Raw genomic sequence first — 41,699 nt, forward strand, 5'->3', positions numbered from 1 at the left:
GCCCTTCGGCTTGATTTTCCACTTGCTGTGGCATGTTGACTCCTGCGCCGCACGCTCATGAAAATAGCCGCGCACTAAACCATCAAACAAAAATAAATCTCATTCTCTTTTCGATATTGCCGTTTGCCGCTGTAGTAGTCAAGTGCCGTCGCAAATGAAACCAACACCTCTTTATTTTGTGTCACCACAAAAAAACCACCCCGTAACGATTAAAAATAATTACTTTATATTCAAAGCTATAAATAGAATTTATCACGGTTTTTCGAGTCGCATTTCACACCTGAATCCGCTGTAGCAAATTTCTTTCATTTTACGTTTACTACTACAAAGCCTCATGATTGAATGATTCTCAATTACATATCCGACGCTGTAGATCGCAGCAAACGGGTAGAGTCGCGCAATCGGGCAATAAAGATAAAAACGTTCACTCCTGCGTTGTTCAGGGTTTTTCGGGAAAAGTAGAATAAATGGCTGAGTTAACTCGTTGTATCTCCGGGCTGAAAGGGCACGCGCTGTTTTCTGCGCTCTTTTTAGGATCGGCTTTCACCTCCTTCACACACGCGGCAGACAAGCCGGAACAAAGCAAAGAAGGCGACACCATCACCGTGCTGGCGGGCGCCTCTTCCGCCGATAAACAGGCGACATCCGGCTACCAGCCAATCAGCTCGTCCACCGCCACGCTGACGTCCATGCCGCTGCTGGATATTCCGCAAGTAGTTAACACCGTGAGCGATAAAGTGCTGGAAGATCAGCACGCCACCAACCTTGATGAAGCGCTGTATAACGTCAGCAACGTGGTACAAACCAACACGCTCGGCGGCACGCAGGATGCGTTTGTGCGCCGGGGATTTGGTGCCAACCGCGACGGCTCAATCATGACCAACGGTCTGCGCACCGTGGTGCCGCGCAGTTTTAATGCCGACGTGTCGCGCGTTGAAGTGCTGAAAGGCCCGGCGTCCACGCTGTATGGCATTCTCGATCCCGGTGGGCTTATCAATGTGGTCACGAAACGCCCGGAAACCCACTTCGGTGGCTCCGTTTCCGCCACCTCTTCAAGCTTTGGCGGCGGAACCGGCCAGTTTGATGTTACCGGGCCGATTGAGGGCACGCGGCTGGCGTACCGCCTGATTGGCGAGTATCAAAACGAAGATTACTGGCGCAATTTTGGTAAAGAGAAAAGCACCTTTATTTCGCCCTCGCTGACGTGGTTTGGCGATAACGCCACCGTCAACGTGCTCTACTCTCACCGCGATTACCAGACACCGTTCGATCGCGGCACAATCTTCGATCTCACCACCAAACAGGCGGTAAATGTCGACAGAAAGACCCGCTTCGATGAGCCGTTTAACATCACTGATGGCGAATCCGACATCGCGCAGTTAAACGCCGAGTACCGCTTTAACAGCGAATGGACCGGCAAAGTCGAGTACGGCTTCAGCCAGGATAAATACAGCGATAACCAGTCACGTGTGATGGCTTACGATGCCGCCACCGGCAACCTGACGCGCCGTGTGGATGCCACGCAAGGCTCCACGCAGCGCATGCACACCACGCGGGCTGACCTGCAGGGTAATGTGAACATTGGCGGGTTTTATAATGAGATCCTCACCGGCGTTTCGTATGAATATTACGATCTGCTGCGTACTGACATGATCCGCTGTAAAAACGCCAAAGATTTCAATATCTATAACCCCGTCTATGGCAACGCCAGCAAATGCACTTCCGTCTCCGCGTCCGACAGCGATCAAACTATCAAGCAGGAGAGCTACTCAGCTTATGCGCAGGATGCGTTATACCTGACCGACAAATGGATCGCCGTCGCCGGCATGCGTTACCAGTATTACACCCAGTACGCCGGGAAAGGCCGTCCGTTTAACGTCAATACCGACAGCAGCGACGAAAAATGGACGCCGAAATTTGGCCTGGTCTACAAACTCACGCCATCGGTTTCGCTGTTCGGTAACGTGGCAAAAGCCTTTATGCCGCAGTCGTCCATCGCCAGCTATATCGGCGACTTACCGCCAGAAACCTCCACCTCTTACGAAGTGGGCGCAAAATTCGACCTGTTCGACGGCGTTACTGCCAACATCACGGCGTTTGATATTCACAAACGTAACGTGCTGTACAACGAGATCGTCGGCGACGACACGGTGGCGAAAACCGCCGGGCGCGTGCGCTCGCAAGGGGTGGAGATGGATCTCGCCGGTGCATTGACGCCAAACATGAACGTCATTGCCAGCTACAGCTACACCGCCGCAAAAGTGCTGGAAGATCCCGATTACGCCGGTAAACCGCTGCCGAACGTGCCGCGCCACACCGGGTCACTGTTCCTGACCTATGACATTCATAACGTCTTTGCCGGAAATACGCTGACTCTCGGCGGCGGTGGTCACGGCGTTAGCCGCCGCTCTGCCACCAACGGCGCGGATTACTACCTGCCGGGCTACGCGGTTGCCGATGCGTTTGCCGCATACAAAATGAAACTGCAATACCCGGTAACGTTGCAGGTTAACCTGAAAAACATCTTCGACAAGACGTACTACACCTCGTCAATTGCCACCAACAACCTGGGCAACCAGATTGGCGATCCGCGCGAAGTGCAGTTCACCGTCAAAATGGATTTCTGATCTCCCCCCGTGAAAAGGTGAGAATGTTGCCCCGCAGGATGTGGGGCTTTTTTTATCTATAAACACCCACATTTCTACCCGCGCTTCACGGTGAACACCTGTTCACTAAACAGTCATTTGCGCGCCATCCTATTGCAGCATTTTTTTCACAGACTCTCTGGCTTTCGAACCCCGTAAATTCGTTTTCAGAAACTTATGAGAAAATACTGGCTTCCCTGGCTGATTCTGTCGCCGTCACTGCTATTCCTGGCACTGTTTACTTACTTTCCGCTATTTCGCTCGGTGTATGACAGCCTGTTCGACACCCGCATGGCAACCCAGGATACGCCGTATGTCGGGCTGGGAAATTTCGCCCGCCTGCTGGATGACAGCGTGTTCTGGCAATCGCTGTTCAATAACCTGGTTTATCTGCTGCTGACGGTGATCCCGGGCGTCACGCTGGCGCTGCTGCTGGCGGTGGCATTGTGGGAAAACCACCGCATTAACCGCTGGCTGCGCACCGCCTTTTTCTTTCCGATGATTATCCCGATGGTCAGCGCCGCCGCGCTGTGGCTGTTTATCTTTATGCCCGGCCTCGGCATGCTCGATCACTACCTGGCGCAACTGTTTGGCCCGATGAACAACAACTGGCTGGGGCGCAGCAACAGCGCGCTGTTTGCGCTGGCGTTGATTGGCGTCTGGAAATTCGCAGGCTATTACATGCTGTTCTTTCTTGCCGGCTTGCAGGGTATTCCCCCATCCACGCGTGAAGCGGCCGTCATGGAAGGGGCAACCGCCACGCAGGTGTTCTTTAAGGTGACGCTGCCGCTGCTGCGCCCGACCATCAGCTTTGTCGTTACCACCGCACTCATCTACTCCATTACCCAGATCGACCACGTCGCAGTGATGACGCGTGGCGGGCCGGACAACGCCACCACCGTGCTGCTCTATTACATTCAAAACCTCGCCTGGGATACCCACGATCTGGGCAAAGCCTCCGCCGCTACCTTTCTTACGCTGGTCGGGCTGTTCGTCTTCTCGCTGGTCAACCTGAAACTGCTGGAAAGAGGAGCGCATTATGAGCGTTGAGATTACGCCTGCCATCAACCGCAGCACGTCCGTACCGCGCCCGTTGTGGTTACGCCTGCGCCACTCCCGCCCGGTGACGCTTGCGGTACTGATGGTTTGCCTGGCGCTGCTGTGGGTGAGCCCGTTTATCTGGATGCTTTCGTCTGCTTTCAGCGCCACCACTTTTGGTGAAGGAATGGCGTCGATTCTGCCGCGCTTCCCGCTGACGCTGGATAACTTCCGCGACGCGTGGAACAGCGCCAACTGGCTGAGCCTGTACGCCAACACGCTGATTTTCGCCTTCGGCACCTTCTTCGTGCAGCTGTTCACCATCACCACCGCCGGTTACGTCTTTGCCTGCCACGAATTTCGCGGCAAGAAAACGCTGTTCATCCTGTTTCTGGTGCAACTGATGATCATGCCGGTGGTGATGATGATCCCCAACATGCTGACGCTCAAAACCTTCGGCCTGCTCAACACCCTGACCGGCGTGATGATGCCCTACTTCACTTCGGCGTTCGGCGTGTTCCTGATGCGTCAGGCATTTCTCGCCATCCCGAAAGAGATCGAAGAAGCGGCGCTGATGGAGGGCTGCCGCTGGTGGCAGGTGCTGTTCCGCGTGATGTTGCCGATGTCGTGGCCGTCGGTGCTGGCCTTCGCCACCGTCAGCATTACCTACCACTGGAACGAGTATTTATGGCCGCTGATGATGCTCAACGACCCGGACAAACAGGTGCTGACGGTCGGCCTGGTGTCATTCGCCATGGGCGCGGAGTCCGGCGGCCAGTGGGGGATGATCAGCGCCGGGACGCTGATGGTCTGCCTGCCGCTGATGGTCGCGTTTATCGCTTTTCAAAAGCAGTTTCTCCGGAGCTTTGGCTTTTCCGGGATTAAATAAGGAGTTGAGTGATGTTTTTAGCGCAAATTTCAGATACCCATTTCCGCAGCCAGAACGAGAAGCTGTACGGCTTTATTGATATCAACGCCGGAAATGCCGATGTGGTATGCCAGCTTAACGCGCTGCGCGAACGCCCGGATGCGGTCGTGGTCAGCGGCGATATTGTTAACTGCGGCCGTCCGGAAGAGTACCGCGTGGCGCGCCAGATCCTCGGTAGCCTCGACTACCCGCTGTTTGTTATTCCTGGCAACCACGATGACAAAGCCCACTTTCTCGAATATCTGCATCCGCTGTGCCCGCATCTGGGCAGCGATCCGCAGAACATGCGCTATGCGATTGATGATTTCGCCACCCGCCTGCTGTTTATTGATTCAAGCCTCGCCGGGGAATCGAAAGGCTGGCTGACCAATGAAACATTGAACTGGCTGGAAGCGCAGCTTAGCCAAAGCCAGGATAAACCGACCGCTATCTTTATGCACCACCCACCACTGCAGCTCGGTAACGCGCAGATGGATCGCATCGCCTGCGAAAATGGTCATCAGTTATTGAAACTGGTGGCGCGCTTCCCGGCGCTGACGCGCATTTTCTGCGGTCACAACCACAGCCTGACCATGACGCAGTATCGCCAGGCGACGATTGCCACCATCCCGGCGACTGTGCACCAGGTGCCGTACTGCCACGAAGACACGCGCCCGTATTACGACATGTCGCCGCCGTCGTGCCTGATGCACCGCCAGATTGGTGAACAGTGGGTGAGCTATCTGCATCCGCTGTCGCATTACGCCGGTCCGTGGTTATACAACGAAAGCATTAGTTGCCCGGTGGATGAGCGTTAAGCCCATGTTAAGACTGCAAAACATCAGTAAACAGTTCGAAGGCAAAGCGGCGCTCAACGCGCTGTCGCTGGATATCAACGATGGTGAATTCGTGGTGCTGGTTGGCCCTTCCGGCTGCGGTAAAAGCACGCTGCTGAGGTTGATTGCCGGGCTGGAGAGCGTCAGCGATGGCGCGATACTGCTCGACAACGACGACATCACCACGCGTTCACCGCGCGAGCGCAATTTCGCGATGATCTTCCAGAACTACGCGCTATTTCCGCACCTTTCCGTGCGCGACAACATCACCTTCGGCATGAAAGTACGCCACGAAGAGAAAGCCAGCTGGCAGCCGCGCCTCGACCGCGTGGCGCAGATGTTGCAACTCGATACGCTGTTGGACAGAAAACCGGCCAAACTTTCCGGCGGTCAGCGCCAGCGTGTGGCGATGGCGCGCGCGATTGTGCGTAACCCGAAGCTGTTTTTAATGGACGAGCCGCTCTCCAACCTTGATGCGCGCCTGCGCACCGAAGTGCGCGACAGCATTATGGCGATGCACCAGCAGCTCAAAACCAGCACCATTTATGTCACGCACGATCAGACCGAAGCCATGTCGATGGCCGACCGCATTGTGGTGATGAATGGCGGCCACGTGCAGCAAGTGGGTCGCCCGGAGCACTTGTATGCGCATCCGGCGAACCTGTTTGTCGCCGGGTTTATCGGCTCTCCGGCGATGAATCTGCTCTCGCTGCCGTGCGCCAGTGGCAACGTGCTGCTGGACGAGCAACGCCTGCCGTTACCGGTTCACGCGCGCGATGCCGCTGACGTATGGCTGGGCATTCGACCAGAGCACATTACCGATACGCCGGAAGTGGGCCAACTGGTGCTGCCCGCCACGGTGATTCAGCGGGAACTGATGGGCGCAGACTATCAGCTTCACGTCAGCACGCCGATTGGCAACCTGCGTTATATCCGCCGTCACAGAGGCGATGTTCCCAACAAAGGGGACACACTCCGCGTCGGTTTTTCACCCCTTGATAGCCATCTTTTTGATGGGCAAACCTTGCTTAACTTACACCAGGAGAAAGACCATGCATAAGCCTCTGCCAAAGACGCTGCGAGTGCTTACTTACGCCATTACCCTTGCCGTTAGCGGCACCGCACTGGCGCAGGAGAAGATTGATTTCATGTTTCCGGCCCCGGTGGACGGCAAACTGACGATGGAGATGACGCGCGTTATCAAAGCGTTTAACGACTCGCAAAAAGAGGTGGAAGTACGCGGCATTTTTACCGGCAATTACGACACCACCAAAATGAAGGCCGAATCCGCGCAGAAAGCGGGCCAGCCGCCTGCGCTGGTGATCATGTCTGCCAATTTCACCACCGATCTGGCGCTGAAAGATGAAATCCTGCCGATGGATGAACTATTCAAATATGGCGATAAGAAAGCAGGCGATTTCCTGCAAAATGCGTTCTGGCCGGCCATGCGCAAAAACGCGCAGGTGATGGGCGTAACCTACGCCATTCCGTTCCACAACTCGACGCCGATCCTTTACTACAACAAAACGATGTTTGACCAGGCGGGCATCAAACAGCCGCCGCAGAACTGGAAAGAGCTGCTCGACGACGCGAAAAAACTCACCGACCAGAGCAAAGGCCAGTGGGGCATTATGCTGCCCTCGACCAACGACGATTACGGCGGCTGGATTTTCTCCTCGCTGGTGCGCGCCAACGGCGGCAACTACTTCAACGAAAACTATCCCGGCGAAGTCTATTACAACGCACCGACCAGCATCGGCGCACTGCGCTTCTGGCAGGATTTAATTTACAAAGACAAAGTGATGCCCTCCGGCGTGCTGAACTCCAAGCAGATCAGCGCCGCGTTTTTCTCCGGCAAGCTGGGCATGGCGATGCTGAGCACCGGCGCGCTGGGCTTTATGCGTGAGAACACTAAAGATTTCGAGCTGGGTGTGGCCATGATGCCCGCTCAGGAGCAGCGCGCCGTGCCGATTGGCGGTGCCAGCCTGGTGAGCTTTAAGGGCATCAACGATGCACAGAAAAAAGCGGCTTATCAGTTCCTGACCTATCTCGTCAGCCCGGAAGTCAACGGAGCGTGGAGCCGCTTTACCGGCTACTTCTCACCGCTAAAAGCCTCTTACGATACCGCCGAAATGAAAGACTATCTGAAGCAGGATCCACGTGCGGCGATTGCGCTGGAGCAGTTGCAATATGCCCACCCGTGGTACTCCACTTACGAGACTGTCGCGGTGCGTAAAGCGATGGAAAACCAGCTCGCTGCGGTAGTGAACGACGAGAAAGTTACCCCGGAAGCCGCCGCCGAAGCCGCGCAGAAAGAAGCCGATACCTTGATGAAACCCTACGTTGAGAAAACGGCGCTGCAAACCGTGAAATAAGCCATTCAGCCCCGCAAGGATGCGGGGTAATTCTCCTGATACGTTATTTTTCCACCTCCTTTTGAGAATTATCTGAGCCCATCGAATAGACCTCGTATTTTTTGCGGGTATATGATGACCGCAAAAAATATGTAGTAAAAAATGGATGTTGTTCGATTAGATTTACAGGCAAAGCTTAAGATTGTCCTTACCAAAGCAGCGTCATTATTACCCGCAGACGTAGGGCAGCAGCTATTAGCATTAATTACACCGCAGGCGCTGGCGACCATGGCCGGAATTGTTGTTTTATGGGCCGGGGCGCACTTCTTTGGCATTGGCGAAATTGCGGATGTCATATTGCTGGTGGTGGGTTGGGCGGCCATTGGTGGCGTAGCGGTTGAGGCAGGGAAAAACTCTATGACTTTGCCGTCAAAACCAATAACGCTCAGACAGGATCCGATCTGGATCAGGCAGCCAGCGATCTCGCCGAAGCAATTACGTTAATTGGCGTTAATACGGTCTTTGCGCTTCTTTTGCGTAAAAAACCGGATGATATTTTTAATACTCATCTCAATGGCGCAAGGCTTCCGAGGTATACCAAAAAATTGGCAGCCCGCTTAAATATGCCAAGAAATAGTGAATCCAGATGGCGTTACAGACCTAAAATCAAGTTTACAAAGAGTATGGGGATAGGGAATGGAGAAACTTCCATCTATGGCGATATCACTATTGGGCGAAACTTTGATCGCACAAAAATGACAGCAGAAGAGGCTTCTCATGCCGTTCTGGAAACCATTTACCATGAAAGAGTGCATCAATTTATCGCTGCCAAATTTTATTTATTTAGGGAATTACGGGCGTATATCCATCATAGTGGCTACTACAAGTCTTATATTCTTCGTTATCTTGAAGAGGCTCTCGCAGAAACTATTGCCCAGTTAAGAGCCAACGGTGTTTCCGCACAATATATTTTGCAAGGTTTCCGGTTTCCTCTCGGTAATGGCTACCAAATAACCTATACCGCACTGCGCCACGAAACCGCAGGTATTTTACTTGGTCCGGTCACTGTAGGTGGGTCGATGTATAACGTTTACTACGGTATTCAACAATGATTGATGAGAAACAAGCAATAGAAGCCGCCAAAGCCTACGCACTTAAAAAATTCAAAAATTGCTGGGACTATGACTTTCATATAGCAGAACTTGTGGAAATAGAGGGGGCGCAATATTGGCAAATTAGCACCAACCTTGCTCCTCCTCCGGATGCTCCATTCCATGAATTATTTCTCCCGACGCCGATCCAGTACTATGTCGATCCTGAAACTGGCAAGTGCGTGGGTTTTAAAAATCATCGCAGTAAGTGTATTCAAAACCCGGGGGGCTAATGCCCCCAGTAAGCATTTACTCACACGCCAGCCCTTGTGAATCCTAAAACGGTTGGCGTTCTCACCTTACTCTTCCCGCGAAAGAATCTTTTCCAGATACTCATCTAACTGGTTGCGCTGCAAATACTCTGTCACATCGCGTTCCCAGCCTTTGCCATCGCCCAGCACCGCGCGGCTGTGCGTCGGGGCGTAAAGATAACGGGTGTCATACAGGTTCAGCAGCGACTGGTTCATTGCATCAATGTTGGCACCCGTTTTTTTGCACTTCGCCTGCTGGAGAGCCAGCGAATGCAGCACCCGCTCTCGCGTCTCTTCATTTGGCGTATAACTCTGTTCGCTGAGCTCACTGAGCACCAGAAACTGCGGCTGAATGCCTTCTGCCAGCGCCGCCTGCAAACGATCGTGCCCGTCGAGGATCACGAACGATGCCAGCCCGGCGATAAACCACACCAGAATCGGCGGCAATTCACCTTCGCGGCATTTCTTGCGCCACCACTTCACACGCCCGCTGTTTGGCTCCACCGGATAACGCGCCAGCAGCAGATGACCGTTCCACCACCAGTCGACAAACGTCACCTTTTCCGGGTTTTGCAGATCGGGAAAATCCTCACTCCACAACGACCAGTTGACGCTGATTTGCGCGCTGCTGGCAGGCGTATGAAACCGCCACTGCGCAAACGGTAGCGGTTTATTCAGCACATACGGCGCAGTAGGTTTGACTTGCTCCATTGGGCGCAGCAACCAGCGGCGCGGCGCCAGCAGCGGCGTGGGTGCCTCCATCAACTGGCGGGCAAAATAACGACACCAGTGGCTTGTCCAGTTCGCTTCGCCTGCGCGTTTAGCGCTTTCTACATCGGCAGAAGAGATGGCAGGCAACAGCAGTTGCTGAGCCGGATGATCGGCATTAAACACCAGCCAGACCCCGGAGTGATCGTTGAGCATGGTGGCCCAGAATAGCGTCTGGCCGTTAACCTGTAACGCCATGCGCCCGTTGTGCCCGCTGAGCATTTCCATCGCCTGACCGTCGCCTTTACGCACCATCAGTTCCAGCCCCTGCCAGCTCTCATTGCGATCGCGAAGATCCTTCCACCAGTAATCTGTCATGCCATCCTCCCTGCGAAGTGAACGAAAAGTGTAAAACAACATCTCGCCCACAGTAACCATGTAAAAAATACGTCTTTATGAGCAAATGAACAGTTTCCCGCTCCTCGCTTCTGTATATTTATCGCTCAACTCACTGACAAGGAGCACACCATGTCTCACGCCGAACCTCACTGCCACTCCTGCGGAATGCCGCTATCCGCACCGGAATCCCGTGGCCCCAGCGATAAATATTGTGTCTGGTGTACCGACAGCGAAGGCCAGTTGAAATCCTGGGAAGAGGCCGTTTCCGGCCTTGCGCAGTACCTGGATTCCTGGCAGCACGTCGGCAACGAAGAAGCACGTAAACGCGCCGTTCGCTACCTGACCTCGATGCCCGCCTGGGCTGACAGAGCCTGATAACTCTCCCTTACTTTGCCGGGTCTGTTGCCCCGGCAAATTCCGCCGGATAAGGATCGACCGGTTTAAGGTCGGCCTGCGGTTTGCGCAGCGCCGCCTCCCAACCGCCGGTTTCGTCATTGAGATTGATCTCCCGGCTGAACTGATCAAAGTCGCAGGCATCGAGCTTCGCTTCAAAATTCCGTTTGTGCTGGATGAATGCGGCGAGCTGATCCTGATCCAGCGACTGCGCGAGGTAAGGATAGTGAATGCGCAGTTCCGTGGTTCCATGCGCTTTTAACAGATGGTTGACGCGGCCAAACAGCCGATCGACGCGCCCTACGCGCTGCTCGTTGTCGCCGGGTGTCCAGGCAATCCCGTAGTGATGCACCTGGTTACACTGCAAATGCAGGTTCACCCCTTCCTGGAACACAGACGTTGCCACCAGCACGTTGGGATAAAAAGGGCTGTTGAACCCGAGGATCAAGCGTTGCCGGTTATCGGTTTGGCCGCTGGCGTACCACGCCGGGCTTGAGAGGTTGGTCAGTTCCCGCCACGGTGTTTTCCAGTCAGCCAGCGGGTGATCGGTGATTTTTTCACACATCGCTTCAAAGGTTTCAATGCCATTGATGAAATAGCGCAGCAGTAACGATCCCGGCAATTTATCGGCAATGCTGGCGGTAAAATCGCGGTAGCGCTTTTGCACATCCGAGGTGGTGCTCTGGCGGCTAAAGCGGATAAACCAGCAATAGAGTTCAATCATCACCGGGCTGGCGAAGAGGTATCCCGTTTTCAGGTAGTTGGCGAGGTTTTCCACGATCGCCGGGTTGCTTGCCTGCCAGTCACGAAGTTGCTGCTGGCAATGCGCGGGCAGCAGCGGAAACATCATTCCCCAGGCTGTTTGCAGCGGCTGCTCATAACGGTTTTCTTGCACCTTTTCGCTACGCGCAAAACCCGGCGCAGAAGGCCACGTTTGCAGGCGAACGTCGCGCGCCGCATCGCCAAAGTTATCGCGCTGGCGATCGGTTAGCCGGTAATAGGTGGCATATTGCGCACAGCAATAATCCGCTGCCGGTTCCAGAAACAGGGAGAACAGGCTTTCGGCCCGACGAAAACGCTGGCTGACGTTGGTGCAATCGGTTCGCTTCTCACCGCTTCTTTTCACCACAAACAGATCGGCGACTTTCGATGAGAGCTTCAGCTCATTTTGCTTGCGCTCGTTGCTCTCCTCGTCGTCGCTACTCCCGGCGTCGTCATCCAGGAACTCTGACGCCTCCTGCAACACCTGCGCCGCCTGCGTTAACCGGTTGAAATATTTACGTGACCAGCCACTTTTGCGCCATGCTTTTAGCGTCTCATCCGGCGATTCAGCGCCCCACGCAGAAATAATCTCCTGCGCCATCAGCTCGTCATATTCGGCGTTGATGCGCTGGGTAATTTCACGCACCGAGGGGATGCGGCGCACAAACACCAGATGTTTATCGCGATACAGCGAGCGTGGCGCAGTAAACAACTGTTCAGGCACGCACTGCTTAACCAGCGCGCCATATTTCGGGTGATCCGGAAAACGGTGGTAGATATCCTGAAACGCTTGCGTCAGCTCCGCCAGCAAGCGGGTGTCCGGCGCCTGATGAAAGGCGTCTCTCGCCATATCGTCCGAATTCTCTTCACCGCTTTCGCTGTCCTCTTTTGCCACAATGCCGGTCGATTCAAACCCTTCGAGATAGCCATACTGGAACTGGCGGCGCTCACCTTTTGCACCCAGCGTCTTTACCAGCTCGCGCTGGTAAAGGGCGAAAAAGAGCTCCGCATCCGGGTTGTCGGTAAAATCCGCCGCCATCGCCTGCTCATGGCGGTAGTTATATTTGTTGTTGGTCACGCCCTTTCCCTGCATTTGTCGCAGGCGGCGAATGGCAAAGGTTTTTAACAGCGTTTTCGCATCGCCGTCGGGGCTAATCGTGTCTGGATCGACGAAGTAACGCAAAATATCGGCGACATTGCGTGATGAAGAGTGATTCGGCGTCGCGGTGAGTAACAACGTTCTTTGCCCTAAGCGGTTATCGCCCTCGCCAAAAAAGCGCTTCGCCGCCGCCGCGCGCTGGGATTTGCCATCGCGGTTACGGAAGTAGTGCGCCTCATCAATGATGATGAGATCAAACCCCTGCTCGCCCAGCGTCGATTTAATTTGCGCATGGATTTTCGCGGCTTCATGCGCCGCGCATGCTTGCATATTGTCGCTATTTTTCTCTTCCGCCGGCACCAGCCCACTGAGCGAGTGAATGGTGGTCAGGTAAAAATTTCCCCGCGATTCGCGGATATCCTGCTCCAGTTCGCTCAGCCGGGTGAAAATGCGCGCCTCGTGCACCGGTTCCCTTTGGGCATTGCAAATCTGCGAATTTTTAGCGCGATAGTGATGCAACAAGAAGGTTTTGTATTCCCGTTTCCAGTGCAGGCAAATGTCTTTATTGGGCGCGAGGATAAGGATTTTGGCATCAGGCTTTTTATGCCAGAGCTGGAGCATCACACCAATCGCCTGGTAGGTTTTGCCCATCCCCACTTCATCGGCTAGCAGCGCCAGCTTGCGTTTCGCCAGAATGTTCCACAGCCCGGCGACACCTTCGGCCTGACGTGCGGCCATAGACGCTTCCTGCGCATCGTATTGCCAGTTGTCTTGCGACGCGTCAAAACTCATCTTTTCTGCCACCACCTGCGGGGTAATGGCTTTCCAGTTATCAGGCTTCATATCCACACCTTTGCTTTATCGCGTCGAGGTACTGCTGGCGCTGTTTTCCCTTTACCGGTAATGGCGGAATGTCGATGACAAGTTTCGGCCACGCGTGAGCGGCAAGGCTCTTTTTGCGGTAGCGTTTTTTCGCCAGCTGGCAAAGGCTTTGCACCTCGTTGGCCATAAACCAGCCAAACAGCGTTCCCGGTTGCGCGGCAAGGTGCTCGCGCACTTTTTCCACCAGCTCAAGCAAACAGCCAGGACAGGTAAACAGCCAGTAGTGCAGCGAGGCATCATCGTTCAGGGTTTCGAGTTGTTCGCGGCGTTTTTCCAGCGCATAGAAAAGACGGAAATAGCTGGTGGCGCTGGTCTGTGCCAGCGGCTTTTCCTCCGACGGCGCATCTTCTGCCGAATCGCCATCGCGCAGCGTTTCACGCAGGTGTACCGCGTCGTTGTCCTGCGGATCGATATCACTGATATAGCTGTTCAGAAGATCGTGCAGCGTGTCAAAACCGTTCACCCGGCGAAACGCCTGCCCCACTTCGTGAATAACCCCTTGCCAGTCCGCCTCGCCGGGGCGGATGACGGTGTAAAAGTGCTGGGTTAACACCTCATCCGGCTGTTCGACGACGAGATCGCGCAGCGCAATCAGCGACTTACCGCGCCAGCCCAGCGGAATCACCTGCGCGATACCCGGCAAGCGAAGCGCATACTGCGCAGTGGGTTTGCCGTCGAACCATTCGCCCGATACGGTGTATTTTCCCGAACGCCAGTCAAACTGCACCTGTAAATCAAAGGGTAACTGTTCAAAATCCGGTAACCCTTCTTCCTCAAACAACTCGGCGCTGGCGTAAGCGAATGCCTTTTCATCCAGCACAGCGCCGACGATTTTTGTTTTCGGCGGAACGCGATGCACAATGCCCGCTTCGATGTTCCGGTGCGCCTCGTCTGTGCTGATGCTGCTACAGCCCGGTGCGGTGAAATTCCACGAGCCGATCGCCAGTGTTACGGCGCTTTTCCCCGTTGCCAGCCAGACTTTGGCATGGGTGAGTTCTGAGCGCTCGTCACGCGCAATCGGGTTTTTACACAGGCGTAACTGACCGGATTGGCGCAAGGCTTCCACCTCTTGCCCGCCTGGCGTGCGCAAAAACCGCCCGTGCGCCAGGTCAGGCACCAGATCGACGCGCAGCGCCGGGTTACCAAAAGCATGGGATAAAGAGCCGATAAAACCCGCTAAATCTGCGGCCAGGTAAGGTGACCAGACGGAGAGCTTTTTGATGGTGTCGCCGTTCGCCAGCGCTTTCAGCAGCGTTTTACCGGAAAGAGAATGAATAAAATCCCAGTCAGGATCGTCATGGGAAAATTTCCGCCGCACCGGAAATGCGTCGTCGACAACAATGTTCGGGTCTACCTGCGTAAAAAAGGACTTAATCTGCTGATACTGCTTGTTGGTGCTGACGCGGCGAAAATCCACCGCTTCCTGGTTGCGCCCCCACCCGCTGAGCGTCAGGTTCGCGCTCCCCGCACCGAGGATCATGTTGCCCTGCACGTCTTCTAGGTAAATCACTTTGGGGTGAAAAAGGCTGTTTTGGGCATCCAGATGTGGGGCAATTTGCCGCACGGAAACCGGCAGAATGGTGATCGATGTGCGCTTGTGCTGCTCCTGGGTTATCAGACGTTTATCGCAGTAGATGCGGAAATCGATCTTTTTGCGGGTGAGATCGAATTGCAGGCGTTCAAATTCACTGCGGTTTTTTGGCGGCTCTTCCATGCCCAGCACCGCCGGCAGCAGGTGCGTTTCGATAAAACCAATATTGATATTAAAACTGGTCAGCCAGACCCGTTTTATCTCGCCAAGCGTGGCCAGTTGCGCTTTAAATTCGCTGATGAGTTTCACAGTTCCACTCCCCACAATCCTCGCAGCATATGGCGGAACTGCGGAATGTAATAATCGTTAACCCAGCCGTCATTCTGGCGATAGGCGTGCAGTGCGCGCACAGGAACCTGCAACGTTAGCGTTTCGCCAGTAAGCGTTATCCACGGTAACTGACCGCGGCTTTGCATCACGTACTCATGATATTTCAGTAATTCAATGGTTTGCGCGGCAACAGAAGGCGCTTGTGCGATCTTCAGTAAACGTTCAAGGCGGGTATGCGCCGTGCCGGAAAGCGCGGGAAGCAGTGTTTTATCGTTTAGCACCTGTTCAGCACGTTTCGGCAGCGTTTCATCGTCCAGCCCGCGATGCACCCAGAACTGGCGAATATCCTCTAACGTCTGTTTTTTACGCTGCCATATCCCGGCAAATAACAGATCAATCGCCGCCAGATAAGGTTCAACATGCACGATATGGCGCAGCAACTGACGGTCGGCTTCGTTATGGCTAAGACGCAGCGCCCGGTGATAAATATCTGCCGCAGGCAGCTTTTCCGGCGCCTGTTCAAGGGCGGTATACAGCGCGCCGGAAGCGCCTTCGCGTAAACAGGTCATCGCCAGCCAGAAATCTTTGGCGTAACGGCCAACATATTCCGACGAGCGAAACGCCTGCACATACGCGCGGGTAATTTTGTTATCAATATCGGCAAAGCGCAGCGTGAGCCCTTGCTGAAGCCGCACGCCAAGCTGCGTTTTCAAACAGGCGCATAACAGGCGAAAAAGCGTTTTTAGCTGCGGTGTTTGTAGAATAAATTGCCCGGCCTGTTGCCATGCAGATATGCCTTCTGCCAACTGATAATGATATTTTTGATCGAAGAAATGCATATTCGTCATCGGCGTTTTATAACGCCCGTTGGTGCCGAGAAATAATTGCTGGGTCAGCAATTGGCTGTCCGATCCGTGGCCGAAAATAAGCCGCGGGTTATTATCGGATTTCGCGAATTTGTCGCGGGCTTTAACGATGCCCAGCACGCCGGTGGTGACGACACCCTTTTTGCTCTGGCTATCGCACATCGACAAGGTGTAAATATTCTCTAAGAAAATCAAACAGGCGTGCGTCAGTTTTACATCGTTTTTGCCGCCATAGATTTTTTGTAATGCGTCGCCGAGCTGCGTTTTATCATCACTGAGAACGCTGCGAATAACATAATGGTGAAGCAGATTGAGTGTGTAGTGACGAACATCATTGGCTACCGAACTAATACGGTTGCGAAAAATCTGCTGCCCGAAAGAGGACCAGACAATCAATTGACCAAGAGGATCAATATTCAATTCACCGCTGAGTGATTCGTCATATTCCGTAATAAAACGCTGAAGATTCATTAAAATTTTATTTAAGGAAAAACAGGCAATTATTATCCTCTTTTTACCTGCTCCATGACATCCTCATCTTTGGTACTTTACAGGCAAACGGGCGATCTCCCGCTTCTTACAACACTCTTTCTACAAATTTAATCTTTTAAAAATCAATCAGTAAAACGTTATCGTGCATTAAATTTATAAATTTAGCTTGCAATCAAATAGCGCACTATTTAAATTGCACGCCACAGCCGGACACAACGGCACTTAACACAACCAACTAAATAGCACGCGATACAATCGCAAGGGAGATAAGATGTCACGTTCATTACTGATTGCCATGAGTTTAGTTGCCTCCAGCGTTTCCACCGCCTGGGCCGCCGATGCGCCAACACCGACAGCGGGTGTGGCAAAATTTCTCTCCGCGCTGAACAGCAGCGGCGGTAAACCGATTGAACAACTTTCCCCGCAGGATGCCCGCCAGGTGCTGATTGGCGCCCAGCAGGGCGCGAAACTGCCACCAGCCGATGTCTCGGAAAAAACTATCACCGTTAACGGCCAACCGCTGAAACTGACCATCGTTAAACCACAAGGCGCAACCGGAACCTTGCCGGTGTTTATGTTCTTCCACGGCGGTGGCTGGGTGCTGGGCGACTACCCAACTCATGAACGTTTGGTCCGCGATCTGGTGAATGGATCCGGCGCAGCAGCAGTGTTTGTCAACTACACGCCATCGCCGGAAGCGCACTTCCCGGTAGCGATTAATCAGGCGTATGAAGCGACCCGCTGGGTTGCCGAGCACGGCAAAGAGATTGGCGTTGATGGTTCACGCCTGGCGCTGGCCGGTAACAGCGTGGGCGGCAATATGGTCGCTGCCGTTGCCTTGCAGGCCAAAGAACACCACACACCAGCGATTCGTTACCAGGTGATGTTCTGGCCGGTTACCGATGCGCGCTTTGAAACCGGCTCCTATAACCAGTTTTCCAACGGCTATTTCCTAAGCAAAAACATGATGAAATGGTTCTGGGACAACTACACCACTAAAGAGAGCGATCGCCGCAACATCCTCGCTTCCCCGCTGGAAGCCAGCAGCGCACAGTTGAAAGGCCTGCCGCCGACGCTGATTCAGACCGCCGAACTGGACGTGCTGCGCGATGAAGGTGAAGCGTTTGGTCGTAAGCTGGATGCCGCAGGTGTACCAGTAACGGTCACCCGCTATAACGGCATGATCCACGACTACGGTCTGCTGAACGCACTCAGCGAAGAGCCAACTGTGCGCACCGCGTTATCACAGGCCGCACACGAACTACGCACCCACCTGCAATAAGCCCCACGAACCCACCCTACGCGGTGGGTTCTTTTATTTTCGCCGGGTTCGCCTCGTCATACGCCGCCTGCGCGGCCAGCACCGCATCCATATTGTGCTCCACCCAGTGCGCCAGCACGGAGACAGTTTCCGTCAGCGTGCGGCCCAGCGGCGTCAGGCTATATTCCACCGACACCGGCACGGTATAAAACACCTGGCGGGCGATAATGCCGTCGCGCTCAAGTTTGCGCAGCGTCTGGGTTAACACCTTTTGCGTAATCATGCGGATATCCCGCTTCAGGCCGTTAAAACGCATCGGGCCATTTTCCAGCCGCGCCAGCACCAGCAGCGCCCATTTATCCGCCAGGCGTGCCAGCATATCGCGCGTCGGGCAGCGGTTATCGTAGATATCGTAAGGAATGGACGGCTTAATCATAACGACAAACTCTCGTAGTAGGTTTCCTCGAGGAAACGTAGTGCCCTTAGGGTGCCTTCTTCCGCAACCGGAACGGGATGTGTATAACTCAAAGCCTAAGTTTCTATTTGATACTAAGGTGCCAGAAATGGCAAAAGTTCTCCTGCGCAATAGTGAGGAATAAAAGGATGATTACCCGGCTGAACAATGCGTTTCTCAGTCTCACCACGCACCCGGAATTTGGCAAGCTGCTGTTGCGTCTGACATTCGGTGTGTTGATGCTGTTCCACGGCGTGGCCAAAGTACAACATGGCATCGGCTGGATTTCCGGCATGCTGGTGGCACAGGGCTTGCCGGGCTTTATTGCTTACGGCGTATTCATTGGCGAAATCATTACGCCAGTGCTGATTATTATTGGTCTGTTTACTCGCCAGGCGGCGTTTATTTACGCCTTCAATATTCTGGTCGCCACATTACTGGTCGGCATGGGGAAATTCTTTACCCTGACCAATGTTGGCGCATGGGGTCTGGAAAGCGAGGCGCTCTATTTCCTGGGTGGTTTAAGTATTATGTTTTTGGGCGCGGGGAAATACACCCTGTTTGCCGGAAAAGAAAAATGATGGCGATCGTGCAAATTGGTTTGCACGACATCTCTCTTCGATAGGGGAAAATTATGTCTACTGTTGTGATCTATTATTCCGGCTACGGCCATACCAAAGCCGTGGCGGAAAAAGTGGCCGAAGGCGCCAACGCACAGCTTATCGTTATTGATAATAATGGCGATATTCAGGAGAGCGACTGGCAGTTGCTGAATGACGCAAAAGCGATCATTTTCGGCGCACCAACCTATATGGGCAGCGTGCCGTGGCAGTTTAAAAAATTCGCCGACGCCAGCTCAAAAGCATGGTTCACCCGCGCCTGGCAGGACAAAGTTTTCGCCGGTTTTAGCAACAGCGCCAGCCTGAACGGCGACAAACAAGTATCACTGCAGTACCTGCAAACGCTGGCCTCACAGCACGGCGGCATCTGGGTAAGCCTCGGTCTGCTGCCCGCGAATACGCTGGCCGCAACACGCCAGGACATCAACAACCTCGGCGGCTCCGTTGGTCTGCTGGTGCAGTCGCCGTCCGACGCGGGTGCAGACCAAATCGCCTCCGGCGATCTGGATACCGCAGTGAAATTCGGTCAACGCGTCGCGGATATCGCGCGCCGGTTTAACTGAGTTTTCCGGTAATTAATAAGAGAAAGCCAGGGAAACCTGGCTTTTTTTATTGCTTAGCAAAATATCCTGATTAAGAAAAGTCTCATTTCATAAAGGTAGCTATACAGCAAGCATCTACAGGCACTTCTCAATATCGGTTACTCTGCTTTTGGGTAATTTCTCCCATATTGAAGGGTGGAAAAAGACTTAATACGATGGGTTGCGGGATCTCGGTTCCTCTTACTTGAAGACAAGGATAGATTTAGTGGAAAAAGAAGGGAAACTACGCTTACTGACTCCTGGCGAAGTAAGAATGGCCAGAGCTGTATTCGGTGACTCAATCGAATATCACAAAGTCTGGGTACACCATGACAGCTATTTTCCATTCGGCCTTCAGCCCGAAAATGCGGAGATGGCACCGAATGGAGAGCTCTACTTCCGGGCATGGTACACAGATGATTTTTCAGTATCTGACCTTCCCCATCGGCACATCTTTATCCATGATAATGTGTCATGTATGGCAACGAGGCAGAGGCATGAACGTGCGGTTGAACGGATTAATAAGCAAACTGGTCAGTTATCACTATACGCTTAATGGCCGCCCTTTAAGACGGTATCCGATGGAACAACAGGCGCAAATTATTACCGACTGGCACATTCTACATACTTACGGTTATATCGCGTGGTGCACACTCAGAGAACGGGGCGATATCACACTTAATGGTGATATTTCAGAACACGTCATTCGCCTTCAATATCAAAAAACGCTGCAAAATTTCCCATGGTGCTGATCATGAAAAAAAGGATCTTTTTTATACTCCTGTTCCCTTGTGCGTTTATATTGACAGGCTGTCCTGGGCAAGGGGATAGGCTGCAACCAGATGAAATAACAACGGTACAAAAATCAGGAAATAATATTTGTTTTCTGGTTCCTGATGCGGGGGTGTATCAACCTACCATAGTGACGATTGGTCCGCGCGATAAGCCAGCAGAAAAAATGTGGCGTGGTGATAACCCATCCTTGAAAGTACAAAATGGCCAGCTATGTGTACCCCCAGCACTTTATACTTTTGCTGAGAACGGCCAGTATGTTGTCCGTTATGTCCTCAAATCCAGCCAGCAAAATAAACCTGTCAGAAGTGTCGTTGCCGCCATTGAAGTATCGGAAAACGGCGTTCGCAACCTTCCCCTCCAAAGCAATGAAGGCGTGAGACCTTATCAATAACCTGGTTACGGGGCTCGCCAAATGTTGGTGAGCTCTGAGCTGGGCGCCTTTATTCCATTCATCAACCTTACAAGCGTCTTCTCTTATCAATACTAATAATATTTATAGTGAAATCATTTCCACCATAAATAGCTTCGTGTAACGATAGCGTATAATGCCCGCGATTTATTGGAGAGAGTATGAGTACGCCAGCAGAGCAGCTACTGGAGGTTGCCTGGTATATGTCGAAGTATGGTCTGGACAACCCACCGCCGGTATTTGGTGTTGATCAATGGAACGAAGCATACGCCCTTTTCTATCCTCGGTTTGGTGCGGGAAAATCTTCAGAAGAGTTTTATAACAGTCTTAAAAACTGCCGGGACCGCTTTGATTCATGGATGCCAAACCCACGCAGAGGCTGGCGTAATAGTGATGGCACGCCGAAAAAGTTACCTGCCGCTTCACAACGCGTCATGGAGCGAATGAATGCACTAGCAGAGCACATCGCAGAACAACACGTTTTGTCGTTAATTACAGCGAATTCCTTTGAGCAAGCACAGCAGGATGTACAACATATCCGGAAGGATAAAAATCTCGACGAAACCACACGGGAGCGATTGGTTGCAGCCCGTCTGGGCCAGGGGGATTTCAGGAAGGAGTGTTTAACATTTTACCCTGCATGCCCGATTACCGGGATCGCTTTTCTGCCCATGTTGAGGGCCAGCCACATTAAACCCTGGTCAGCGTGTAGTACTGGAAAAGAACGCCTCGATCCTTATAACGGACTCATGCTGGCAGCACATATTGATGTGCTTTTCGACCAGGGTTGGATGTCATTCGAAGACGATGGTCGACTCTTATTTAGCAAGGAACTGAGCAATGAGGTAATTGAACAACTCCAGCTTCCTTCAAAAATTCCCCCATTCACGGAACAGTCAAAAATTTATCTCAAATGGCACCGCGAAAATGTGCTGAGAGTTGCTGGTAAAAAGAGAGCAAAAAAAGCTGAGGCACTATCATGAAGATGATGAAAGCAATTACCGGGATAGTCAGGCTGCCAGTAAATTACTTCTCCACTGCGTCAAACTCCCCCTGCACCCACTGTTTAAACCGCTGCACATCTTGCCGCTGCGCTTTCTCGCAGCTGGTCACGAAGTAATAATTCCCGCCGGGTAATTTGCCGGGCAACGCGATGCGCAGCAGCTTCTGTGCCAGCGCATTCTGGATCAGCAACTCGCTGGCGAGCAGCACGCCCTGCCCGGCGATCGCCGCCTGAATCGCGTGCGTCTCATCATCAAAACGAATGCCGGATTGCACCGGTAAATCTGCCGGGCCAAACGCCGCTTGCCAGTGCTGCCAGTCCGGTTCCGGCGTCGGTACATGGCGGTTTTCGATATGAAACAGCGTTAAGCCCACCAGATCTTGCGGGCATTTCAGCACCAGTTGTGGGCTGGCGACCAGCACAAAGCGATCGCGATACAACAGCGTATTATCCAGCGTCTCGTCGGGCTGCATACTGTAACGGATCGCGCAGTCTGCCATTGCACCACGCACATCCACCAGATCGGTGCTGCTGTGCAGACGCAACTCCAATTCAGGATGCTGTTGATGCAGCGAAGGAAGGCGCGGCACCAGCCAGTTGGTCAGGAAGTTGGAGGTGGTGCTTAGCGTCAACGCCCCCGGCAGACTGGCACTATCAATGGTATCAACCGCTTCACGCAGCGTGGCAAACATATTCCCTGATGCACGAAACAGGATCTCTCCGGCAGCCGTTAACGTGACGCCGCGCGCCGAACGGTTAAACAAGCGTTGGTTCAAAGAAGCTTCCAGCACACGGATCTGATGACTGATTGCCGTTGGCGTCACGCCAATCTCTTCCGCTGCCGCTTTAAAACTGGCATGGCGGGCAACGGCATCAAAAGCGCGAATAGCGGAAAGCGGTGGTAAACGGCGCGTGCGCATAGCTGAATTAAACTCATCTTTTGCTGAAAAATATGACTTTGCCTGACCTGCAAAGCAAGGCGTAGCCTGTTATGCATCGGGAATAACCATGAATGTTATTCACCCTTTTGCAGATTAACAGGAAAACCCCATGACGCAACTCAACGCACTGACTGCGCCCACTTCAACTCATTATTTTGCGCTAATAGCGCCAGGCATCGCCCAGGCGCTGATCGCGCTGGATTACGCCATTATCTACGTTGCGCTGCCGACGCTGGCACACGATTTACAACTCTCGCTTAGCGTGATGCAGTGGGTGGTGTCGCTATATGGCCTGACCTTCGCCGCGCTGCTGTTGCTCGGCGGAAATCTGTGCGATCGCGTTGGCGCACGGCGCATTTTCAGCGCTGGCATAACGCTGTTTTTAATGGCTTCTGCCCTCGGCGGGCTGGCACGAAGTGGCGAACTGTTGCTAATTGCCCGCGCCGGGCAAGGCATCGCCGCCGCGCTGCTGCAACCAGCGGTGCTGGCCCTGATCGGGCAACGCTTTCACGGTGAATCGCACCGCCGCGCGCTGGCAATCTGGAGCGCGATTGGCGCACTCGGGCTGGTAGCGGGCGTGGTGCTCGGCGGCGTGCTCACAACGCTAAGCTGGCGGGCCATCTTCTTTATCAACCTGCCGCCAGGCTTGTTGGCGCTGTGGCGGGTGAAGCGCGATTTTCAACATCTGATCCCGCAAAGTGAAGTGTCACGAACGGGCGTGGGCGCGCTGATTGGCTGCGCGGCTGCCGGTGCGCTGGTGTGGGCGTTAATGCGTTATGGCGAAACGGGCGCGGCGGATTTTCTCGCCAACCGGCTGGCGGCGGCGATGTTGTTGCTGTTTATTTTGCATGAACGCTTTGCCCCGCAACCGCTGTTATCACGCGCCTTGCGCAACCTGCCAGGCTTGCAAAGTGGCTGGCTGAGCAGCGCCTGTTATATGGCGAGCGTCGGCAGCCAGTTCTACGCCATGACACTGTTGTGGCAACAGACATTACAACTCGATGCCGTCACCACCGGGCTGCTGTTCACGCCGCTGGCGCTGCTGATTGTGGCGGGCAACACTCTCTATACCCGGCTAACGGCGCGTTATGCCAGCGCAAAAGTGCTGACGGCAGGGTTTGCCAGCGCTGCGCTTGGCCTGTGGCTGCTTGCCATGTCGCTGGAAGCCCCGCTCTCGCCTGCGTTTATGCTCGGCGTTGCGCTGAGCGGTATTGGCCACGGACTGATTTACCCGGCAATGTTTGCCGTGGGGTTAACGGCAGTGCCAGCGCACCAGCAGGGTCGCGCCAGCGCACTGATGATTACCAGCCAGTACATCGCCGGGGCGATGATGCTCGCAGTCATTTCCGTGCTGCTGGGTACAAAGCCGGATTTGACCGCGTGGTCAGTCGTGTTTCATCTGCTGTGTGGCGCAGCAGTGGCGGGAATGGTGATCGCACTCTGCGCACGAGAGCATCGATAGCGCGGTTACGGCTTATTCCACTTCTCGCAAAATGCTTCGATACGTTCATCCTGAAAATCAGCCAGCCGCTCGATGATAGTCTCCAGCGGCCAGTCCCACCAGGCAATCTGCTGCAACTGATGGCCGATGTGCGGCGCAAAGCGCAAGCGGATCGTTTTTGCCGGGACGCCGCCGACGATGGTGTAAGGCGCGACATTTTTACTCACTACCGCACCGGCGGCGATCACCGCACCGTCACCCACGGTCACGCCAGGTAATACAATGGCCGCGTGGCCGATCCAAACATCATTGCCAATGATGACGCTGTCGCCACGGCGACGCGCGAAAAAGTCGTGATCGCGCGTCGCGCCGGCAGAGTAATATTCCGGGCAGTAGGTGATGCGATGCTGCGACGGGCGTTCCATCGGATGATTGGGCGCGCCGATACGCACGTTGTTGGCAATCGCCACAAATTTACCGATCTGCGCATCGGCGACGGTGCAGTATTCCCCCAGGTAGGAGAAATCCCCCAGCGTGGCGTACTCCATCAGGCTGTTGGCCAGCACTTCACACTGCTGGCCAATTTTGCATTCGCGTATGCGCACGCTGGGGTCTATCCAGGTTTCGGCGAGTTTTACGAGCTTCATCGGTGGTTTCCCTCATGACAGATCGCGCTACTGTATGCCGGTTCTGTGTAGGGAAAATGACGGGAGGAGAAGCGGGTACATTTAACGGTGTTGCGATATGGCGGTGGTTAATTGCGGAGGGAGGGATTTTGGGTAAATCTGACGGCTGATAATACAATCCCGGTGAAAAACAGAGCTTGTAATTATACTAAACATTCAACTTGACAAGGTTATTTTAATAATACATTCCACTTGATAGATATTTTTTGGCTTTAATCTGATTTCCATTTTCGCAACCGTATGTGAAGTGTTTATTTATTACATAAAATAAACAACCTTCTTTCCCCTTAGTTTTTATCTCGATACCACTTACTCCTCCACTAAAATATTTATAAATAGCAAGCCGTTAAATTTAATAATAACCTACGCCCCCACTCCAACGCAGAATAAAAAATAAATTTAAACCCATTACCATCTGTATATAAAACCATATCCATGGTCTAACCCATCAGAAAAAAGTTCACTTTCAAAATAAAATCAATTCTAAGCGACTTGGTACTTTTTCAATAAAATTCATTTTTTATCATCCTTCGGTATTGTAGTTATAAATCTTCGAAAACCGTCTGGCATGTTTTGGAAAGGTGACTGAAGCTTAGTTGAACTATCCAATAATTCAAAGAATAAAGACTCAAGCACTCTCCCCATTAATAAGAGTAAAAATACTATTTCCACAAATACTTTAGGCAATTAATAAGATTATCTGTTGTAAGGTTCCTTCTGATACTGCTCCCCTGTTCCTTGCTCTATTTTGGAAAATTCACAGCTATAAATATTCATAACCCAGAGTATGATCTAATAAAAAGCAGCAACTTTATTTCGGTACGGAATAGGACTTCGGGTTAGGGTTAGGGTTAGGGTTAGGGTTAGGGTTAGGGTTAGGGCTAATGTCAGGCACTGACATGCCCCACCCACACAGCATATTATTCAACCCAAAACTCATCTGAAACTAACACACTGATAGCTAATACATGAAAAGCGATGTTAACCGATAAAAACTGGATGCTAAAATGCCTAAACGCTGGCTGCTGATGACTTGCAATCCTACTCCATTCCTGGGCGTTATTTCTTATTAAATCTGAATCAAGAAACTCAGTCAACTTACCTAACTGGAATTGACTTGGAACTCCTATATACTCAAAGCCACCATTTCCAGGAAACGGCACTCTCATAAAATAGCGAACAGATTTAAATATAATGTCTCGCCTAAAAATATTCGTAATATTTTTATCACCTTCCAGTTGTTCCTTTTCATACTCTATTTCGAGAACAATATCGGAACCATCAGAATGAAACGACACTGACGACTCGCCATATCCTGGTAACCATTCATATGGATCATAAATTACTTTAGCTTTACTTATTTTCATGGGCGTACCGATTTAAGTTTTTCTGCACCAGTAGATGGTAGTTTGTTGTTTTTCAATTGATCCGCAGCCAAATCATTGAATGTCTTCCCTGGGTATGCCTCAACACCAGTTTGATTTCGACCAAACCATTCACTCCTCGGAATACCTGCCTGCTCAAGAGCTGTCGAAGTTCTCGTATTCAAAATAAGACGGACCCCATTCATATCGACATAATCAACGGGAAGCTGACTCGGTTTTATCATTCCTGCTTTCAAGGCACCAGCCAAATCATCTACGGTCTTAATCGGAGATCCTGCAAGTTCTGAGTAGATTTTTTGTCCATCCTCGCTGAATGAACGATCCGACTTAATTTTGTTTTGGGCAAAGTTTGCTTCGGTTAGCGTTCCGCTTTTGATATTACCTGACAGAGAAGTATCTTCAACTGCTTCCCTTGTTGGGTTTACTTTAGAAGAACTGCTCGTTGTTTGTCCAGGTTTGGCAGCCATTCCCCCCAATGCACCATAAACTGCCGACGTTAAACCATCTGCCATACCTTTGGTAATTGCAGCTTCCAACCAACCGCATTTTCCAGCACATTTGTCAATAATATCCGCGTACCAGTCAGCACGACTTTGGAAGGATCGACCTACCAAATCATCTTCAATTCGTAATTGTTGATAGGCTTTATCGCCAATCTCAATTTGAGCACCAATGGCTTTAACACAGGCTTTGTCGCCCGCATCCCAACAAGATTTTAATTTTTGAATATTGTCAGCAGACTCCTGCGCCATTGACTTAATGATCTTTTGCTTACAGTTGTCATCAGCACATTCTTTAAGTTTTGCTGCATATGCTTGTGGCCTTCCGCTAGTGAGGAAATTATTCTCAACTGTCGTTTTCCCGGCCTTAGCCGCTGCAGTTGCCGTTTCTGTGCTGTCGCCTATCAATCCGCCCGCGAGACCCGATGCCAGCGTCGACAATGCTGCAATGGTCTGTTTCTCTGTTTCAGTCAACTGCGAAGGATCTTTACCGTACACCTGCTTTGCAAGAAGTATCCCCGTCGCTTCACCTACTACCGCGCCAGATGCACCTACCAGAGCATCCTGCCCCTGCACTTTTGCCAGCACGGCGTTGACCACAGCATGGGCCATAATCCCTGCCATTGTGTTGTTTTCGGTGATATTTTTACCGATTTCACTGGCAATATATGGCGCAGCGGCTCCCGCGAGTGCAGCATTGATATTGCCGCCCGCCAGCCCACTGACAGCGGCGGTAGCTGCGGTGATCGCGCGCTGCACATCGCTGCCGGTACCGGTGTTTTCGGCAATTTGTTTGTACACTGGCGTATTACGTAATTCCGCCAGTTTTTGCAGACGCTCTTTCTCAGGCAGCCCCTCAAGCGACGTGCCGGTTTTGGCCATCGCCGCTTTCAGTCCATCGATGTCGCTCTGCGTGCGCACAATATCGGCCACCTGATTACCGATATCGCTGACCATCTGCACGGCCTGCAGGCGATTCTGCTCTTTCTCTTTATTGAAAATGGGACTAATGGCGTCGTTGGCCTTCGTCACATCTCTTTGCAGCCCGCTGACATCCTGATGCTGGTTCGCCGTGTCGCGAACCGTAATTGAGCCCTCTGAAACCGCAGCCTCGGTAGTACCGCTTGCATGTCCGGAACTTCCGACACTGGACATAAGCGTACTGGCAGCGTTGATCGCACCCTGGCCCATCAGGTTACCTGAAGAGCTGAAGCCACCGCCGGAGTGCGAAACTTTGTAATCTGCTTTATTGGTAATGTTGCCGTAGCCAAGCGTACCGGTATCAAGGCTGTTTTTATCTCCTGTAGCCGTGCTGCCAATTGCCCCGCCATTGAGCTGGGTATGGTTGCCGACCGTGACATCAAAGCCACCTTTACCGGCAAAAATCCCGCTCTGCTCTGCAACGCTGTCGAAGGTACTGTGCATTTTGTCCTGGCTAAAGTTGATATAGCCGGAACCCGTCATGCTGCCGAAGGTGAAACTGCCGCCCGCGCTGATACTGCTCTGTTTCGAGTCGTAGTTATTGCTGTCCTGCAGGCTGGTGACCGTCAGGTTGCGCCCGATATCCGCCGTCACCTGAGCACCACTGACCTGCGCGCCGATTAGTGATGCATCCTGCCCGCTGCGTAAGGACACCTTGCCACCGCTGTCCAGCGTGGTTTCAGTCCAGTTCGTGCCGTCACCCTTCTCGTTGCCCTTCGCCGCATTCACATTGGCAAAGACGCTCAGACCCGCTCCACCCTGGCCAACCCCAAAGCTGACGCCAACTCCACCGCCGCTGCTGCTGTTGCTCCCGGTAGTTTTCTGCGTGTTGGCGGCGCCTGTCAGAAGGATATCCCGCGCTGCATCCAGGCTGGTGTCACCACCTGCTTTCATACTGCTGCCGGCAATCACGATATCGCCGCTGTTTGCCTCGTGGTTTTTCCCGTTAGCTTTAATTGTCAGGTCATTACCGGCATTCAGCGTCGAGCCGCTAACCTGATCGGATACCTGGTGCTGTTCAGATTTTGATTTTTGCGTGGTCAGCGAGATGCTGACGTGGATACCGGAATCGGGTTCACCCGTCGTATCCGCCATCTCTTTACCCTGAACCGCCTGGTAACCTGAAAGCACCGATTTAGTGGCCTGCAATGCAGCCAGCCGGGAATCACTTTGCTTCGATGCGGCCTGCGCTGTCGTCACTGCGTTGTTGACGGCGTCCACCACAGCGCCCGTGAGTGCAACGGTCAGCCCGCTGCTTTTCTGCTCGAATTTCTGATCGGTGGTGCGTTTGTCGTGACCGGGGTCGATAACCACGCTGTCGCCGCTCAGGGCGAGATCGCTTTTGGCGATAAGGTCTGAGCCGCCAACATGCAGTTGATTACCCGCAGTGACCGTCACATCGCCGCCGTTACTGCCCACGGTGCTCATGCTCTGGCTCTGCGTGGTGCCTTTCTCTTTCAGATCCTGTTTGGTTTTGCTGGAACCGATGGTGAAACCGATCCCACCGGAGCCCATCAGGCCGCTCTTTTTCTTCTCCTTAAACTGCCAGTTCGAGTCGGTGTTGGTGGCGGCGGTGATATCAACATTGTGGCCCGCACTGAGCGCCACATCGCCGTCACCCACCACGGATGAACCTTTCACCAGCAGGTCATTTCCGGATTTCACCGTCACGTTATCGCCGCTCAGCAGCGTTCCGGATTCCCGTGTGGCACTCTGCTCGGAGATGGTGTGCGTTTTGGTTTTACTGAGGAAACCGCTTTTGGTTTTGGTCTCTTCTTTGTAGTGATAATCGCTTTCGGTGGCGGTGATCAGATTGACGTCGCGTCCGGCCTGTACACCGATATCGCCTTTCGCATTGACCTGCGCAGCTTCGGCGTTCAAATCGCGTCCGGCGAGGATCGTGGTTCCCGTGCCGCTGGCGATTTCGGTGCCCTGCTGGCGCACCTGCTCGTTGATCACCGTTTTCTTGCTGGCTTTGTAGCTGTCGCCCTGGGTGGTGGCTTCGGCCAGCAGATTGACGTCGCGCCCCGCCTGCATGACAACCTGCTGTTCAGCCGCCAGCCCGGCGGCGTGCGAGTTGATGTCCTGGCCTGCGGTGAGTATCAGGTTATTACCCGCGCTGACGGTGGTGCGATCAAGCCCGGTACTGTGGTTTTCGCTTTTGCCGTTGCGGGTATTAGTACTGGTCTGCTGCGCGTCGAGGTTCAGATCGTGGCCCGCCGACAGCTTCGCGTCTTTCCCGGCGCTGACATCGCTGGCGCTGAGCGTCAGGTCGTTACCCGCCTGCATGGCAAAGTTGCCACCGGCCGTGATACCGCTTCCCTGATACGACACCTGCTCGCGGCCCGTTGCCGTCTGGCGGAGATAACCCGCGTTAAAACCGGACTGGCTATACGCGTCATTTTTCTCGATCGCGTTAACGGCGATATTGCCACCGGCATCCATCAGCAGATCGCCGCCCGCTTTCAGCGTGGCGCCGGTCAGGGTGATATCTTTACCCGCTGCCAGCGACAGGCCATCGCTGGCGGTAATGCTGGCGATAGTGCCAAGCGTGGTGTTTTTGAGGCTGACCGAGCCGCGTTTGCTTTTCGCATCCAGCGCGAACTGATCGGCCAGCGTGACGTTATTAATGCTGCCGTCGAGACTCTCCAGCGCCACGGTTTTGCCGCTTATAGTGGAACTGAGGTTGCTGATATCGCCAATGGCGCTGAGACTGACGTTGCCGCCCGCTTTCATCAGCGCATCGTTGCTGTTGGTGATGGCCCCGTCGCTCTCCACGCTGAGGTTGTTTCGCGCCAGCAGCGTGCCGCCGGTGTTGGCGACACTGCCCCCTTCGAGGCTGACATTGTTCCCGGCAATCACACTGCCGTTATTGACCGTGACATCTTTCGGCGACAGGTAGACTTTCGGGATCATCACCGTTTCGCCATTGATAGTGGCGCTTTCCCACCACAGGATGCTGTGGTCGAGCGCGGCGATTTGATCGGCATTGAGCGCCACGCCAAACTGCAGCCCCAGCGGCTGCTGTGCGTTAGCGGCGTTGTCCATCAGATACTGCATCTGCGCGAGATCGGAGCCAATACCGTTCAGATAGCGGTTACCGGTCTGGTTCAGCACGACATTGCTGACATAGCGCGTGTCAAACGCCGCATCGCCGAGGAAGCGATAGTCATGATCCGGGTTGAGTTTGATGCGATCCAGCATGTAGGCGGAGCCGAGGAACTGCTTCTCATCGGTGTAAGTGCTGCTGGTTTCGCGCGGGGCGGCAGATGGCGTCACGCCGAGCAGTTTGTTCAGATCGCCAAACAGCGCCGGATCTAACTGGCCAAGCCCGTCGAGTTTCGGGTTAACGGTGATGAGGTACGGGCTTTTCGGGTTAGCCGACACCACAAAGTAGCCGTTATTACCGGAAGGCAGCGGGTACGCGCTGGTATCAACGGATTTCCCCTGATGCGCGTCGAGCGCGCCAGTGCTGGTGTTTTTCAGCACCGCACTGGTGACACCTGCGCTCGCCAGACTGCCCGTGCTGCCGAGGCTGGCGCTGCCTTTCTGCTGGCTGCCGATGTTTGCCAGCGCGGCACCATTTGCGCTGGCATTATCCAGCGCGCCGCCGCCGTTAATCTGCTGCAGGGCGTTGTGCAGTTGATCCTGCCACTGCGGGGAGTTGACAGTCACCGGCCCTGCGGCGAGCGTCTGTTTTGCCACGCTACCGCCAATACTCTGATTGCTCAGGGTATTCAGTGACGGAGCAGTGATGGTGCCGCTGACGCCACCGGCATTCGCGGTCGTGCTGGTGTTACTGATATTGCTGCTGAAGTTAGCGCTGACATTGCCGCCGGCCTGGATAACGGCGCGGTAGTTCTGGCCATTTGTCGCTTCGGTTGTCTGTCCGGTTAACTCGTAAAGGAAATAACCATTACGCGATGGGGCGATATATTCCTTAGTCGACCTTGATGAATCCGTCGTGTACGAATATTTGTACGTGAAATATGTCGCAGCAGTTCCATCCTGATAGCTCTGGTTATTGAGATTAGTGCCATATAACGCGATATTACGGGCGCCCAGAATGTTACTCGCCTGATTATCCAGCACGCCGGCATACAGAGAAATATCTCGCCCGGAGGTGATGCTACCTGCACCACCACTGGCACTGACTGAAGTATGCGCAATGGATGAAGCTACTTTTTGGATTTGCTCGTCAACGTCAGGAACATACTGCGAGTTATAGTATGTGACATCGATCTGGCAGGTACAGTTGTGATATTCGTGTGTTTCCCACTTTTTGATAGTCAGGCCATCAACCGGAAAGTCCTGAATACTCAAATATAACTTATCTTTACCAACTCCTGTCTGGGTTGCAGGCTCCGTCCAGCCAGTGACATTCAACCCATCCCGCTGATTCAACAGGTGCCCGGTATTAATGGTGATATCACCGTTGCGGGTCTCAATATTGCCGGAGGTGTTCACCACCTCGGTGTTGGCGTTGCCCGCCGCGTCGCGCTGCAGCCTCAGGTTGTTGCCCGCCAGCATATCGCCGCGCTGGTTAGTAATACTGCCAGCGTACAGCGCCAGGTTATTTGCCGCGTACAGCAGCGCGGTGTTCACAATACTGCCCGGCGCACTGAGCGTCAGGCTGCCGAGTGTGCCGGCAAAGCCGTTCGCCGTGATGTTGCCCCGGCTCGCCAGCGTCACATCGCCGCCGCCCTGCAGCGAACTGTTGCCGTTGAGCACAATGGCGCTGCCGCTTAACGTACTCGCGCCGCTGCCGGTGGTGATTTGCCCGCTGTTGGTCAGTTGCCCGCCCGCACTCAGGTTCACCGCCTGGCCCTGCATCACGCCCTGGTTATCTATCGCCCCGTTACTGGTGACACTCAGGGTTTTCCCCGCCGCCAGCGCGGTTTTACCGGTAAACGCATCGGTCAGCTGCAGCGTCAGGTTGCCGAGCGCCACGATTTGCCCCAGCGCGTTCAGCCCGGTCGCCCCCACTAACAGGTCACCACCGCTGAAGAGCCTGCCGGCGGCGGACTGGTTCACCTGCGCGGCGTTCACCGTCAGCTGGCGGCTGCCCAGCAGCGTGCCGTTGTTGGTGAGCTGGCGGTAATTCAGGGTCAGGTCATTCGCCTGGGTAGTGCCCTGGTTCGTGAAGGTGTCGCCGGTAAGCGTCATCCGGTCGGCAAGCAGTGTGCCGGTCGCGGCATTGTTCGCCGCATTCAGAATCAGGTCCGTCGCCTGCAGCCAGCCTGCGCCGCTGTACTGCGGGGCGGTCAGCGTCAGCGTCCCGCCGGAGAGCAGTTTCCCCTCGTTGCGCGCCTGCGTGGCGGCGTTAATCCGGGTGTCACCCGCGCCCTGAATCAGACCGTAATTGAGCAGCTGCGGCGTGGTGAGTGTCAGCCTCTGCCCGCTGACCAGCTGCGCACCGGCGTTGTTGGTCAGTGTGTCTGCGCTGACGGTCACGCCCCCGCCCTGGATGTTACCGGCGTTATCGACACGCTGCGCCGTCAGGTTCAGCGCCCCGTTGCCGGCAAGCTGCCCGCCCGCCTGCTGGGTGAACGCACCAGTGAGCGTCGCGGTCAGCCCGTCGCTGCCGCTGATGGCACCGCCGTTGCTCAGCGAACCGGCATTGAGGGTCAGGTTTTTCGCCGCCCACTGACCGTTGTTCGTCAGCGACAGCGCCTTCAGTGCCGCCGTGCCCATGGCGGTGATTTTGCTGCCTGCTGCGGACGTCAGATTGCCCGCCAGTTGCAGGTTCAGCGCCCCGGCGCTTTGTATGGCGCCACGGTTATCCAGCGACTGCGCCGCCAGCAGAATATTATTGCCCTGCCAGGTACCGGTGTTAGTCACACTCCCGGCGGTGATATCCAGCGTGCCCTGCGTCAGCAGCGAACCGGCGTTAATCAGTTCAAGTTGCGGGGTGGCCATCGCCATCCGTGCCATCAGCGTCGCCGTGGCCTGGCTGTTATCCAGCGTCAGACTGTCGAGGCCGGTCAGCGTGCCGTTGTTAGTGATACGGCCTTCATGTGCCGACAGCGTTTTGCCCTGCACGCTGCCGTTGTTGGTGAGCTGCTGTCCGCGCAGGGTGATGTCCCCGGCGCTGAGCAGTTGTCCGTCGTTATTCAGTGTCTGCGCACGCAGCGTCATCGCCCCCTGGCTGGTAAGCGCGCCCGGCAGTGCCAGCGTGCCCGCCACATCCGCGTTCAGACTGCCCTGGCTCAGCAGCGAACCGCCGAGCGTCCAGTCATCCGCCGTCACACTGACCCGCCCGCCCTGCAGGGTGCCTCCGGTGTTCAGTTGCCCGGCGTTCAGCGTAAAATCGCCGCCGCTCAGCGTGCGCGAGTTCGCCCCGGTGACCAGCGTGGCGGCATCCGTACGCAGGCCGTTCGTCCCCTGCAACAGCCCGTTGCTGGTGAGTGTGGCGGCAGTAAGTGTCAGCGTGTCGCCGGTAATGCGCCCGGCGCTGGTAATGGCGTCTGCCCGCAGGTCTGTTACACCGCCGCTGACCATCTGTCCGTCACTGGTGAGTGCGCCGCTGTAGACACCGCTCAAACCGTGCAGCCCGTTGATGATGTTGCTGTTGTCGAGCGTGGTGCCAGTGAGGGAAACCGTCTCGCCCTGTAGCGTGCCGGCGTTACTCAGGCTGCCGCCGTCAAACGTCAGCGCACCACCGGAAAGCCAGTTACCGGAGGCAGTGTTGATGATGCTGCCTGCGTGTGCCTGTGCCTGCTGCGCGCCCTGAATCAGGCCGCTGTTGGTCAGCGTGTTGCCGGTCAGGGAAACGGTGTTGCCGGCAATCTGTCCGCTGTTGCCGAGCGCATCCGCGCGAAGCAAAGCCGCATGGTGTGCCAGCAGCGTGCCGCTGTTGCTCAGTGTACTGTCAGCGGTGATATCCAGCGCGTCCGCTTCCAGGCTGCCACTGTTCACCAGTTTGCCGGCATGAAGCGTCAGGGCATCCTGCACATACAGCAGCCCCTGGTTTTCCAGCGTACCAAGGTTTACATCAAGCGCACCGCCGCTTGCCAGCTGGCCGTTGCGGCCATTAAACAGGCTCTGCGTGGCGAAGGTCAGGCTGTGATTGCCCTGCAGAATGCCGTTGCTGATGATGTCAGGTGCCGTCACGGCGAGGTCGTTTGCCGCCAGCGTGCCGTCGCTATTCAGCTGTGCTGCGCGGATATCCGCCTGGCCCTGGCTCAGCATCTGCCCCTGGTTAGCGAGTGTGCCGCTAACCTGTACGTTCAGCGCGTCCTGCGCCTGCACCGTGCCGCTGTTGTGCAGGCTGTCCGCCGTTGCGGTCAGGGTTTTCCCCTGCATCCGGCCCGCGTTGTCCAGGGTTTTACCCTGCAGTGCCATACTGCCGCCGCTGACCAGTTGACCGTCCGCGTTAGTGGTCAGCGTGTTGCCGTCCCACGTCAGCCCGTCCGTCCCCTGAATCAGACCGCTGCTCTGCAAATCGCCGTGCAGGGCGAGCACTTTCGCCATCAGCGCGCCGCTGTTCGTGCTGTTATCTGCCGTCAGCGTCATCGCCTGCTGGCTGACCACACCGCCCCGGTTATCCAGCGTACCGCTGACCGTCGCGGTCAGGCCGTTCTGCCCGAGCGCCGTACCGGTGTTCATCCACTGCCCGGTCGCGAGATTCAGCGTGTCGCCCTGTATCTGCCCGGCGTTGTTCAGCCGGTCATTTTTCAGCAACACCGCGCCGTTACTGAGCAGCAGGCCGCCCTGCTGGTTAGTCAGTGTGGTGCCGGAAGCGGTCAGCAGCGTCGTGCCCTGCAGCGTGCCGCTGCTGGTGATATCCGCGCTGTTCAGCGTCAGGTTTTTCGCGGCAATCAGGCCGCTGTTGATTAATGCCAGTCCGCTCAGATCGAGCGAGCCTCCGCCCGCCAGCGCCCCGCTGTTGGTGGTTTTCTGCGTCTGTAACGTCAGGGCATCACTGCCCTGTATTGTTCCCGTGTTATCGAGGGTATCTGCTCGCACACTGGTGACGTTTGCTGCTACCAGACCATTGTTACTGATGCTGTCTGCGGCCAGGCTTAACTGCCCGTCTGCAAGCAGGCGGCCGTTGCTGATCAGACTGTGATAATCGCTGAACAGATTAACGCCGTTGATTTCTCCTGTGTTCACCAGCGTACTGCCGACAAGATGCAGGTCACCGTCGGTGGTGATTAACCCGCTGTTGTTCAGCTGCGGGATGGCAAGCGTCAGGTCTTTTGCGGAGTACAGCGTGCCGCCGGTGAGGTTTTCCAGCCAGTCCGTCTGCAGGTTCAGAGCCTGTGTGCCCTGCAACAGCCCGCTGCTGGTGATATGTGTGCTGCCGAGGCTGAGCGTATCCGCGACCAGCGTACCGCTGTTGTTCAGCGCACCGGGGGCGGTCAGGGTGATGGCTGACGCATTCGATTTCCCGCCGTGACTGACGGATTTCGCCGTCACGCTGAGCGTGCCTTTCGCTGCCTGAGTGCCGTTCAGCATGGCGCTGTCAGCGGCCGTCAGGGTCAGGTCACTGCCGCTCTGCAGCTGTGCCTGCTGGCGGGTCTGCAGGTCAGTTGCTTTCACGTTCAGGGCTTTCCCGGCATTCACCTGCCCGCCGATATCAGCGGTGGTCTGCGCGGTCAGCGTCACATCGCCTTTCGCGGTAACAGTGGAGCCGTTGCCGGTAGTCAGCGCGCCGGCCTTCACGTTCAGGGAGTCTTCTGCGGCCAGTGTGCCGTTGTTCTGTACCCCATCGCCGGAGGCAGTAAGCGTCTGCCCCTGCAGTGTGCCGCCGTTATTCAGCGTGGAGGTGGTGGCCGTAAGCTGGCCTTTTGCCGCTACCGCCCCCTGGTTATCCAGCCGGGTGACCGTGAGCCGGGTATCGTCTTCGGATAGCAGCGAGCCGCTGTTGTGCAGCGCATCGCCGGTCACACCCAGCGACTGGCCCTGGAATGTTCCGCTATTGTTCAGCGTGGACGCCGAGGTGGTGAGCTGATTTTTCGCGGCGATGGTGCCCTGGTTATCCAGCTGCCCGGCGGTAATGCGGGTATCACCCGCCGCTATCAGCGTGCCGCTGTTGTGCGCCGTCTGGCTGTTAATCTCCAGCGCCTGCCCCTGCAGGGTGCCGCTGTTGTTCAGGTTGCCTGCGGTGGCCGTCAGCTGCCCTTTCGCCGTTATCGTGCCGGCATTATCCAGCTTATCCGCCGTTATCCGGCTGTTGCCGCCGGCGGTCAGTTCACCCTGCCAGCTGATACCCTGCACATCCAGGGTGGCGTTACCCGCCGCACTGAGCTGGCTGGCCGCATCACCGTTAATCTGTTTTGCGCTGAGCGCCGTCTGCCCGGCGGCGATTTTGCTGGCGGTCAGCGTGGTGTTACCCGCACCGGCCAGTGTCAGTTTACCGTCCGCCGCCAGCGTGGCGTTGTTCAGCGCCATATCCTGCGTGCTGTTAACCGCGATATCACCACCCGCTTTATGGCTGCCGGTGAGCGTCACGCCGTCGCCCTTCGCCGTCAGCGACCCGCTGGTAACACTCTCCCGGACGGTCATTTTGCCGTTCGCATCAAGCGTGATATCGCCCTGGCGCGCCGCCAGATTGCCGAGGTTCACCCCCACGCCTTTTTCTGTGGAGACCAGGTGAATACGGTTGGCATACATGCCGCCGAGTGCGCCGGTATCCACCGCCACCACCGGTGCCGCGCCCTCGCCGTTGATAGCGGTCGCCTTACCGCTGGCATCCACCCGGTTCGCCCCGGTGGTGACCGTTAAATTCTTCGCATGTATAGCAGCGTTGACTTCGGTGGCACGGGAAATCAGTGACAGCGCATCGCTGCCGCTGGCATTCAGCCCCTGGCCTTCGACGGTGATGGTGCCTTTTGTCACCTCGAGAGCCGAGAGGTTGCCCGCCGCGTCAAACTGTGGTTTGCCGGTGGTCAGTGTCGCATTCGGCGTGTTGATAAAGCCGCAGCCGTTACAGGTGATGCCGTACGGGTTGGCGACCATCACATTGGCGGCTTTCCCCGCCACTTCGGTGTAGCCCTGCAGCTGTGAGCGGCTGCCGCCGGTCACTTCGTTGATAATGCCCTTCGCTTCCTGCCCGGCCTTCAGGTTCGGGTTGTTCTGGATAAGCCCGCCAAGCTGGGTCTGGTTCAGCTGTCCGGTGGCGTTGTTGAGGATGAGCCCCTGCTGGCCGACGTTGTACTCGTTAAACTGGTTGTGCGAGATGCCCGCGCTATTCGGCGTGGCAATGTTCACCACCGGCACGCCGTTGCCGGCTTTGTCCATGGTGGCCGGGCCGGTCGGTGTGATGGCCGCCGCAAAGGAAGGTGCCACGGGCTGCCAGACCAGCAGGCCGATAATCAGCCAGCTGAGTGCGCGCTGCGAAAAACGAACCGGTTTATCGGTATTCATCCTTGTCTTCCTTTAAAAAGTGACAGCCACACGCCAGTTAAATGTCAGGTGGTCCGGGCCGAGCCAGTCCGGGTAACGCAGCGGTGTGCCGACAGAGACCTGGCTTGCGAACCAGCGCCCGGCGCTGCCCAGCCCTGCAGCGGCGCCCCAGAGTGTGCCCGCGGCGTACCGGTCAAGCCGGTCTTTCTCCAGCCAGCCGCCATCCAGCGCCGCGGTGGCGCTTATCTGCCCGAGCACCGGCAGCGTGAACAGGGTGTAATTCACTTCGTTGCGCCAGTAACCGCCGTTATCGCCGGAGATGTACTGCTCTTTGAAACCACGCACCGAGCTTTCACCGCCAAGCGTCAGGCGCTCGCTGCCGTAGAGCCGGTCCGGCGACCACTGCCCGTACAGGCTGGTCAGCCACAGCAGGTCATTCGTGAGCGGGCGCTGAAAACTGGCGCTGAGGCTCCCCTTGCGGAACTGCGCACGCGGCACATCACCGGTTTTGCCTTCATCGGTTTCGGCGTTAAACCACGGCATGCCGTGGCTGTAGGTCGGGTTAAAGGTTGCCACGCCGCCCAGCAGTTTCTGCGTGTGGCTGATGCCAAGCTGCAGGCTGGAGAGGTTGCGCGTGCTGCTCACCAGCGGGGCGTCGTTAAGCCAGTTGCGCGATGAGCGCTGCGTGATGCCGGAGCTGAGCGCGGTTTTGATGTCGCCGTTGCGGAAAATAACGCGCGAGAGGTTCAGGCGGTGGGTTTTCGTGTCGCCGGTGGAGACCCACGGAAACCCCTGATTGAGGATGGTGGTGCGGTAGTTGCTCCAGGCGTAGCTGTAATCCAGCAGGCTGTAGCCGTACGGAATACTGAACCCGGCCTGAAAACTCTGCGCGTCATATCCGGTGGCGAAATCGCTGCTGCGTCCGCCGCTGACAAACCATTTATCCGCCAGTCCCAGTAAATTATTGCCGGTCAGTGAACCGTTCAGCTGATTTTCACCGGTGCTTTTCTGCCCGCTGTTATCCAGCGACACAGAAGCACTTAACGGAAATTCCGGCGTGGCGGTTAAATTCACGATGGAATAACCAGGTTCGCTGTCCGGCACTATTTCAATCTGTACCGGCTGACTGCGCAGACGGTTAATCTGCTCCATGCCCTGCTCTATATCCCGCAGGTTGAGAACTTTCCCTTCCCGCCCCGGAAATACCATTTTCAGCATGCGCGGGGATTCACCTTCCAGGCGGATATGACGTAATTTCCCCTCCAGCACCACAATGCGTAATTCCCCGTGGGATAAATCCTGCTCGGTGAGAAACGCGCGGCTGGTAATATAGCCCCGGCTGATATACCAGTCGGAAATCGCGGCGGCCAGTTCGGTTATTTTCGCCATATTCAGGCACTGGTTCTGCCAGGGCGCGAGCAGCGTCTGCTGCGCTTTTTCACTGATGAGCGTCACGCCGGAAAGGGTGATGGTGTTGATATCAAAACAGGGACCACCGGCCTGCGTGTCAGACGGGGTGCGGCCTGCGCGCGGCAGCGGTGTGCTGCGCTCCAGCTCGTCGCGCTGTTGCTGATTCTGGCGCAGCAGTTGTTCCTGCTGCTGACGGACAGCATCACGATCCGCCGGTGATAATGGCGCAGCCTGCAATGCCGCCGTGACAAAAAATAACAATACCACAAAATAGCGCACGTTAGCCCGTCCCTGACCAGAATAGAGGTAACCCTCACCAGTAAATTTTGGTTAGGTTAGTTATAATCATCATTTTTAAGTATTTTCTTATGGGCTTAATGAAAAAACAATATTCAGGAGGTAAATAGACAAATCCTATCTAAATTTAGGTTTAGCGTCGGATATATTCCGGATACATTATTTAGAGTAACCTAACCGATTGGAGAAACATAAACTGAGCAAGATTTACAGCAATCCAACAGTTCACATCGCTATTTAAAACTATTTTCCATGACCTTTCGTTATACATAAACCGAAAAGTGGAAACTGACGAAAACTTCATGAGCGATGATTTAATAAGTTCAAAGGTAAAAATTAAACACACGCTATGGGGAATGCATTCTGAAATAGCTCATAAGCCACGACAGAATAAAATGATTAACTGCTGTGAGAAAATACCAGGGATTAAATTCAAAATATATTATGTATTTTTTGCATTATTCTAAACAGGGTCTTATGAAATTGAGCATTGACCACAATAAATAAGAACCCCTGCTTATCTCCAGTTAAAAAACTCGCCTTAGCAGGTTTGCCACCAGCCAGCATGATTTTCTCAAGCGGTGCCTAATGCGCTTCACTTGCCCTCCGTCAACACCGCTAATTCCTCATTGCCGGAATGGTGTTTGATTAACACGCCGGGGAAGCGTTCGCGTCGTCACAGAAGAAGGTTTAAGTGTTCAACGACATCGGTTTGTCGCCGCCTGGAGGTAAGCCAAACAGCTTACGCACCGCATTAAGAAAGGCACCATAAGGTCGCCCCAGCAAGAGCATCATCAACGCTGCGCCTAAAGTCCCTTTTATCAGCCCGTTTCCCGAGGCTCCACTCACCGCAATGATCACGGCATAGATAGGTACCTGAAAACTCACAAGCGCAGCGCTGTCCCACAGCAATTTTGAAAAGCGGCTCGAGCCGGCACGCTTCATTAACCAGTCCCGCCACACGCCATATGGCCTTGCCACCGGAACCATCAGGGCGGCGCCGAGAAGCCGGGCATGAAACACTTGTTCCCACGTCATGCCCGCGAGAATGCGTTCATTAATGATGCCTGTGATGGTGAAAAAAACGATTAACGCGGTGGTATCTGCAATAAACGCAGTTCGGCGTTTCGTCTGATCCGGGCGCTGAGGCAAATTTTATTTCCTGTCGTGGTTTGATGTTAAAACGCGCATTCATCAAAAACAGATGACTCGTAATAGTAGTACAAAGGCGGAGGTAAGAAGCTCAGGTTGCTATTGATCAGATACTGGCAAAACACGGGCAGCGAACTGCGTTTGCGAATTTCTTATCGCTTTGCAACCGCTGAGACCTGAACGTCATGCTGTGGTGACAGCACAACGCTAAAAAAAATGGAACGACCAGCCTGATTGACGCACTGCACATGGAACCCTTTTCCTGGCTTCCAAGCCAGAGCGCAGGCGCAGACAGAATCCACCCGTGCAACAGTGTCTACATTCAGAGCGCATGGCGGCGGCTGGCAATTCCCGTTACGCTCGTCTTTATAGGCTTCATTGAAATCCAAATCATGAGACCCTGGGAGCGCGGAAAAATGAAGAGATATATACGATGCAACCAAATGCAGCCATGACAGCTGACAAGGAAAAGCTACTGGCAACATCCATACACGTGGTGCTGCCAGATAGTTTTTACGAAAACACAATCAGCAAAATGATTTCACAAAATTACAACTCACGTTTTTCCAGGCTGGAATAAATCGTTTTTATTTCACCTTTTAAACTTTCGCCACGGTAGACCATCGATGTATCGTATCGTTGATATTTCTCATCTCGTGTGGCACTAAACTGAATCGCCACGGATAATCTAGACACTTCCGAGCCGTTGATAATACTGGTTTTCATATTCTGTCGGTGACATCTGTTCGCTAGAACCATGCCGACGCTTACTGTTATAAAACATTTCGA

Annotated in this window: 29 protein-coding genes and 2 pseudogenes (1 of these 31 cut by a window edge); 18 read left to right on the plus strand and 13 right to left on the minus strand. The window is 54.6% G+C overall.

Translation table 11 applies throughout. The features are described 5' to 3' along the window. On the minus strand, positions 1 to 34 hold the beginning of the coding sequence (locus tag JKP81_RS21180) for an ABC transporter ATP-binding protein (protein WP_200553272.1). It extends 794 nt beyond the left edge of the window; 34 of the gene's 828 nt are visible here — the first part of the coding sequence; its start codon is at positions 32 to 34; its stop codon lies off the left edge, out of view. 433 nt (positions 35 to 467) lie between these two features. Here JKP81_RS21180 and JKP81_RS21185 point away from each other — a divergent pair, with 433 nt between their 5' ends. From JKP81_RS21185 to JKP81_RS21220, 9 genes are all read left to right on the plus strand, one after another. Continuing rightward, positions 468 to 2,627, plus strand: a complete 2,160-nt coding sequence (locus tag JKP81_RS21185; RefSeq protein ID WP_200553273.1) for a TonB-dependent siderophore receptor — start codon at positions 468 to 470, stop codon at positions 2,625 to 2,627. A gap of 195 nt (positions 2,628 to 2,822) precedes the next feature. Continuing rightward, the gene (locus JKP81_RS21190) at positions 2,823 to 3,695 is read left to right on the plus strand and encodes a carbohydrate ABC transporter permease (RefSeq protein WP_200553274.1); all 873 of its coding nucleotides are present in this window, start codon (positions 2,823 to 2,825) and stop codon (positions 3,693 to 3,695) included. Continuing rightward, positions 3,685 to 4,572, plus strand: coding sequence for a carbohydrate ABC transporter permease (locus JKP81_RS21195; protein ID WP_200553275.1), 888 nt, complete (start codon positions 3,685 to 3,687; stop codon positions 4,570 to 4,572). The genes JKP81_RS21190 and JKP81_RS21195 overlap by 11 nt, the downstream gene beginning before the upstream one ends. An 11-nt stretch (positions 4,573 to 4,583) precedes the next feature. Next, positions 4,584 to 5,408, plus strand: a complete 825-nt coding sequence (locus JKP81_RS21200) for a phosphodiesterase (RefSeq protein WP_200553276.1) — start codon at positions 4,584 to 4,586, stop codon at positions 5,406 to 5,408. A 4-nt stretch (positions 5,409 to 5,412) separates the two neighbouring features. After that, positions 5,413 to 6,486: an ABC transporter ATP-binding protein gene (locus JKP81_RS21205; RefSeq protein WP_200553277.1), complete on the plus strand. Its 1,074-nt coding sequence runs from the start codon at positions 5,413 to 5,415 to the stop codon at positions 6,484 to 6,486. Then, on the plus strand, positions 6,479 to 7,801 hold the full coding sequence (locus JKP81_RS21210; protein WP_200553278.1) for an ABC transporter substrate-binding protein: 1,323 nt from the start codon (positions 6,479 to 6,481) through the stop codon (positions 7,799 to 7,801). Before JKP81_RS21205 ends, JKP81_RS21210 begins: the two co-directional genes overlap by 8 nt. A gap of 141 nt (positions 7,802 to 7,942) precedes the next feature. Next, positions 7,943 to 8,284 carry a hypothetical protein gene (locus tag JKP81_RS23670; protein ID WP_234455752.1) on the plus strand — a complete coding sequence of 114 codons (342 nt, stop codon included), beginning with the start codon at positions 7,943 to 7,945 and terminating at the stop codon, positions 8,282 to 8,284. A 29-nt stretch (positions 8,285 to 8,313) separates the two neighbouring features. Next, positions 8,314 to 8,892, plus strand: a complete 579-nt coding sequence (locus JKP81_RS23675) for a hypothetical protein (protein ID WP_234455753.1) — start codon at positions 8,314 to 8,316, stop codon at positions 8,890 to 8,892. Then, positions 8,889 to 9,164 (plus strand): hypothetical protein, encoded by a 276-nt coding sequence (locus JKP81_RS21220; protein WP_200553279.1) that lies wholly within the window; start codon positions 8,889 to 8,891, stop codon positions 9,162 to 9,164. Before JKP81_RS23675 ends, JKP81_RS21220 begins: the two co-directional genes overlap by 4 nt. Positions 9,165 to 9,230: 66 nt before the next feature. Here the strand turns inward: JKP81_RS21220 and JKP81_RS21225 are convergent, their stop codons facing one another. Next, positions 9,231 to 10,268 (minus strand): hypothetical protein, encoded by a 1,038-nt coding sequence (locus JKP81_RS21225; RefSeq protein ID WP_200553280.1) that lies wholly within the window; start codon positions 10,266 to 10,268, stop codon positions 9,231 to 9,233. 150 nt (positions 10,269 to 10,418) lie between these two features. Between JKP81_RS21225 and JKP81_RS21230 the strand changes: the two genes are divergently transcribed. Further along, a complete protein-coding gene (locus JKP81_RS21230; RefSeq protein ID WP_200553281.1) occupies positions 10,419 to 10,664 on the plus strand; it encodes a zinc ribbon domain-containing protein in 246 nt (81 codons plus the stop codon). Positions 10,665 to 10,674: 10 nt separating this feature from the next. On the opposite strand, the gene JKP81_RS21235 is transcribed toward JKP81_RS21230, so the two are convergent. Genes JKP81_RS21235 through JKP81_RS21245 form a run of 3 tightly spaced genes read right to left on the minus strand, consistent with a single transcriptional unit; the run spans position 10,675 to position 16,623 of the window. After that, complete coding sequence (locus JKP81_RS21235; protein WP_200553282.1) at positions 10,675 to 13,386, minus strand: DEAD/DEAH box helicase; 2,712 nt, start codon at positions 13,384 to 13,386, stop codon at positions 10,675 to 10,677. Then, entirely contained in the window at positions 13,376 to 15,265 is a 1,890-nt protein-coding gene (locus JKP81_RS21240) for a hypothetical protein (protein WP_200553283.1), read from the minus strand. Before JKP81_RS21240 ends, JKP81_RS21235 begins: the two co-directional genes overlap by 11 nt. After that, positions 15,262 to 16,623: a hypothetical protein gene (locus JKP81_RS21245; protein WP_200553284.1), complete on the minus strand. Its 1,362-nt coding sequence runs from the start codon at positions 16,621 to 16,623 to the stop codon at positions 15,262 to 15,264. Before JKP81_RS21245 ends, JKP81_RS21240 begins: the two co-directional genes overlap by 4 nt. Positions 16,624 to 16,915: 292 nt before the next feature. Here JKP81_RS21245 and JKP81_RS21250 point away from each other — a divergent pair, with 292 nt between their 5' ends. Continuing rightward, a complete protein-coding gene (locus tag JKP81_RS21250) occupies positions 16,916 to 17,926 on the plus strand; it encodes an alpha/beta hydrolase (protein WP_200553285.1) in 1,011 nt (336 codons plus the stop codon). 16 nt (positions 17,927 to 17,942) lie between these two features. Here the strand turns inward: JKP81_RS21250 and JKP81_RS21255 are convergent, their stop codons facing one another. Beyond that, positions 17,943 to 18,341, minus strand: coding sequence for a helix-turn-helix domain-containing protein (locus tag JKP81_RS21255; protein WP_020456379.1), 399 nt, complete (start codon positions 18,339 to 18,341; stop codon positions 17,943 to 17,945). Between the two features lie 167 nt (positions 18,342 to 18,508). Between JKP81_RS21255 and JKP81_RS21260 the strand changes: the two genes are divergently transcribed. The 5 genes from JKP81_RS21260 (at position 18,509) to JKP81_RS21280 (ending at position 21,747) form a co-directional block, all read left to right on the plus strand. Continuing rightward, a complete protein-coding gene (locus tag JKP81_RS21260; protein WP_017457751.1) occupies positions 18,509 to 18,940 on the plus strand; it encodes a DoxX family protein in 432 nt (143 codons plus the stop codon). A 53-nt stretch (positions 18,941 to 18,993) separates the two neighbouring features. Continuing rightward, positions 18,994 to 19,542: a flavodoxin family protein gene (locus tag JKP81_RS21265; protein ID WP_200553286.1), complete on the plus strand. Its 549-nt coding sequence runs from the start codon at positions 18,994 to 18,996 to the stop codon at positions 19,540 to 19,542. A gap of 401 nt (positions 19,543 to 19,943) precedes the next feature. Beyond that, positions 19,944 to 20,312: a type VI secretion protein gene (locus JKP81_RS21270; protein ID WP_370568907.1), complete on the plus strand. Its 369-nt coding sequence runs from the start codon at positions 19,944 to 19,946 to the stop codon at positions 20,310 to 20,312. Between the two features lie 2 nt (positions 20,313 to 20,314). After that, entirely contained in the window at positions 20,315 to 20,746 is a 432-nt protein-coding gene (locus JKP81_RS21275) for a putative T6SS immunity periplasmic lipoprotein (protein ID WP_200553287.1), read from the plus strand. Between the two features lie 179 nt (positions 20,747 to 20,925). Further along, positions 20,926 to 21,747 (plus strand): HNH endonuclease, encoded by an 822-nt coding sequence (locus tag JKP81_RS21280; RefSeq protein ID WP_200553288.1) that lies wholly within the window; start codon positions 20,926 to 20,928, stop codon positions 21,745 to 21,747. Positions 21,748 to 21,790: 43 nt separating this feature from the next. Here JKP81_RS21280 and JKP81_RS21285 read toward each other — a convergent pair whose 3' ends face one another. Then, entirely contained in the window at positions 21,791 to 22,687 is an 897-nt protein-coding gene (locus JKP81_RS21285; RefSeq protein ID WP_200553289.1) for a LysR substrate-binding domain-containing protein, read from the minus strand. Between the two features lie 130 nt (positions 22,688 to 22,817). On the opposite strand from JKP81_RS21285, the gene JKP81_RS21290 reads away from it, so the two are divergent. Continuing rightward, complete coding sequence (locus JKP81_RS21290) at positions 22,818 to 24,170, plus strand: MFS transporter (protein ID WP_200553290.1); 1,353 nt, start codon at positions 22,818 to 22,820, stop codon at positions 24,168 to 24,170. Between the two features lie 5 nt (positions 24,171 to 24,175). Here JKP81_RS21290 and JKP81_RS21295 read toward each other — a convergent pair whose 3' ends face one another. The 5 genes from JKP81_RS21295 to alaE all read right to left on the minus strand — a co-directional run bounded on the left by JKP81_RS21295 (position 24,176) and on the right by alaE (position 40,910). Continuing rightward, positions 24,176 to 24,796, minus strand: a complete 621-nt coding sequence (locus tag JKP81_RS21295; protein ID WP_200553291.1) for a DapH/DapD/GlmU-related protein — start codon at positions 24,794 to 24,796, stop codon at positions 24,176 to 24,178. 959 nt (positions 24,797 to 25,755) lie between these two features. Further along, on the minus strand, positions 25,756 to 26,202 hold the full coding sequence (locus tag JKP81_RS21300; RefSeq protein ID WP_200553292.1) for a hypothetical protein: 447 nt from the start codon (positions 26,200 to 26,202) through the stop codon (positions 25,756 to 25,758). Continuing rightward, positions 26,199 to 38,072: a hemagglutinin repeat-containing protein gene (locus tag JKP81_RS21305; protein ID WP_200553293.1), complete on the minus strand. Its 11,874-nt coding sequence runs from the start codon at positions 38,070 to 38,072 to the stop codon at positions 26,199 to 26,201. Before JKP81_RS21305 ends, JKP81_RS21300 begins: the two co-directional genes overlap by 4 nt. A 12-nt stretch (positions 38,073 to 38,084) precedes the next feature. Next, on the minus strand, positions 38,085 to 39,740 hold the full coding sequence (locus JKP81_RS21310) for a ShlB/FhaC/HecB family hemolysin secretion/activation protein (protein WP_200553294.1): 1,656 nt from the start codon (positions 39,738 to 39,740) through the stop codon (positions 38,085 to 38,087). Between the two features lie 708 nt (positions 39,741 to 40,448). After that, complete coding sequence (gene alaE, locus JKP81_RS21315; protein ID WP_200553295.1) at positions 40,449 to 40,910, minus strand: L-alanine exporter AlaE; 462 nt, start codon at positions 40,908 to 40,910, stop codon at positions 40,449 to 40,451. A 206-nt stretch (positions 40,911 to 41,116) separates the two neighbouring features. Between alaE and JKP81_RS23780 the strand changes: the two are divergent. Next, a pseudogene (locus JKP81_RS23780) lies at positions 41,117 to 41,282 on the plus strand (TolC family protein); the annotation flags it as partial. A 177-nt stretch (positions 41,283 to 41,459) separates the two neighbouring features. On the opposite strand, the pseudogene JKP81_RS23785 reads toward JKP81_RS23780, so the two are convergent. Continuing rightward, a pseudogene (locus JKP81_RS23785) lies at positions 41,460 to 41,579 on the minus strand (hypothetical protein); the annotation flags it as partial. Positions 41,580 to 41,699 lie beyond the last annotated feature (120 nt).

The organism is Kosakonia sp. LAM2021, assembly GCF_016620385.1.
GTDB classification, from domain to species: Bacteria; Pseudomonadota; Gammaproteobacteria; order Enterobacterales; family Enterobacteriaceae; genus Kosakonia; species Kosakonia sacchari.

Bases quoted from the DNA above. Each gene is read 5' to 3' on its own strand.
- JKP81_RS21265 (WP_200553286.1), top strand. From the start codon at position 18,994: ATGTCTACTGTTGTGATCTATTATTCCGGCTACGGCCATACCAAAGCC.
- JKP81_RS21295 (WP_200553291.1), bottom strand. From the start codon at position 24,796: ATGAAGCTCGTAAAACTCGCCGAAACCTGGATAGACCCCAGCGTGCGC.
- JKP81_RS21235 (WP_200553282.1), bottom strand. From the start codon at position 13,386: ATGAAGCCTGATAACTGGAAAGCCATTACCCCGCAGGTGGTGGCAGAA.
- JKP81_RS23670 (WP_234455752.1), top strand. From the start codon at position 7,943: ATGGATGTTGTTCGATTAGATTTACAGGCAAAGCTTAAGATTGTCCTT.
- JKP81_RS21270 (WP_370568907.1), top strand. From the start codon at position 19,944: ATGGAGAGCTCTACTTCCGGGCATGGTACACAGATGATTTTTCAGTAT.
- JKP81_RS21230 (WP_200553281.1), top strand. From the start codon at position 10,419: ATGTCTCACGCCGAACCTCACTGCCACTCCTGCGGAATGCCGCTATCC.
- JKP81_RS21190 (WP_200553274.1), top strand. From the start codon at position 2,823: ATGAGAAAATACTGGCTTCCCTGGCTGATTCTGTCGCCGTCACTGCTA.
- JKP81_RS21260 (WP_017457751.1), top strand. From the start codon at position 18,509: ATGATTACCCGGCTGAACAATGCGTTTCTCAGTCTCACCACGCACCCG.
- JKP81_RS21305 (WP_200553293.1), bottom strand. From the start codon at position 38,072: ATGAATACCGATAAACCGGTTCGTTTTTCGCAGCGCGCACTCAGCTGG.
- JKP81_RS21245 (WP_200553284.1), bottom strand. From the start codon at position 16,623: ATGAATCTTCAGCGTTTTATTACGGAATATGACGAATCACTCAGCGGT.
- JKP81_RS21280 (WP_200553288.1), top strand. From the start codon at position 20,926: ATGAGTACGCCAGCAGAGCAGCTACTGGAGGTTGCCTGGTATATGTCG.
- JKP81_RS21210 (WP_200553278.1), top strand. From the start codon at position 6,479: ATGCATAAGCCTCTGCCAAAGACGCTGCGAGTGCTTACTTACGCCATT.
- JKP81_RS21250 (WP_200553285.1), top strand. From the start codon at position 16,916: ATGTCACGTTCATTACTGATTGCCATGAGTTTAGTTGCCTCCAGCGTT.
- JKP81_RS21275 (WP_200553287.1), top strand. From the start codon at position 20,315: ATGAAAAAAAGGATCTTTTTTATACTCCTGTTCCCTTGTGCGTTTATA.
- JKP81_RS21255 (WP_020456379.1), bottom strand. From the start codon at position 18,341: ATGATTAAGCCGTCCATTCCTTACGATATCTACGATAACCGCTGCCCG.
- JKP81_RS21185 (WP_200553273.1), top strand. From the start codon at position 468: ATGGCTGAGTTAACTCGTTGTATCTCCGGGCTGAAAGGGCACGCGCTG.
- JKP81_RS21225 (WP_200553280.1), bottom strand. From the start codon at position 10,268: ATGACAGATTACTGGTGGAAGGATCTTCGCGATCGCAATGAGAGCTGG.
- JKP81_RS21285 (WP_200553289.1), bottom strand. From the start codon at position 22,687: ATGCGCACGCGCCGTTTACCACCGCTTTCCGCTATTCGCGCTTTTGAT.
- JKP81_RS21200 (WP_200553276.1), top strand. From the start codon at position 4,584: ATGTTTTTAGCGCAAATTTCAGATACCCATTTCCGCAGCCAGAACGAG.
- JKP81_RS21290 (WP_200553290.1), top strand. From the start codon at position 22,818: ATGACGCAACTCAACGCACTGACTGCGCCCACTTCAACTCATTATTTT.
- JKP81_RS21300 (WP_200553292.1), bottom strand. From the start codon at position 26,202: ATGAAAATAAGTAAAGCTAAAGTAATTTATGATCCATATGAATGGTTA.
- JKP81_RS21205 (WP_200553277.1), top strand. From the start codon at position 5,413: ATGTTAAGACTGCAAAACATCAGTAAACAGTTCGAAGGCAAAGCGGCG.
- JKP81_RS21195 (WP_200553275.1), top strand. From the start codon at position 3,685: ATGAGCGTTGAGATTACGCCTGCCATCAACCGCAGCACGTCCGTACCG.
- JKP81_RS21220 (WP_200553279.1), top strand. From the start codon at position 8,889: ATGATTGATGAGAAACAAGCAATAGAAGCCGCCAAAGCCTACGCACTT.